The sequence below is a fragment of the Actinoplanes flavus genome (genome assembly GCF_017592555.1).
Lineage (GTDB): Bacteria > Actinomycetota > Actinomycetes > Mycobacteriales > Micromonosporaceae > Actinoplanes > Actinoplanes flavus.
Genome location: NZ_JAGFNS010000030.1, coordinates 54604 through 108372, shown reverse-complemented (window position 1 = coordinate 108372; position 53769 = coordinate 54604). Strand labels below are relative to the sequence as shown.

The 53769-nt window shown below is 71.0% G+C and carries 61 protein-coding genes and 1 pseudogene (2 of these 62 cut by a window edge); 32 read left to right on the top strand and 30 right to left on the bottom strand.

The features are described 5' to 3' along the window. The 3 genes in view from J5X75_RS34940 to J5X75_RS34930 are tightly spaced (at most 10 nt apart) and all read right to left on the bottom strand, a layout consistent with a single transcriptional unit that may run on beyond the window. Positions 1 to 987: the 5' portion of a sensor histidine kinase gene (locus J5X75_RS34940; protein WP_208471909.1), read on the bottom strand. 192 nt of this gene lie to the left of the window's left edge; 987 of the gene's 1179 nt are visible here — the first part of the coding sequence; its start codon is at positions 985 to 987; the stop codon falls past the left edge of the window. Between the two features lie 10 nt (positions 988 to 997). Then, on the bottom strand, positions 998 to 1705 hold the full coding sequence (locus J5X75_RS34935) for a hypothetical protein (protein ID WP_208471908.1): 708 nt from the start codon (positions 1703 to 1705) through the stop codon (positions 998 to 1000). Beyond that, positions 1702 to 2607 (bottom strand): ATP-binding cassette domain-containing protein, encoded by a 906-nt coding sequence (locus J5X75_RS34930; RefSeq protein ID WP_208471907.1) that lies wholly within the window; start codon positions 2605 to 2607, stop codon positions 1702 to 1704. The genes J5X75_RS34935 and J5X75_RS34930 overlap by 4 nt, the downstream gene beginning before the upstream one ends. Before the next feature lie 149 nt (positions 2608 to 2756). Here J5X75_RS34930 and J5X75_RS34925 point away from each other — a divergent pair, with 149 nt between their 5' ends. Next, on the top strand, positions 2757 to 3239 hold the full coding sequence (locus J5X75_RS34925; protein ID WP_208471906.1) for a hypothetical protein: 483 nt from the start codon (positions 2757 to 2759) through the stop codon (positions 3237 to 3239). Positions 3240 to 3248: 9 nt separating this feature from the next. On the opposite strand, the gene J5X75_RS34920 is transcribed toward J5X75_RS34925, so the two are convergent. Continuing rightward, a complete protein-coding gene (locus tag J5X75_RS34920) occupies positions 3249 to 4064 on the bottom strand; it encodes a hypothetical protein (RefSeq protein ID WP_208471905.1) in 816 nt (271 codons plus the stop codon). A gap of 93 nt (positions 4065 to 4157) precedes the next feature. On the opposite strand from J5X75_RS34920, the gene J5X75_RS34915 reads away from it, so the two are divergent. Continuing rightward, the gene (locus J5X75_RS34915) at positions 4158 to 4970 is read left to right on the top strand and encodes an alpha/beta hydrolase (RefSeq protein ID WP_208471904.1); all 813 of its coding nucleotides are present in this window, start codon (positions 4158 to 4160) and stop codon (positions 4968 to 4970) included. On the opposite strand, the gene J5X75_RS34910 is transcribed toward J5X75_RS34915, so the two are convergent. Beyond that, entirely contained in the window at positions 4945 to 5904 is a 960-nt protein-coding gene (locus J5X75_RS34910) for a restriction endonuclease (protein ID WP_208471903.1), read from the bottom strand. The two genes, J5X75_RS34915 and J5X75_RS34910, sit on opposite strands and share 26 nt — an antisense overlap. Positions 5905 to 6292: 388 nt before the next feature. On the opposite strand from J5X75_RS34910, the gene J5X75_RS34905 reads away from it, so the two are divergent. From J5X75_RS34905 to J5X75_RS34895, 3 genes are all read left to right on the top strand, one after another. Further along, positions 6293 to 6622, top strand: a complete 330-nt coding sequence (locus J5X75_RS34905; protein WP_208471902.1) for a TraR/DksA family transcriptional regulator — start codon at positions 6293 to 6295, stop codon at positions 6620 to 6622. Between the two features lie 90 nt (positions 6623 to 6712). Beyond that, positions 6713 to 7435: a rod shape-determining protein gene (locus J5X75_RS34900; RefSeq protein WP_208471901.1), complete on the top strand. Its 723-nt coding sequence runs from the start codon at positions 6713 to 6715 to the stop codon at positions 7433 to 7435. Next, positions 7432 to 7761, top strand: a complete 330-nt coding sequence (locus J5X75_RS34895; protein ID WP_208471900.1) for a hypothetical protein — start codon at positions 7432 to 7434, stop codon at positions 7759 to 7761. Before J5X75_RS34900 ends, J5X75_RS34895 begins: the two co-directional genes overlap by 4 nt. Positions 7762 to 7801: 40 nt before the next feature. Here J5X75_RS34895 and J5X75_RS34890 read toward each other — a convergent pair whose 3' ends face one another. Both J5X75_RS34890 and J5X75_RS34885 read right to left on the bottom strand, forming a co-directional pair. Then, on the bottom strand, positions 7802 to 8497 hold the full coding sequence (locus tag J5X75_RS34890; RefSeq protein WP_208471899.1) for a DUF6461 domain-containing protein: 696 nt from the start codon (positions 8495 to 8497) through the stop codon (positions 7802 to 7804). A 762-nt stretch (positions 8498 to 9259) separates the two neighbouring features. Then, positions 9260 to 9769 (bottom strand): hypothetical protein, encoded by a 510-nt coding sequence (locus J5X75_RS34885; RefSeq protein ID WP_208471898.1) that lies wholly within the window; start codon positions 9767 to 9769, stop codon positions 9260 to 9262. 313 nt (positions 9770 to 10082) lie between these two features. Between J5X75_RS34885 and J5X75_RS34880 the strand changes: the two genes are divergently transcribed. Beyond that, positions 10083 to 11090, top strand: a complete 1008-nt coding sequence (locus J5X75_RS34880; RefSeq protein WP_208471897.1) for a glycosyltransferase family 2 protein — start codon at positions 10083 to 10085, stop codon at positions 11088 to 11090. Further along, complete coding sequence (locus J5X75_RS34875) at positions 11087 to 13417, top strand: hypothetical protein (RefSeq protein ID WP_208471896.1); 2331 nt, start codon at positions 11087 to 11089, stop codon at positions 13415 to 13417. The genes J5X75_RS34880 and J5X75_RS34875 overlap by 4 nt, the downstream gene beginning before the upstream one ends. Before the next feature lie 37 nt (positions 13418 to 13454). Here the strand turns inward: J5X75_RS34875 and J5X75_RS34870 are convergent, their stop codons facing one another. After that, on the bottom strand, positions 13455 to 13871 hold the full coding sequence (locus J5X75_RS34870) for a hypothetical protein (protein ID WP_208471895.1): 417 nt from the start codon (positions 13869 to 13871) through the stop codon (positions 13455 to 13457). Between the two features lie 131 nt (positions 13872 to 14002). Here J5X75_RS34870 and J5X75_RS44885 point away from each other — a divergent pair, with 131 nt between their 5' ends. Together J5X75_RS44885 and J5X75_RS34865 are read left to right on the top strand one after the other, a co-directional pair. After that, the gene (locus J5X75_RS44885) at positions 14003 to 14455 is read left to right on the top strand and encodes a hypothetical protein (RefSeq protein WP_238490519.1); all 453 of its coding nucleotides are present in this window, start codon (positions 14003 to 14005) and stop codon (positions 14453 to 14455) included. Beyond that, positions 14452 to 15267 carry an aldo/keto reductase gene (locus J5X75_RS34865; protein WP_307798457.1) on the top strand — a complete coding sequence of 272 codons (816 nt, stop codon included), beginning with the start codon at positions 14452 to 14454 and terminating at the stop codon, positions 15265 to 15267. The genes J5X75_RS44885 and J5X75_RS34865 overlap by 4 nt, the downstream gene beginning before the upstream one ends. A gap of 142 nt (positions 15268 to 15409) precedes the next feature. Here J5X75_RS34865 and J5X75_RS34860 read toward each other — a convergent pair whose 3' ends face one another. Both J5X75_RS34860 and J5X75_RS34855 read right to left on the bottom strand, forming a co-directional pair. Next, on the bottom strand, positions 15410 to 15889 hold the full coding sequence (locus tag J5X75_RS34860) for an NUDIX domain-containing protein (RefSeq protein WP_208471894.1): 480 nt from the start codon (positions 15887 to 15889) through the stop codon (positions 15410 to 15412). A gap of 38 nt (positions 15890 to 15927) precedes the next feature. Then, positions 15928 to 17262 carry an NsdA family TPR-like regulatory protein gene (locus J5X75_RS34855; protein WP_208471893.1) on the bottom strand — a complete coding sequence of 445 codons (1335 nt, stop codon included), beginning with the start codon at positions 17260 to 17262 and terminating at the stop codon, positions 15928 to 15930. A gap of 225 nt (positions 17263 to 17487) precedes the next feature. Between J5X75_RS34855 and J5X75_RS34850 the strand changes: the two genes are divergently transcribed. Continuing rightward, positions 17488 to 18159, top strand: a complete 672-nt coding sequence (locus tag J5X75_RS34850; RefSeq protein ID WP_208471892.1) for a phytanoyl-CoA dioxygenase family protein — start codon at positions 17488 to 17490, stop codon at positions 18157 to 18159. Positions 18160 to 18189: 30 nt separating this feature from the next. Further along, the gene (locus J5X75_RS34845; RefSeq protein WP_208471891.1) at positions 18190 to 18687 is read left to right on the top strand and encodes a hypothetical protein; all 498 of its coding nucleotides are present in this window, start codon (positions 18190 to 18192) and stop codon (positions 18685 to 18687) included. A 68-nt stretch (positions 18688 to 18755) separates the two neighbouring features. Here J5X75_RS34845 and J5X75_RS34840 read toward each other — a convergent pair whose 3' ends face one another. From J5X75_RS34840 to J5X75_RS34825, 4 genes and pseudogenes are all read right to left on the bottom strand, one after another. Next, positions 18756 to 20024: an MFS transporter gene (locus tag J5X75_RS34840; RefSeq protein WP_208471890.1), complete on the bottom strand. Its 1269-nt coding sequence runs from the start codon at positions 20022 to 20024 to the stop codon at positions 18756 to 18758. Positions 20025 to 20376: 352 nt separating this feature from the next. Continuing rightward, positions 20377 to 20916: pseudogene (locus J5X75_RS46210) on the bottom strand (IS630 family transposase); the annotation flags it as partial. After that, the gene (locus tag J5X75_RS46205) at positions 20829 to 21293 is read right to left on the bottom strand and encodes a hypothetical protein (protein WP_208471889.1); all 465 of its coding nucleotides are present in this window, start codon (positions 21291 to 21293) and stop codon (positions 20829 to 20831) included. The gene J5X75_RS46205 and the pseudogene J5X75_RS46210, both read right to left, overlap by 88 nt. 147 nt (positions 21294 to 21440) lie before the next feature. After that, complete coding sequence (locus J5X75_RS34825) at positions 21441 to 22199, bottom strand: ZIP family metal transporter (RefSeq protein ID WP_238490483.1); 759 nt, start codon at positions 22197 to 22199, stop codon at positions 21441 to 21443. A gap of 144 nt (positions 22200 to 22343) precedes the next feature. On the opposite strand from J5X75_RS34825, the gene J5X75_RS34820 reads away from it, so the two are divergent. From J5X75_RS34820 to J5X75_RS34800, 5 genes are all read left to right on the top strand, one after another. Then, positions 22344 to 23672 (top strand): cytochrome P450, encoded by a 1329-nt coding sequence (locus tag J5X75_RS34820; RefSeq protein ID WP_208471888.1) that lies wholly within the window; start codon positions 22344 to 22346, stop codon positions 23670 to 23672. Between the two features lie 9 nt (positions 23673 to 23681). Beyond that, positions 23682 to 24842 (top strand): acyl-CoA dehydrogenase family protein, encoded by a 1161-nt coding sequence (locus tag J5X75_RS34815; protein WP_208471887.1) that lies wholly within the window; start codon positions 23682 to 23684, stop codon positions 24840 to 24842. Beyond that, a complete protein-coding gene (locus tag J5X75_RS34810) occupies positions 24839 to 25819 on the top strand; it encodes an acyl-CoA dehydrogenase family protein (RefSeq protein ID WP_208471886.1) in 981 nt (326 codons plus the stop codon). Before J5X75_RS34815 ends, J5X75_RS34810 begins: the two co-directional genes overlap by 4 nt. Continuing rightward, the gene (locus J5X75_RS34805; RefSeq protein ID WP_208471885.1) at positions 25816 to 27270 is read left to right on the top strand and encodes a class I adenylate-forming enzyme family protein; all 1455 of its coding nucleotides are present in this window, start codon (positions 25816 to 25818) and stop codon (positions 27268 to 27270) included. Before J5X75_RS34810 ends, J5X75_RS34805 begins: the two co-directional genes overlap by 4 nt. A gap of 109 nt (positions 27271 to 27379) precedes the next feature. After that, on the top strand, positions 27380 to 27772 hold the full coding sequence (locus J5X75_RS34800) for a hypothetical protein (RefSeq protein WP_208471884.1): 393 nt from the start codon (positions 27380 to 27382) through the stop codon (positions 27770 to 27772). Here J5X75_RS34800 and J5X75_RS34795 read toward each other — a convergent pair. The 4 genes from J5X75_RS34795 to J5X75_RS34780 all read right to left on the bottom strand — a co-directional run bounded on the left by J5X75_RS34795 (position 27765) and on the right by J5X75_RS34780 (position 29818). Further along, positions 27765 to 28163 (bottom strand): DUF6069 family protein, encoded by a 399-nt coding sequence (locus tag J5X75_RS34795; protein WP_208471883.1) that lies wholly within the window; start codon positions 28161 to 28163, stop codon positions 27765 to 27767. The two genes, J5X75_RS34800 and J5X75_RS34795, sit on opposite strands and share 8 nt — an antisense overlap. Then, complete coding sequence (locus tag J5X75_RS34790; protein WP_208471882.1) at positions 28160 to 29155, bottom strand: RNA polymerase subunit sigma-70; 996 nt, start codon at positions 29153 to 29155, stop codon at positions 28160 to 28162. Before J5X75_RS34790 ends, J5X75_RS34795 begins: the two co-directional genes overlap by 4 nt. Positions 29156 to 29240: 85 nt before the next feature. Beyond that, a complete protein-coding gene (locus J5X75_RS34785; RefSeq protein WP_208471881.1) occupies positions 29241 to 29648 on the bottom strand; it encodes a hypothetical protein in 408 nt (135 codons plus the stop codon). After that, entirely contained in the window at positions 29645 to 29818 is a 174-nt protein-coding gene (locus tag J5X75_RS34780; protein ID WP_208471880.1) for a hypothetical protein, read from the bottom strand. Before J5X75_RS34780 ends, J5X75_RS34785 begins: the two co-directional genes overlap by 4 nt. Positions 29819 to 29963: 145 nt before the next feature. Here J5X75_RS34780 and J5X75_RS34775 point away from each other — a divergent pair, with 145 nt between their 5' ends. Beyond that, complete coding sequence (locus J5X75_RS34775; RefSeq protein WP_208471879.1) at positions 29964 to 30398, top strand: DUF6228 family protein; 435 nt, start codon at positions 29964 to 29966, stop codon at positions 30396 to 30398. Positions 30399 to 30519: 121 nt separating this feature from the next. On the opposite strand, the gene J5X75_RS34770 is transcribed toward J5X75_RS34775, so the two are convergent. The 3 genes from J5X75_RS34770 to J5X75_RS34760 all read right to left on the bottom strand — a co-directional run bounded on the left by J5X75_RS34770 (position 30520) and on the right by J5X75_RS34760 (position 34516). Further along, entirely contained in the window at positions 30520 to 31590 is a 1071-nt protein-coding gene (locus J5X75_RS34770) for an ISAs1 family transposase (RefSeq protein WP_238490482.1), read from the bottom strand. A 311-nt stretch (positions 31591 to 31901) separates the two neighbouring features. After that, positions 31902 to 33125 (bottom strand): FG-GAP repeat domain-containing protein, encoded by a 1224-nt coding sequence (locus tag J5X75_RS34765; protein WP_208471877.1) that lies wholly within the window; start codon positions 33123 to 33125, stop codon positions 31902 to 31904. Positions 33126 to 33139: 14 nt separating this feature from the next. After that, a complete protein-coding gene (locus J5X75_RS34760; protein WP_208471876.1) occupies positions 33140 to 34516 on the bottom strand; it encodes a hypothetical protein in 1377 nt (458 codons plus the stop codon). A gap of 257 nt (positions 34517 to 34773) precedes the next feature. Between J5X75_RS34760 and J5X75_RS34755 the strand changes: the two genes are divergently transcribed. From J5X75_RS34755 to J5X75_RS34745, 3 genes are read left to right on the top strand one after another with little or no spacing between them, the layout of a single operon-like run. Continuing rightward, positions 34774 to 37866 (top strand): AfsR/SARP family transcriptional regulator, encoded by a 3093-nt coding sequence (locus J5X75_RS34755; RefSeq protein WP_208471875.1) that lies wholly within the window; start codon positions 34774 to 34776, stop codon positions 37864 to 37866. Between the two features lie 50 nt (positions 37867 to 37916). After that, positions 37917 to 38471, top strand: coding sequence for a hypothetical protein (locus J5X75_RS34750; RefSeq protein WP_208471874.1), 555 nt, complete (start codon positions 37917 to 37919; stop codon positions 38469 to 38471). Positions 38472 to 38518: 47 nt separating this feature from the next. After that, on the top strand, positions 38519 to 39349 hold the full coding sequence (locus J5X75_RS34745; RefSeq protein ID WP_208471873.1) for a hypothetical protein: 831 nt from the start codon (positions 38519 to 38521) through the stop codon (positions 39347 to 39349). A gap of 25 nt (positions 39350 to 39374) precedes the next feature. Here the strand turns inward: J5X75_RS34745 and J5X75_RS34740 are convergent, their stop codons facing one another. After that, positions 39375 to 39929 (bottom strand): TetR/AcrR family transcriptional regulator, encoded by a 555-nt coding sequence (locus J5X75_RS34740; protein ID WP_208471872.1) that lies wholly within the window; start codon positions 39927 to 39929, stop codon positions 39375 to 39377. 23 nt (positions 39930 to 39952) lie between these two features. Here J5X75_RS34740 and J5X75_RS34735 point away from each other — a divergent pair, with 23 nt between their 5' ends. The 3 genes from J5X75_RS34735 to J5X75_RS34725 all read left to right on the top strand — a co-directional run bounded on the left by J5X75_RS34735 (position 39953) and on the right by J5X75_RS34725 (position 42041). Continuing rightward, a complete protein-coding gene (locus J5X75_RS34735; protein WP_208471871.1) occupies positions 39953 to 40378 on the top strand; it encodes an SRPBCC family protein in 426 nt (141 codons plus the stop codon). A gap of 155 nt (positions 40379 to 40533) precedes the next feature. Next, positions 40534 to 41373, top strand: a complete 840-nt coding sequence (locus tag J5X75_RS34730) for a phosphotransferase enzyme family protein (protein ID WP_208471870.1) — start codon at positions 40534 to 40536, stop codon at positions 41371 to 41373. A gap of 17 nt (positions 41374 to 41390) precedes the next feature. Beyond that, positions 41391 to 42041 carry a hypothetical protein gene (locus tag J5X75_RS34725; protein ID WP_208471869.1) on the top strand — a complete coding sequence of 217 codons (651 nt, stop codon included), beginning with the start codon at positions 41391 to 41393 and terminating at the stop codon, positions 42039 to 42041. Positions 42042 to 42060: 19 nt separating this feature from the next. Here the strand turns inward: J5X75_RS34725 and J5X75_RS34720 are convergent, their stop codons facing one another. Continuing rightward, positions 42061 to 42867: a class I SAM-dependent methyltransferase gene (locus J5X75_RS34720; RefSeq protein WP_208471868.1), complete on the bottom strand. Its 807-nt coding sequence runs from the start codon at positions 42865 to 42867 to the stop codon at positions 42061 to 42063. 40 nt (positions 42868 to 42907) lie between these two features. Here J5X75_RS34720 and J5X75_RS45695 point away from each other — a divergent pair, with 40 nt between their 5' ends. From J5X75_RS45695 to J5X75_RS34685, 8 genes are all read left to right on the top strand, one after another. Continuing rightward, on the top strand, positions 42908 to 43033 hold the full coding sequence (locus tag J5X75_RS45695; protein ID WP_274383745.1) for a hypothetical protein: 126 nt from the start codon (positions 42908 to 42910) through the stop codon (positions 43031 to 43033). Positions 43034 to 43193: 160 nt separating this feature from the next. Beyond that, a complete protein-coding gene (locus J5X75_RS34715; protein WP_307798453.1) occupies positions 43194 to 43964 on the top strand; it encodes an SDR family NAD(P)-dependent oxidoreductase in 771 nt (256 codons plus the stop codon). A 163-nt stretch (positions 43965 to 44127) separates the two neighbouring features. Next, positions 44128 to 44475: a hypothetical protein gene (locus J5X75_RS34710; RefSeq protein WP_208471867.1), complete on the top strand. Its 348-nt coding sequence runs from the start codon at positions 44128 to 44130 to the stop codon at positions 44473 to 44475. Beyond that, positions 44472 to 45344 (top strand): MerR family transcriptional regulator, encoded by an 873-nt coding sequence (locus tag J5X75_RS34705; protein WP_208471866.1) that lies wholly within the window; start codon positions 44472 to 44474, stop codon positions 45342 to 45344. Before J5X75_RS34710 ends, J5X75_RS34705 begins: the two co-directional genes overlap by 4 nt. After that, positions 45325 to 45672, top strand: coding sequence for a rhodanese-like domain-containing protein (locus J5X75_RS34700; protein WP_208471865.1), 348 nt, complete (start codon positions 45325 to 45327; stop codon positions 45670 to 45672). Before J5X75_RS34705 ends, J5X75_RS34700 begins: the two co-directional genes overlap by 20 nt. Further along, positions 45669 to 46115 (top strand): MerR family transcriptional regulator, encoded by a 447-nt coding sequence (locus J5X75_RS34695; protein ID WP_208471864.1) that lies wholly within the window; start codon positions 45669 to 45671, stop codon positions 46113 to 46115. Before J5X75_RS34700 ends, J5X75_RS34695 begins: the two co-directional genes overlap by 4 nt. Then, a complete protein-coding gene (gene merT, locus J5X75_RS34690; protein ID WP_208471863.1) occupies positions 46112 to 46432 on the top strand; it encodes a mercuric ion transporter MerT in 321 nt (106 codons plus the stop codon). The genes J5X75_RS34695 and merT overlap by 4 nt, the downstream gene beginning before the upstream one ends. Positions 46433 to 46493: 61 nt before the next feature. Continuing rightward, complete coding sequence (locus J5X75_RS34685; RefSeq protein ID WP_208471862.1) at positions 46494 to 46826, top strand: YnfA family protein; 333 nt, start codon at positions 46494 to 46496, stop codon at positions 46824 to 46826. Here J5X75_RS34685 and J5X75_RS34680 read toward each other — a convergent pair. The 5 genes from J5X75_RS34680 to J5X75_RS34660 form a co-directional block, all read right to left on the bottom strand. Then, positions 46804 to 47058, bottom strand: coding sequence for a hypothetical protein (locus J5X75_RS34680; RefSeq protein WP_238490481.1), 255 nt, complete (start codon positions 47056 to 47058; stop codon positions 46804 to 46806). The two genes, J5X75_RS34685 and J5X75_RS34680, sit on opposite strands and share 23 nt — an antisense overlap. A gap of 55 nt (positions 47059 to 47113) precedes the next feature. After that, the gene (locus J5X75_RS34675; protein ID WP_208471861.1) at positions 47114 to 47287 is read right to left on the bottom strand and encodes a hypothetical protein; all 174 of its coding nucleotides are present in this window, start codon (positions 47285 to 47287) and stop codon (positions 47114 to 47116) included. 197 nt (positions 47288 to 47484) lie between these two features. Continuing rightward, positions 47485 to 48915 (bottom strand): pectate lyase family protein, encoded by a 1431-nt coding sequence (locus J5X75_RS34670; protein ID WP_208471860.1) that lies wholly within the window; start codon positions 48913 to 48915, stop codon positions 47485 to 47487. Between the two features lie 14 nt (positions 48916 to 48929). Next, a complete protein-coding gene (locus J5X75_RS34665) occupies positions 48930 to 50315 on the bottom strand; it encodes a pectinesterase family protein (RefSeq protein WP_307798451.1) in 1386 nt (461 codons plus the stop codon). 206 nt (positions 50316 to 50521) lie between these two features. Next, the gene (locus tag J5X75_RS34660) at positions 50522 to 52393 is read right to left on the bottom strand and encodes a sigma-70 family RNA polymerase sigma factor (protein WP_238490480.1); all 1872 of its coding nucleotides are present in this window, start codon (positions 52391 to 52393) and stop codon (positions 50522 to 50524) included. 37 nt (positions 52394 to 52430) lie between these two features. Between J5X75_RS34660 and J5X75_RS34655 the strand changes: the two genes are divergently transcribed. Beyond that, the gene (locus J5X75_RS34655; protein WP_208471858.1) at positions 52431 to 52616 is read left to right on the top strand and encodes a hypothetical protein; all 186 of its coding nucleotides are present in this window, start codon (positions 52431 to 52433) and stop codon (positions 52614 to 52616) included. Between the two features lie 77 nt (positions 52617 to 52693). Here the strand turns inward: J5X75_RS34655 and J5X75_RS34650 are convergent, their stop codons facing one another. After that, a complete protein-coding gene (locus J5X75_RS34650; protein WP_208471857.1) occupies positions 52694 to 53389 on the bottom strand; it encodes a nucleotidyltransferase domain-containing protein in 696 nt (231 codons plus the stop codon). A 104-nt stretch (positions 53390 to 53493) separates the two neighbouring features. Further along, a protein-coding gene (locus tag J5X75_RS34645; RefSeq protein WP_208471856.1) for an extracellular catalytic domain type 1 short-chain-length polyhydroxyalkanoate depolymerase crosses the window boundary here: on the bottom strand, positions 53494 to 53769 show its 3' end. 897 nt of this gene lie beyond the right edge of the window; the window shows 276 of its 1173 coding nt (coding positions 898-1173); the start codon falls outside the window, past its right edge; it ends in the stop codon at positions 53494 to 53496.

The window sequence follows — 53769 nt, the reverse complement described above, 5'->3', positions numbered from 1 at the left end:
GACCCGCAACGCCGCGAACGTCCCCGGTTCCATCGACGCGTCCCGGACCGCCCAGGTGTAGAAGCCGGTCGCGACCACCACCAGCACCGCGCCGGGAATCAGGACGGTGCCGGCCAGCATCCGCCGGATCCGCAGCCGGCCGCTGTCGTAGTCGCGGCTCCCGTGGTCCTCGTCGACACCCGGCGGAATCTCGGCGACCAGCCGGAACCGGCCGTCCACCCGGTCGGCGGCCAGCGAGCCACCCGCACGCCGCACCCGGGCCGCCAGCGCGGACAGCCCGGTTCCCGCTCGTTGCGGCGGCCCCTGCGGTGCCACCGGGTTGACGATCTCCACCCGGCGGCCGCTGAACGCGACGGTCACCGGGGCGCCCGGCGCGTGCCGCGCGGCGTTGGACAGCGCCTCCGACACCAGTCTGGCCAGAAACCGGTCGGCCGGCGGGTCACCGGTCACCGCCACGGTCATCCCGGCGGCGCAGGCCCGGTCGAGCACGGCCACCACATCCGCCTCCGCCTCCACGTCGAGAAGGTCGACGATCCGGCGTACGGTGTCGATCGCCGCCGCCGACCCCGCCCGCAACGCCGCGGCCTGCTCCCGGGTCGGCTCGTCCGGCGCCGTCACCTGCAGGCCCGCCGCCCGCAACGACAGCAGGGTGAGGTCGTGTCCCAGCGTGTCGTGCAGGTCGGCGGCGATCCGGGCGCGCTCCCGCAACCGCGCGGCACGGGCCTGCGCCCAGCCCTGCTCGACGAACTCCCGCCGCAGCCTGCGGTAGGCGCCGGTCAGCGCCGCGAACACGGCGAGCACCACGACCGCCTGGTCGACCAGCCACGACACGGTGTCCTGACCGTGCGCGACGGCGATCGCGGCGGCCACCTCGACGCCGCACAGCAGCACGACCACCGGCCCGGCCCACCCGCGCCGCCCGCCCAGGTGGCAGACGACGACCACGACCGTCGCGGCGAGCGCGTACCACTGCCCCCACCCGTGCATGCCCGCTACCTTAGGCGTCGCGGCGGATCAGCAGCAGCCGCGCGGCGAACCAGGCGGCCACCGCCCAGACCGCCAGGACCAGCAGATGACGTACGCCGTCGCCGGCGGCGAACCGCACCGCGGCCTGGGCGGGCAGGAAGACCCCGACCCGCTGGCTGATCATCTGGAGCCCGAGCAGCAGGACCACCATCGTGGTCAGCGTGCCCACCCCGCTGCGCAGCAGGAACCCGACCGCCGTGGTGAATCCGCAGGCGACCGCCACGACCACGGCGAGCCGCAGCGCGTCGGCGACCGGCTCGCCGGGCACCGCGTGCGAGCCCAGCGCCAGCGCGGCGGCCTGCCAACCGGCGGCCGCGCAGGCCAGCCCGGCCCCGAACCCGACCACCACGGCGACCGCGGTCTTGGCCAGCAGCACGTCACCCCGGCGTGGCCGGGCCAGAAGGGTGGACCGGATCGTGCCGGTGGCGTACTCGGCGGTGACCATCAGCATCGCCGCGGCCACCACGGCGAGCTGCCCGACCTGTACGGCCTGGACCAGCGGCTCCAGCACGGGCAGGGTGGCGGACTCCGGCAGCCGGCCCATCCTGATGTCGTGCGCGAAGTCGTTGGCCAGGGTCGACGCCAGGATCGCGGTGAGCAGCACCGAGGCGGCGACACAGAACCACGGCGACCGCAGCGACCAGAGCTTGCCCCACTCGGCGGTGAACGCGTTCCTCATCGGGTCACCGCCACGTACTCGGTCTCGTCCTCGACCAGGCGCACGTACGCCTCCTCCAGGCCGGGGGCGTCGGTACGCAGCTCACGCAACACCGCACCGGCGTGCTGCGCGCGGCGGCCCACCGTCGCCGCGTCCAGGCCGCGTACCCGCAGCCGGTCCGCGCCGGTGCGCTCCGCGTGCGCGCCCAGCGCCTCCGTGAGCAGCGTGAACGAGTGCTCGTCGGCGGCCGCCACGTCGACGACCGCCTCCTGGCCCGCGGTGAACGCGGCCGGCGTCGCGTCGGCGAGCAGCCGGCCCCGGCCGATCACCACGACCCGGTCCGCGATCAGCTCCACCTCGCCGATCAGATGGCTGGACAGCAGCACGGTACGGCCCTCGCCGGCCCACCGGCGCAGCAGCGCCCGCACCCAGCGCACCCCGTCGGCGTCCAGGCCGTTGACCGGCTCGTCGAGCAGCACCGTGCCCGGGTCGCCCAGCATCGCCCCGGCGATGCCGAGCCGCTGCGCCATGCCCAGCGAGTACGTCCCGGCCGGCTTTCCGGCGACCGCGCCGATGCCCACCTCGTCGATCACCTCCCGCACCCGGGCCGGGGAGAAGCCGTTGTACCGGGCGAGCGCCAGCAGCCCGGCCCGGCCACTGCGCCGCGGGTGGAAGGCGCGGGCGTCCAGGTGCGCCCCGACCAGCCGCAGCGGGTTCCGCAGTTCGGTGTAGCGCCGCCCGCCGACCAGCGCCGTGCCGGAGGTGGGCCGGTCCAGCCCCAGGACCAGCCGCATGATCGTGGACTTGCCCGCCCCGTTGGGCCCCAGCAGCGCTGTGACCCGGCCCGACGGGACCGTCACGGTGACATGGTCGACGGCCGTGCGGTCGCCGTACCGTTTGGTCAGATCTTGAAGTTCGATCATGGCATCCAGCCTCGCCGGGCGGGCGCCGCCACACATCTCCCGACGGTCTGCGACCACCTATGTCGTTCGGCCTAGGTGGGGGTGCGCGGATATCGATCAGACAGTACCCTGACGCGGCTTACAGCTTTTTCACAGCTACAGAGGTGCACATGTCTCAGCCGCAGCCGCCGGCTCACCCATATCCGGACCCCGTCCAGACACATCCGTACGCCGCGCCGGGCTTCGGGCAGCAGCCCGTCGTCGCCTGCCGGATGTGCGGATCGGTGCCGGCGAAGAAGACCACCTTCCGCGGGCACCAAGGAATGATCATCGTGATGCGGTTCCTCAGCGTCGAGGGGCCGTTCTGCCGGGACTGCGGCCTGGCCACCTACCGCCAGATGACGTCGAAGACCCTGGTGCAGGGCTGGTACGGCTACGGGTCCCTGGTGATCACGCCGATCACCGTCCTGATCAACCTGATCCGCCGCCGGCACGTCGCCGGGCTGGACGCGCCGCAGCCGAATCCGTACGGCCCCAGCCGGGAGCCGATGGATCCGGGCCCCCGGCTGCTGGAGCGCCCGATGACGTGGTTCGGCCTGACGATCGTCGCCGCCCTCATCGGGCTCGTGGTCTACGGGCTGTCCCAGGGCTGATCCGGCCCTTCATGCCGGAGCCGGGGCGCCGTCCAGCAGGTCGTAGACGGCGTCCGGCGCCGGTTCCGCGTGCGCCGGCGCCTCACGAAAGATTGTTCGGTCGAACTCGCGGTACAGCGCCCGGTAGACCTCGCCGTCCGGCAGCGTGACCGTCAGATGGAACACGTCGTCCAGACGGAGTTCGCGGTCCTCGCCGAAAGTGAGGCGGAGGGGGACCGTCGCCCGCTCACCCAGACCATCCACGACGGATCGCGGCACCAGGGCGCCCGCCGGCTCGACGGTACGCAGGTCGACCGTCCCGCTGAACAGCCTCGTCTCCTCCTCGCGCAGGTCCGAGGCGGCGGTCACGATGTCGCGGAGACCGGCGACGTCGCCCCCGTCCTCGTCGACGAGTTGCGGCAGAAGCTCCTGAGGAGGCAGCCGGTCCTGGTCGATCCGCATGAAGCCGGTGGGGATGCCGAGTTCCCGGTGCAGCGACCGCGGGTCCAGTTCCACTCTGATCCAGAGCGGCTGCCCGATCCGGAGCGCGACCAGTGTCGCGACCCCGGCCCGTCCCGGAATCGTGCGCTCCTCGTGGATCTCGATCGACCTGGTGTTCGTCGACGAGAACGATCCGACCAGCGCCGGCCGCGCCGTGCCGTGGTCGATGTAGAACTGGTAGGGGCCGTTCTCACGTTCGGTGAGCGCCGCGAGTACCCTCTGCCGCGCCACCTCCACCGCGGTCACCGGCTCCGCCGGCGCGCCGTTCGGCGGGCTCGGCTCAGCCGGCACGGAACAGCCCGCCACGAGCAGCACCGACATCCCGGCTCGAGCCAACGATCGCATCACGACCCCCCACCCATCGATATCGGCAGGATCGTAACCGGGCGGCCGCTCACCTCATCGCCGGTGACGGATGGCCGGGCGCACACTGGCAGGATGGGCCGGATGGTGATGCGCGGTGCGCTGGGCGTACTCCTCTGTCTGGTCTTGATCCTGATCATCGCGTGGGCCGCGCAGCGCAAGCTGATCTACTTCCCGGACCCCGCGCGGCCGCCGCTCGCGGCCGGCGCGCGCGAGGTCACCTTGCGCACCGCGGACGGGCTGCGGCTCACCGCATGGCTCTTCCCACCCCTTCCCGGTACGCCGAACCGAGCCGTTTCCGTGCTGGTCACACCGGGCAACGGGGGAAACCGGGCGGGCCGGGCGCCGCTGGCCGCCGCCCTGACCGCCCGGGGCCTGACCGTGCTGCTGCTCGACTACCGCGGCTACGGCGGCAACCCGGGTAGCCCCTCGGAGTCCGGCCTGGCCCTGGACGCCGACGCCGCCCACGCCTACCTGACCGAGATCGGTCACCCGATCCTCTACTACGGAGAGAGCCTCGGCGCCGCCGTGGCCACCGCCCTGGCGATCCGTCGTCCCCCGGCCGGGCTGCTGCTGCGTTCGCCGTTCACCGACCTGGCCGCCGCCGGGCGCGCCCACTACCCGGTCCTGCCGGTCGGCCTGCTGCTGCGCGACCGTTTCCCGGTGGCGTCGCTGATCCCGCGGGTGAGCGCCCCGACCGCGATCGTCTACGGCACCGCCGACCAGGTGGTGCCGCCGGAGCAGAGCCGGGCCGTGGCCGGGGCCGCCGCCAACCTGACCCACCTCGCCGCGGTCGACGGCGCCGGCCACAACGACCGCGTCCTGTTGGACGGCCCCCAGCTGATCGGCGCCGTCGACGCCCTCACAGCAGCCGTTTCACCTGGGTGAGAGCGTCCCGGACCGTCTGGTACGTGTCCTCGCGCCGCCGGTCGGCCGGTGGCAGCACGTCACCGCCGTCCAGGGTGCGGCTCGCCGCGAGCAGCAGTCCCGCGGCCGTGCCGGCGGCCTGCCGGGCCGACGCGCGCCGGGACTGCGTGCGTTTCTCCATCCGGGACGTCAGCCGGTCGATCTCGCCGCGCAAACCGGCCTGCTCCTTGCGGTACCTGTCCGCCCGCATCTGCGCGAACAGACCCGGACTCGTCCCGGGCCTCCGCCGTTCGTGGCCGGCGGCGTTGCACGCCTGAACCTGACCGTCGAGGGTGTAGGTGAACAGCGCGATCCCGGTGGCGTTCGCCCACTCCAGGGCCGCGGGCGTGTAACCGGAGCGGCTGTAGAAGAACGCGGTCGCGGCGGACGCCTGAGCCACCCCGAACAGGTCGCGCAGCGCCGGCTGACCGACCGGCTTGGCCCAGTGCTTGACCTGCGCCACCGCACCGGTCGCCACCACGTCCACGCCGCCGTCGGCGCCGCCCGCGGTGGTCCGCGCGTCGTGGAAGCCGAGATCCCGCAGATGCCGGACGGCCAGTTCCTCGGCGGCTCGCCAGCCGCCGGCGCCCTGCTCCTCGCCCGCCGCGAACGCCCGGGACAGGCGGGTGCGTGCGCGGTCGCGTACGTCCGAAATGTCGAAACGCTCGGTGAGAGTCTCCAGGACCACGGTCGGGACGGCGCTGAACCGGACGGCCTCGACCGGCTGGTCGAGCCGGACCGGACTGGTCTGCCGCGCCGCGTGCCCCATGTCGGAGAAGAACCCGACCGCGACCACGATGACCCGGCCGTCGGCGACGGCGACGACCACCGCGTCCCGGCCGTGCCGGCCCCGGGCCAGCGCGTCGACCCGTTCCGCCCTACCGAGCGCGGCCAGCACCGCCGGACTGTCCGTCACGTCCTTGCAGCCGGACTCGGGGAACACCGCAGCGGTCCGGCGATCCAACGACAGCAATCCACCCCATGTCACCGCGTAGTTCTATCGCGGCGGCCCGGACTCCGGCATCCGCCGACCCGGCGATGATCCCGTTGGCGTCTCCGTCAAGATCCACCTATGGTGGTCGGATGCCGGCAGTGACAGTGCGTCCGATCGCCGCCACCGTGGTGGCGGCCGTTCGTGCTGTCCACCGGCCGATGGCCACGACGGCGACCAACGGGCTGCCGCGCCCGGTGACCGCCGGCCGTGGCCCACCGGCGGATCCGCATCCTCGATCCGCCGCCAGGGCGAAGCTCATCAGCTTCGGCCCTTTTTCTTTTTCCGGCTCGTTCACCGAACAGGAGCGATCATGAGTATCCAGATCGAACGTCCCGGCCAGGACCGGCTCAGCACCGTACGATCGGTGCTGAGCGAGGAGTTCGCCGTCCAGACGGCACGGCTCAAGGACCTCACCGAGATCAACGCCGACACCGGCGACCCGGCTCAGGCCCACGACCGGGCGGCCATGCTAGCGGCCACCCGGCAGAGCCTCGAACAGATCACCACCGCGCTGAACCGCATCGCGGACGGCACCTACGGAAGCTGTGACCGCTGCGCGACCCCGATCCCGGCCGAGCGTCTCGAAGTGCTGCCGCACGCCCGATTCTGCGTGCCCTGCCAGCAGAAACAGCACGGCTGACGCGACCGGCCGCCGTGTCACCCGGCGCGGCGGCCCCCGTCGTCGTCATTCTCTTCAGCGTCGTCGTCACTTCTTGAGAAAGGAACCGCTTTGACCACCTCACCGGTAGCGCTCGCCGTCGACCTGGGCAGCAGCACCGCCTCGGTGTGGGCCACCGGCCGGGGCGTCGTCAGCGCCCCCACCAGCGCCGGCGCGCTGGTCCGGCGTGGCCGCGTCGCCGACGTCGACGGCTGCGTCGCCCTGCTGACCCAGCTCGTCAACCGCTTCCCGCAGCCGGCGCCGGTCGCCGACATCGTCGTGGCCTGCCGGCCGGTGCTGTCCACCGAAGCCGACCAGGAACTGATGCGCCGCGTGATCGACGGCGCCTTCGCGCCACGCCGGACACTGTTCATCGACACGGTCCGCGCCGCCGCCATCGGATCCGGCGCGACCGCCGGAAACCTGCTGGTCGTCGACATCGGCGCCCAGCTCACCGAGACCGCCCTGCTCGAACACGGCCGGGTCACCGCCGCCCAGCGGGCCGACTACGGCATCCGCGACCTGGGGCGCGACGGCACGACCGGGCTGCTCACCGACGTCATCGCACAGCACGTCGCGAACCTGCGCGCCACCGACCACGCCGGCGCCCTGGACGAGGCGACCGCCCGCGGCATCCTGCTGACCGGCGACGGCGCCCTGCACCCCGGCCTGCCGGAGGCGCTGGCCACCGCCCTGGACGTCCGCGTGCACCGCGCCGCCGACCCCCGCACCGCCGCGCTCGACGGCGCCGGCCGGGCCGCCATGTCCGCCCTGCGCCATCCCGGGTTCGCTTGACCTCCCTCTGGCTGTCGGTCCGCGCCGGCACGGACCTCGCCGGCCTGCGGGCGTCGGCCCGGGCGCATCTCGACGGCCAACTCGACAGCGGGCATCTCGACGAGGCCCTCACGGTGATCGCCGCGCTCGTCCGCCACGCCGACGGCGAAGGCCAGCTGATCGTGAGCCGCCGCGACGACAACCTGCTCATCGAACTGATGACCCGGCGGGTCCCCGACAGCCCGGCGCCGAGCCCGCCCACACCCTGCTGGACCTACGGCGCCCACGCCACCGGCACCGGCGGCGTCATCTGGGCGGAGCTGGCCGTCCGGCCCTCCCCACAATGACGGCGTCTCGCCCCCACCGTCGACTACCGAATCAGCTCCATCAGCGGGCAGGTTGCAGCCCGGGGTCCGGGTTCTCCCGCTCCCACGCGGCGACGTCGGCGTCGTAGACGGCCGTGACGAGGTATGTCGCCGCATGCAGCAACGCGGTGGTCATCGGCACCCTGGTGAGCCGTTCGGTCAACGCGAACGCGCACTCGGTGGCGTCGGCATCGTCGCTGTCCTGACCGTCCGTAGCCAGACCGGCCGCTCGCATCGCCGGGAGGAGGACGTCCGGGTGGCTGCCGGTCCGGTCGCCGGAGTCGTACGGGTCGAAGGCGACCTGAATGTCGCCGTTCTTGATCAGCGCGAAACGGGAGTCGTATTCGACGTTGCGGTAGTGGGTTATTACGGTCGTCCGTGCGGAAAGTCGCTCAAGAAGATCGTCCCGGAACGCGAGCCACCCGTTGTCTTCGACGATCAACGACCATCCTGGCATCGCCGCCACGGCCATCACCGCCTCCCCGCGACGCCGGCCGGGGAAGGACGCCCAGTCGGCCCGCCAGCCCGCTGCACCGAGCCGGCGGCCGCCGAGCCTGGTGATCACCTGACCCGGGTCGAGACCGGCGATCCAGGTGAAGCAGAAGCCTTCGGTGAGTTCACCGTTGTCCTCGAACCAGCTGTAGTCACCACCGGTGGCCTGGGCGGTGGGCTGCGACCCGGATAGGCCCGACGGTGGTGCCTCCGCCGGCCCGGACACCACCGGATCCCCGGGGCGGGCCGGCGGTGCGCAGCCGGCGAGCGCCGCCGCCAACGACGCACCCAGAGAAACAAACGTCCGCCGCCGCATACCGCCAGTAGATCATGAAAGAGCCCATCGGCCGCGGCGAGCTTCGCGGGCCTCTGCCGGACCCGTCGGCCGGCGTGCTGGTGGCGGGTGTGACGAGTCCACCCTTTCGGTCGACGCCCGGATTCGCCGCGATTCGGCAGGCCGCCGTCCCGAACGGTGCCGCAAAAGGCGTTGCGCGGCTCCTCCGGCGGTGCGACGATCGCCCGCATGACGATGATCAGTAAGGGCCGTGCCGCGTAGGCGCCCAGCGGCCGTTCGTGCCGCCCTACCTCGGCGGATGCAGCCGGGGGAGACGTTGTCCGTGGTCGATGGGCTGACGGCCAGAGCGGTAAGTCAGATCCAAGCGCTCGAGAGTTCCCGGCTGGGTCCCGGATCCGTCGCCCGCGCTCTGGCGCAGTGGAAACAGACGGTTCACCGGCGCGATGTCCCGGCTCTGCTGGACGACATCGGTTCCCACGCCTGCCCCTGCTGTGACCCGACCGAGGCCCGGGAGGTCTTGGATCAGGCTCTGACGCGGCTGGAGCCCCGTGCCCGGCGCGAACTGCGGGCCGTGGTCGAGCGGCTGGACGACCTCTTTCGCGATCGAACCATCCACGACCCCCAGGCTCCCCCGGAATGGCCCTGGTGGCGTCAGCGGGCCTGACACCGAAACGCGCGCTACCGGGGGCGGGCTCAGCCTCCGGAGGAGAAGCTGTCGCCGCCGCCGGTGGTGGAGCCCCCGCTGGAGCGGCCGACGACGTTGGTCTTCACCGTGCCGTTGGACACCGCGCCCGTGGACGGCAGCTTGAACGCTCGCCGGCTCGCCCGGTCACCGGCCGGGAAGTAGTCGCCGTCATCGAGGTAGGTGCCGACCGGGTAGCCGCGTGAGTACGTGGGGGAGTGCCAGATGAAGTAGAGACCGTCGTCCTCCTCGGCGCAGGACTCCTCCTCGACGACCATGCCCTCCTCGTCGGCGCAGTAGAACACCTCCTCGTCCACCGGTTCCTCGGTGGGCTCGGTCGCGGTCACCGGCGGCCCGGAATCCTCCGACTCGACCGGGGTGTCCCAGGTGTAACCGGAGGAATCCGCCGGCTCCCACTCCTCCGGCGGCGAACTGTCGCAGGCCGCGGCGCCGCCGGCCGCCAGCGACAGGAACGTGGCCGTCAGCACGACCTGCCGGGAGCTGATCCGCCGACTTCTCACCGTGCGGACTCGCTGATCACCTTCATGGCCTGGAGACTAGTTGGCCAGCGCCAACCCGGTGATCCACCGATGAGCCATGTCACACACCGTGACGGCGGCGGGTCGGCTGGCAGCCCCCGGAAGGTCGGAAAGCGCGTTGCGGTGCGCCGCCGGGCACCGGCGCGGGGAGTCGAATGCCGGCACGGGCGCCCGGAACGGGGTTGGCCCCCCGGGGGCGCGGCGGAGGCCGTGGTTCGGCTACTCTTCCGGCCCAACGCATGTGAATGACGCTCGACTCTCACATGAATGCCGTGCGACAACCAGTAGGGAAGAGATGACAGTGCCGCAGGTCGTGGTATCGCCGCCGGTCCTTTCGGTAGTGACGCCGATGTACAACGAACGCGAGGCGGTCGACCACTTCGTCGCGCGTCTGCGGCCGGTTCTCGACCGGCTCGAGGTGGCGTACGAGGTCGTCGCCGTCGACGACGGCAGCTCGGACGCGACCGTCGCCCGCCTGCTCCAGCTGCGCACCGAGTGGCCGCAGCTGCGGGTGGTGTCGCTGCGGCGCAACGTCGGCCACCAGACGGCCCTCGCGGCCGGGCTGCGCTCGGCCCGCGGCGACTACGTGGTCAGCATCGACGCCGACCTGCAGGACCCGCCCGAGACGATCGGCGAGATGCTGGCCGCCGCCCGGGAGCAGGGTGTCGACGTCGTCTACGGCGTGCGCAACGACCGCAGCTCGGACACGGTCTTCAAGCGGCGCACGGCCGGCGCCTACTACTGGATGATGCGCCGTCTGGTCGGCCCGTGGGTGAGCAACCAGGCCGGCGACTTCCGGCTGATGAGCCGTGCGGTCGTGGACGTGCTCAACGACCTGCCCGAGCAGCGCCCGGTCTACCGCCTGGTGGTGCCGTCGCTCGGCTTCTCCTCGGCCGAGGTGACCTACGTGCGGGCCGAGCGGGTCGCGGGCGAGACCAAGTACCCGCTCAGCAAGATGATCAAGCTGACCCTGGACAGCGTCACCAGCTTCTCGGCGACGCCGCTGCGGATCGCCACCTGGCTGGGCCTGCTGAGCTTCCTCCTCTGCCTCGGGCTGATGATCAGCGGCCTGGTGGCCTGGGGCTTCGGCGCCACCGTCCCGGGGTGGACGTCCCTCTACGTCGCAGTGCTGCTGCTCGGCGGGATCCAGCTCATCTGCCTGGGCCTGCTCGGCGAGTACATCGGGCGCATCTACGCGGCTGTCCAGAACCGGCCGCAGTTCCTGGTCGCACAGGACACCGCCGATGAGGTCGCGTTCGGCGCGGCCGACGTGAGCACGGAAGAGCTGGCCGGGCACCGATGAGTGTCGGCACGGCTCCCGAACAGACGTCCGCGCCGGCGACCGAACAGACCCAGGACACCCGGGGACCGCTCTCGCCCGGCTGGGCGGCGTTCCTCGTGGCGCTGGCCGGCACCGCGGCCGCCCTTCTCTACTACGACGTCCCGGCCGGCGACCTGATCAAGTTCGCCGGCTACACCCTGCTGGCCGGCACCCTGCCCGGCATGCTGATCTGGCGTGCGCTGCGCGGCGGCGCCGGAGTCCTGGCGCTGGACGCGGCGTTCGGCACGGTCGTCGGCTTCGTCGTCGAGCTGCCGGTCTACCTGCTGGCCCGCGCGTGCGGCGTTCCACTGGCGGTGCTGGCCTGGCCCGTGCTCACGCTGGTCCTCTTCTCGGCCCTGCCCGGGCTGCGCCGTCACTGGCGGGGCAGCGGCCGGAGGCTGCCGGTCGGTGTGTCGTGGACCGTCGCCATCGTGATGCTCTACTGCGTCGGCCGCGCCATGCCGCAGACCTTCCGCAGCACCGGCGTGATCGACCCGCACCGGCTCGGCATGATCCTGGACTTCCCGTTCCAGTTCGCCCTGGTCGGCCTGTTCAAGAACGGGGTGGCGCTGGACGTGCCCTGGGTCGAGGGCGTCGGGCTGAGCTACCACTGGTACGTCTACCCGCACGGCGCCGCGGCCAGCTGGATCACCGGGATCGAGCCGGAGATGCTGATCCTGCGACTGCTCGTGGTGCCGATGATCGCCGCGTTCCTGCTGGTGCTGGTGGCGCTGGCGCACCGGCTCTCCGGGCGCTGGTGGGCGGGCGCCCTGGCCGTGGTGCTGGCGTTCGCGGGCACGGCGATCTCACCGTTCGCCTGGGACGACCGCCCGATGTACAACGGCGTCATCACCGAGCACTTCTGGCAGAGCCCCACCCAGACGTACGCGGTACTGCTCTGCGCCACCGCGCTGTACGTGCTCGCCGGGCTGTTCGAGCCCGGGCCGCGCCGGATCGCGGCCTGGTGCACGTTCGCGGCCCTCACCGGCGTGATGGCCGGCGCCAAGGCGACGTTCATGCCGATCCTGGTGTGCGGCCTGCTGCTGGCCGTGGGCGTGCGGCTGCTGCGCACCCGCAAGCTGGGCGCCGAGGCGATCGCGCTGGCGATCACGCTCGCCTGGTTCGGCTTCGCGCAGCTCGTGCTCTACAGCGGCGGGGCGCAGGGCTCGACCGTGGACCCGCTCCAGACGGTCAAGTGGACGGCCCTGGGCTACGCCGTCCTCGGCATGCCCGATCCGGCCAACCGTTACCTGCCGCTCGTCACGCTCGCCGCCACCGCGGTTCTCGCCATGGCGATCAGCTGGGCCGGGCTGGCCGCCGTCGCCCGGCGCGCCTTCCGCTGGAACCCGATGGTGCACGTGCTGCTCGGCATCGGGCTCTCGGGCACGGTGGCCACCTGGGTGTTCTCGCACCCCGGGCTCAGCCAGGGCTACTTCGCCCGGTCCGCCAGCCCGTTCCTCGCCGTGCTCTCCGCGGTGGGACTGGCCGCCCTGGTCCCCGCCGGCCGGAAGGCGCCACGCCGGCTGATCGCCGGCGCGGCCGCGCTCGGCGTCGTCGCGCTGGTCGCCGTGCAGTTCACCGCCGGCCGGCTCCGGCCGCCCGCCCCGGGTACGTGGTCGACGCTGCACGCGGTGGCTCCCTACCTGCTCCTGACGGTGATCCTGATCGCGGTTGCCGGGGCGCTGGCCGTCGCCGGTCGCCGGATGCGGCTCGACCGCCGGTTGACCGTCGCGGTGATGGCGGTCCCGTTCCTGGCGGCGTCGATCGCGACCGGAGTGATCGGGTCGCGTGGCCTCTGGGAGCCGGCGACCGCCGGCCACGCGAACCGGTATCCCGAGCTCAACGCCGTCATGCCGGCGGGCGCGGCCGAGGCCGGGCGCTGGCTCCGGGCGCACTCCGCCACGGGCGATCTCGTCGCCACCAACAGCCACTGCCGCTTCGGCGCGAACGGCTGCGACAGCCGCGACTTCTGGCTGGCGGCGTACTCGGAACGGCAGGTGCTGGTCGAGGGCTGGAGCTACACCGAGCCGGCCTTCGCGGCCGGCGGGCTGTGGGACCACACCCTCGCCGCCAGCCCGTTCTGGGATCCGGCCCTGCTCGCCGCGAACGACGAGGTCTTCTACCGGCCCACCGCGGCGAACACGGCGGCCTTCACCCGGGCGCACGGCGTGCGCTGGCTGGTCGCGGTCGGCACCACCCCGGACCCGGCCCGCGGCGTGAAGGCCGAACTGCACGCGAGCCCCGACCTCGCGCAGTTCGCGACCCCGCGCTTCCGGGCCGGGGACATCACGGTGTACGAGGTGCGCTAACCCTGACGTGCCGGCCGGTCTCGATCCGGCCGGCACGTCACCTCAGAACGTCCGATGAGCCGACCGCCCGGTCGGCCTCACTCCCGGGGCCGTCTTCCGTACGCGCCGACTGCTCGCGACTCAGGTACCGCACCGGCTTGCCGAGAGACTCCGCGTACGCGATCTCCCGTCGGGTCGACTCGCCTACGTAGCCGCCCGGATCCACGATGTACACCTCGTCGGCCATGCGAATCTTCCGGAAGTGCACGCCGCCGAGCCGCCGCTTGAGGTTCGAACTGTCGACCGTCCAGTCGTAGTCCGGCAGCTCGGGAAGTTCGAACATGCCAAGGCTGATCACGACGTGACCCTCCAACGTGAGCCGCTGGTTGACCTTCGCGAATTCAGCCTCGAACTTGGTCGAGCCGCAGAGTGTGATGACCTTCGCCTCACCCTCGGCCGACTGCGGGTCCTCCATAGGTTCATGATCGCTGAAGGGGCGGGACATGTCTCCGGCCCCCGGAACTCGGCTCAAAGCCCCCGATGAATCTCACCGGTGATCTCGTCGGCGCGGTCGTTCCGACCTTGGCCGACGTGGGTGTCGTACGCGTGTCCGGTCTGTCGGTGATCGTGCCAGGCGATGGCGGCGACTCGATTCTGATGAACTTCGAACGGCTGGCCAGTCCGGTGGCGGATTCGGAGGAGTTCGTCGTGAGCGTCTCTCCTCACCTGGTGCCGTGGACCGCATATCAGCGCGACATGGCGCCGGCGCAGGTTCGGGTGGCCCCGCCCGAGGACGACAGCGAGGGCGTGTACCGGGTTCGGCTGAAGTGGCGGTCCAGCCGGAGCCTGCCGGAAAACTGGGAGGTCATCCCGGAAACGAGGGCGGTGGTCGCCGCCGATCTGAGCCGGGAGATTCGCCGTGCCCTGGAGGAGGACCGGCTGCCCCTGCCCGGTCGACCTCCGGCCGATCGTGGCCAGGAACCGGCGCCGGATACCGCCGCTCGGGCTCGCGCCGCTCCAGCGCGCCGTTCTTCCGGCAGGCCGTCGATCTGGGTGTGACGTTCTGGGATACCGCGAACGTCTATCAGGGCGGTACCTCGGAGGAGATCGTCGGTCGGGCGATCTCCCGGTTCTCCCGGCGGGAGGACATCGTCCTGGCGACCAAGGTCAGCGGGAAGATGCATGACGGCCCTGGCGGCAGCGGTTTGTCCCGCAAAGCCATCCTGGAGCAGGCCGACGCCTCGCTGCGGCGGCTGGGCACTGACTACATCGACGTCTACTACATCCACCGGTTCGACTCGGAGACGCCGGTCGAGGAGACCATGCAAGCCCTCGACGATCTGGTCCGGGCCGGGAAGGTGCGATATCTGGGCGCGTCGTCGATGTGGGCGTGGCAGTTCGCGAAGGCGCAGCACGCCGCCGTGGTCAACGGATGGACGACGTTCTCGGCGATGCAGGACCAGTACAACGTGCTCAAGCGCGAGGAAGAACGCGACATGATCCCGATGTGTCTCGACCAGGGCGTCGGCCTGACTCCGTACTCGCCACTGGCCAAGGGTAGGGCGACACGGCCGTGGGGTCGGCAGACGACCCGGTCGTCGTCGGACACCGTCGCCAAGGCGTTCGACCGCGACGTCGACGAGCCGGTGGTGCACGCCATTCAGAAGGTTGCCGAGGCTCGTGGCGTCTCGATGGCCCGGGTGGCGCTGGCCTGGGTGCTGTCCAAGCCGGTCGTGTCCTGTCCGATCGTGGGCGCCACCAAGCCGCACTACCTGCAAGACGCCGTCGCCGCTCTCGAAGTCCGGCTGAGCGAGGAAGAGATCACCGAGCTAGAGGCTCCCTACCTGCCGCAGGACAACTACTGGTGGTGACCCCGATGCGGGGTGGGGAGGCGATGACCAGGGGTTTGTTCGCCGGTTCGGGCCCACCGCGATCGAGTGGATTCAATGTTTGCCGGTTTCGGGCCCACAGTGACCGGTGAGAGCATCGGCTGGTCTGGACGGGGGCCGGCATCTACCCTCGCGCGGCGAGGTACACCGCCCTGCCCGTACGGCGTGCTGCAAGAGCCGCTTCGACACGGGACGCGACGGTATTCGGCAGGCGGGCGGCGGCCTCGGCCGGTTCGAGGAATGCGTACGCGGACAACTCGTCGGCGGGCAGCCGCAACATTGTGGAAGCGGGGATCTCGCCGGCGTCGAAGGTCATGCTGATGAGTGCTCGTGGCCGGGGCTCGGCGGGCGGCGCCCAATCGACCACGAGTAGGGCACCCACCTTGAGGTGCAGGCCGAGTTCCTCATACAGTTCGCGGGCGCAGCCATCCTGCGGGTACTCGTCGGATTCGAGGTAGCCGCCGGGGAATGCCCAGTGGTCGCGGTAGATCGGTTTCACCAGCAGCACCCGGCCGGTGCCGGCTTCGGTGATCAGCGCCGCGGTGGTCGCGTAGAAGCTGGGGAGTTGCGCATACCACTGGTCCGGTTCGATCCAGGTACTCACCGGACTGACGGTAGTCCACCCGCTGGCGCGACTGCCGTTCACGCCACGGCGAGCAGGTGGTGGTGACGGTCGAAGAACTCGGCGACGACCGGTACCCGCCGGTGCGGGCTCAGCCGATCGGTCAGTTCGGTGAGGCGCTGCCGCACGCGCCGGGACTCTACGGTGCGCAGGTGCGGGACGGCCTGGTCGCCGTAACGGCAGGCCTCGTCGAGATCGCCCGTCGCGGCGTGAATCGTGGCCAGCAGTGCGGTGTGCAGGGCACGGGTACGAGAGCTGTCGTGTGGTAGGTGCAGCGCAGCAGGCCCGTACTTGACGGCCCTGTGGTGCAGTTGCAGGTCGCGGTAGCAGCGGGCGGCGGTGCCGGCGAGGTGTGCCGGGCTGAAGTAGGCCGCCCAGAACGGGCCGGCGCCGGGCCGAGCCCGGTCGATGGCGGTCCGGGCCTTGCGAAGCGCCGTGGTGCAGGACCTCCGGTCGCCGGCGACGGCGTAGGCGCACGCCGCTGCGGCGTGCAGACGGGCCCGGACCTCAGCCGGAGCGCGGCCGGCACCGTCGATGGCGGCCGCGGCCAGGCGGACGGCGTTGCGGGGGTGGCCGAGGTAGACAGCTTGGGTCGCAAGGTTCGCGAGCAGATGAGCCCCGTAGAGGCGATCGCCGCTGGCCCGGCTCAACCGCAGCGCCGTGGTGAAGTGCCGCAGCGAGGCGCCATGCTCCCCGGCGTCGTAGGCCATGTAAGCGAGCTGACCGGCGAGGCCAGCGGCGGCGGCCATCAGGTCCCGACCGACGGCGTCGGTGTAACTGGCGCGAATCATCGGACTGACCTGCCGGTACAGGAAGTCAGCGACTAAAGCACGGGTGGTACCCGCTCCGCCGCCGCGGCGGTCCAATTCGGTGAAGTGGGCGGAGTACACGGCGAGCGCCTCCACATCGATGGCGGTCACGGTGCGGGGGCCTGGGCGGGACCAGTCCGGGTCGTCCGGGTCGTACCGCCAGGCGAGCGCCGTCTGCACGGCCGCGTCGGAGACGTAGGGGGCGGCGGCGAGGGCGGCGGCGTGGTGGACGCTCAGGTCCCACAGCCGCGCGGTGGTATCGATGGTCTCGCCGGGGGTGCCGGGGTAGGCCAGGCCGGCGCTGAGGTCGTGGTCAAAGCCGAGATGATCGGCGGTGACGGCGCGGTGCAGGCGGCGGGTGAGCACGGCGGCGATCGCCGTTCGGGTGGTGGGGTCGGGGCGTCGGCCGCGCAGCCACCAGTACACGCTGGACGCGTCGTAGGCGCCGCCGCAGGCGAGATTGATCTGTCGCACGAACGCGCCGTGGCTGTAATCGGCCTCGTCCAGCAGACCGTGCAGGTCGTGATTGCTGATAGCACGCACCATCCCGCGCCTCCGTGTATCTGCTCAGTAACACGGCGTGCTCAGGATAGCGGGCCGCTGCTCGCCTGCCAGAGGGCACGCAACCCCACGCAAGCCTCGACAACACCCCTCAACCGGCCACCAGGCGCGCAACCTGCCTCCATCGGCACCCTGCATGGTCCCGTTGAATCCATCGACCGATCGGCGCGGGGACCCGTCTCCGCGTCCTTCCCAGGGAGAGGTGATGACGTGCTCACCGACACGGAAACGCTCCGTACGGCCGGCTACCGGACCGGGATCCGCTGGGCGGACACCGGTGAGGCCATCCGGATCGCCCAGCAGGTCACCGGACACGGCGATGTAGTCAGACAGCCCTGGCTGACCCTGCCGTCGGTCGCCGCGCTGGTCCGGCGGCCCGCCCTCGTGAACGCGGTCGCCGACGTCATCGGCGCCGACATCGCCCTCGAAGGTGGCTTCCTGCTGATCAAATGGCCCGGCGCGGACTTCCGGGTGCCCTGGCACCAGGACGGTGCCGGCGACGGCGTGGAACTGGACCCGAACCGGTCGGTCACCGTGTGGGTCGCGCTGACCGCGGCGACCGCCGCGAACGGGGCGCTGCACGTCATCCCCGGCTCTCACCGGCTCGGCTACCTGCCGACCCGCCGCGAGGACCCGCACGGCGGCCGACACGGCCGCGCCCTCACCACCGTCGTACCGCCCGGTGGCCCCGAACCTGTCGTGGTCGAGGTTCCCGCTGGCGAGGCAGCGCTGATGGACGTGCGGCTTCTGCACTCCAGCCCTCCGAACACGACCGATCAGCCCCGCGTCGGGCTGAACCTGCGGTGCGTCGCCCCCGGCGCGGTCACCCGCCGCGACGGCCTGAAGCCCCAGCTGTACCCGATCGCCGGGCCCAGCTGGTAGTCCCGTCCCAACGAGCAAGGAACCATGAACGTGCTCGACCAAGTCCTGTCCGGTCCCCTGCCCCAGGCCCGCATCCGGGTGCTCCAGGGCGAGAACAGCGAGGACGGCCGCCGCGGGGACAAGCAGATCGTGGCGATCAGCATGTGTACCTACACCTGCCCGGACTTCGCCACCCTGGACGCCTGCGTCGACGCCCTCAAGGCGTCCGACGACAAGCTGCGGGCCCGCCCCGACGCGATGATGCTGTGGGACTGGCAGGACTCCGACGTCGTGTTCGACACCCCCGAGAACCCCCGCGCCGCCGGCGGCACCGTGCGTCTCGGTGTCGCCTGGTACGACAAGGAGTTCTTCCTCGAGCGCGGCGACGCCGGCTTCTCCCGCATGCACAAGGTGATCTACGACCAGATCGGCGTGCCGCAGGACCGCATCACCATCGAGCACTTCCTGGCCGCCGACCAGGCCGTGTTCACGGGGCTCGACAACGTGCCGAGCTCGCCCGGCGCGCTGACGGCCGGTGCCGCGCTCTGACCAGCGCCTTGACGAGCTGACAACGCCCGCCTTGCGATAGCGCCCCGCGCGGGGCGGGCACCTCACGGTCAGGACGCGCGCCCCGCCACCGCCTCAACCCTGGCCCGCTCCGCTCCGGCCACCGCCCGCCGGCCCGCAACCGCGGTCACCGCGGCCGCCACCACCAGCAGCACACCAGCCCCCGTGAAAGCGGCGGCCGGTGCCGCGTCGACCATCATCGGCAGCGCCAGCATGCCGACCGTGCCCGTCGTCCGGATCACCGTGGCGTTCACCGTGATCAGCCGCAACCTTTCCCGCCGCTCGAACTCGGCCAGCCGGGTCCGCCACGGCACCGCCCCCGCCGGGGAGGCCAACCCAGAAAGGAACGCGATCCCGAGCAGCACCGGCAGCGACGGAGCCATGGCGTAGCCGAGCAACGTCAACCCGGCGACCATCCAGGCCCCGCAGTCCACCATCAGCCATGGCCCCAACCGCACGTTGCCGATCACGAGATTCCCGGCCAGCGCACCCGCCCCGATCGCCGCTAGCACCAGCCCGTACCCGGCCGCACTCAAACCAAGCTGCACCGAAAGCAGCGCGGGGAGTCCGACAGCGGACACGGCCGCCACGAAGTAGGCCACCCCATGCAACCCCAAACCCATGGCCACATCCGGATGCCGGCGAAGCACCGGCAACGCCGCCACAGCCCCCGACTCCGCACCAGTCGGCACCGGCCCCGTGGGCGCCGCGCCGCTGGCACCAGCCGGCGCCGACCGGCGGACGTGACCGTGCAGCCACCACATCGCCAGCGCTGACACCGCGAACGTCGCCCCGTCCAGCGCGAACAGCTGCACCTCGGAGACAGCCAGCAGGATCACCCCGACCGCGCCGGGTCCGGCGATCGCCGCGATCCGGGTGGTCAGATCCAGCAGCCCAATCACCTGACGCACCTGATCCCGCTCGACCATGTCCGGCACCAGGGCGCCCAGATTCGGCCCGAACAGGGCGCCCAGCCCACCCAGCACGAAGATCAACCCCAGCAGGACGGCTAGGCCCTCATCGCCCGGCGACCACAACAACGGCACCGAGCAGCCCACCACGGCCCGTCCAGCGTCCAGCCAGCCCAGAGCCCGAAACGAGTTGAACCGGGCGACCAGGTCCCGGCCGAACGTACCGATCAGGATGTACGGAATCGACTCGACCACTGCCGCCACACCCATCCACGCCGCGGAACCGGTCGACTCGTACACCACCCACATCAGCGCAAGTCCATACAGGCGGTCGCCGAGCACGCTCATCGCCGCCGACGACCACAACACCAGCACCGGACGCTTCCGCAGCAGCTGCAGGTAACCCACGCGCGCCATACCTCACAAGATCGGTAGCTCCGGGACCGGGCAAAACGGTCCCCGGCCACGGGCAAGTCCGTAGCCGGGGTCCACCGCGGCAACCTAGCGACTCCCGACCGGCCGCAGGGGGCCCGACACACCACCGGTGGAACCTCTCACCCGTCCGCGCACGTGAAAGGTGATCAATGAAGTTTCTCGAACAACAGTTCGACCACTGAAGCCGGTGGGCGGCGTTCTACGACGCCGACGCCGCCGGCCACCTCGACCCCGGCCCCGCCGTTGACGCGCTGTGCGTTGCGACCTCGCCGGCGACGGCCCGGCCCTCGAACTCGGCATCGGCTCCGGCCGAGTCACCTTCCCGCTAGTGCCGTGAGTCGTTGATTCGGCTGCAGTAGCGGGCGATGGAGTCGAGGATCTGGTCGGCGGTCTTGGTCCAGACGTAGGGCTTGGGGTTGTCGTTCCAGGTCTGGATCCCTTGCCGGATGTCGGTGTTGAGTTCGCGGACGCTGCGGTGGATGCCGCGTTGCAGTTTCTTGGTGGTCAGCTCGGCGAACCAGCGCTCGACGAGGTTGAGCCAGGAACTGCTGGTCGGCGTGAAGTGCAGGACGAGGCGAGGGTGGGCGGCCGGCCAGCGCTTGATCGCCGGGGTCTTGTGGGTCGAGGCGTTGTCCAGCACGACGTGGACGTCCAGGGCAGCGGGGACCTGCTGGTCGAGGGTGGTCAGGAGCTTCTTGAACTCGATCGCGCGGGTGCGGGCGTGCAGAGAGCCGATGACGTTGCCGGTGGTCGGGTTGAGGGCGGCGTATGCTGCGGTTAGATATGCGGCCACAGTCGGATGATGTACCGCTCGATGCCGCCGCCTTGCCGTTCGAGCTCTGCTGGGCGCTGCGGGATACTCAGGTGCTGCAGTTGCCTGTCGAGGGTCTCGGCAACGTCCTCTGCCTCGGATCGGCCAGTGTGATAGAGGTGAACGTCGTAGCGGCCGGGTGGCACGGTCAGCCCGATGGCGTCGCCGGTTGGTGAGCCCAGGCGCAACGCGCCGCTGGGGCAGTCGAGCGTCAGCCGCTCCGGCCCGTACCAGCCTCCCGGCGGCGGCTCGGTGGGCGCGCGGTCCCACAGTTCGAGGTCGGCGTCCACCGGAAGTGCGTCCTGTGCCACCAGCACGGCGATCTCCTGGCCGGTGCCGGCGATCTCCTGTTGACGGGCGGCGCGGGCTGCCTCGCCGTCGCTGGCGCCGTGTTCGGCGTCCATCAGGGTGAGCAGGCGGTAGGCCGGCACGGACCGCAGCTGCTCGGATGTCGTCCGGTGAGGTTGCATCGGTGCCTCTTCCCCGGTGTTTGAGTGGCTGGCCCCGCGCGGTATCGACGGTACGTCGTGGCCGAGGATTCGACATGTCGGTGACCTGCCGGCGCGCCGGTGGGTGGGTCAGGGCTCCAGCTGGGAGACGCCGTAGGCGAGAAGGAAGCCGGCCACGGTGATCAGGCCGACCAGCAGGTGGGCGTTCTCGAAGGCCTCCGGGATCATGGTGTCGGCGACCATCGACAGGATCGCGCCGCCGGCCAGGGCGGTGATGGCGGCCATCAGGGTGCCGGAGGCGTCGCCGAGGACGGTGTAGCCGGCGATCGCGGCCAGGCCGCTCACCACGGCGATGCCGGTCCACAGGCCGAAGACGTACCGGCGGCTGCGGCCCGCGGCGCGCATGCCGGCGGCGCTGGACAGGCCTTCGGGGACGTTGCTGATGAACACCGCGGCGACGGTGACCGCCCCGACCGTACCGCCGCCGAGCAGGCTCGTTCCGATGACGATGGACTCCGGGACGCCGTCCAGCAACGCACCGAGCGCGATGGCCGTACCCGAGCCGTCTTGTTCCTGCTCTGAAGGTTGTTGATCGCCGGAGCGTTTGCGGTGGCGGGCGCCGCGCCGGGCGAGCAGGATGTTGCAGCCGGTGTAGATGAGCGCGCCGGCCGCGGCGCCGAACGCGGTGGGTCGCATGCCGCCCTGGTCGTAGGCCTCGTCGATGAGTTCGAAGGCCACCGTCGACAGCAGGACGCCGGCGCCGAACGCCATCACCGACGCCAGCAGCCGGCGCGGCACCTTGACCAGGTAGCCGATCGCCGCGCCGAGCAGCAGGGCCGACCCGGCGAACAGCCCCCAGAATCCGGCCTGCAACCACATGGGCATCATGCAGCGAGCGTACGGACCGAACCGTGACCGACGGCGGTGACTCGGCGGCCACTCACGCGGGAGAGCGCCGCGGACGTTGACAGGGGCTCCCCCGGAGAATCACGCTGGCCGATACGAGGTTGCGACTCTTCGAGGTGAGCGCCGATGACGGCCGAGACCCTTCCGCGGCTGCGCCGTGAGGACCGTGGTCTGCCCTGGGTGGGCAATCTCTTCAAGTACCAGCGGGATCCGGTGGGGCTCTACCAGCGTCACTGGGAGCATTACGGGCCGGTCGCGCCGTCCTACATGTTCGGCAGGACGACGGTGATGGTGCTCGGCCCGGACGCCTGCGGCGAGGTGCTGCAGAACCGGGACAAGGCGTTCGCCAACGGGCCGGCCTGGTCGCTGCTGGTCGGGCCGTTCTTCCGCCGCGGTCTGATGCTCATCGACTTCGACGACCACCACGGCCATCGGCGGATCATGCAGGAGGCGTTCACCCCGCGGCGGCTGGACGGCTACACCCGCCGGCTGCATCCGGCCGTCGAACGGGCCCTGGCGAGATGGGAGATCGGTACCGAGATCCCGGCCTACTGGCGGCTCAAGCAGCTCACCCTCGACATCGCCGCCGACCTGTTCATGGGCGGTGCGGGCGCCACCGGCCAGGACGAGATGGACCGGATCAACCGGGCGTTCGTCGCCTGTGTGCAGTCCGCCGCCGGGATCGTACGGGCGGACGTGCCGTTGACCCGCTGGGGTCGCGCCTACCGTGGCCGCCGCAAGCTGGAGAGGTTCCTGCGCGGCTATCTGCCGGCGAAGCGGGCCGCGGCCGGTGACGACATCTTCTCGGTGCTCTGCCACATCGAGACCGAGGACGGTGACCGGTTCAGCGACGACGACGTCATCAACCACATGATCTTCCTGATGATGGCGGCGCACGACACGTCCACCATCACCACCTCCGCGATCCTGCAATACCTGGGCCAGCACCCGGACTGGCAGGACCGCTGCCGCGCCGAGGCGCTGGCGCTCGGACCCGCCCCGGAGCGGGCCGAACTGGACTCGCTCGTCTCGATCGACCTGGTCATGCGGGAGGCGCTGCGGCTGCGGGCGCCGGTGCCGGTGCTGGTCCGCTACGCCGTCAAGGACACCGTCGTGCAGGGGGTGCGCATCCCGGCGGACACGTTCTGCTCGCTCGGCATCCAGTTCACCCACCTGATGCCGGAGTACTGGACCGGCCCGCGGGCCTTCGACCCGGAGCGGTTCGGCCCGGACCGCCGGGAGGACCGGTCGCACCGGTTCGCCTGGATGCCGTTCGGCGGCGGGGTCCACAAGTGCATCGGCATGCACTTCGGTGGTCTGGAGGTGAAAGCGATCCTGCACCGGCTGCTGCGCGAGTACCACTGGAACGTCGACCCCGGCTACGTGGCGCCGCTGGACCACCATGCGCTGCCGTTCCCCAAGGACGGCCAGCCGATCACCCTGATCAGGAACTGAGGGATGCGGATGGATTTCGACGACACCCCCGACGAGGCGGCCTGGCGGACGGAGGTGCGTTCCTTCCTGGACCGGCACGCGCCCGGCCCGGATCAGCCACGGGCCTGGCAGGCCACCCTGTACGACGCCGGGTTCGTCGGCGTCACCTGGCCGGTCGAGGCCGGCGGCCGGGGCGGCACACCGATGCAGCAGGCGATCGTCGACCAGGAGACGGCCCGGCGCGGCCTGCCCCCGCTGATCAACCTGATCGGCATCGGGATGTGCGGGCCCACCGTGATCGTGCACGGCAGCGAGCGGCAGCGGCAGCGCTACCTGAAACGGCTGCTGCGGGCCGACGACCTGTGGTGCCAGCTGTTCAGTGAACCGGCGGCCGGCAGCGATCTGGCCGCCCTGCGGACGAGGGCGGTCCGCGACGGCGACGGCTGGCGGGTCAGCGGGCAGAAGGTGTGGACGACGCTCGCCCACCTCGCCGATTTCGGGATCCTGCTCACGCGTACCGATCCGGATGTGCCGAAACATCGCGGTCTCACGATGTTCGTGGTCGACATGAAGGCGCCCGGCGTCACCGTCCGGCCGCTGCGGCAGATGAACGGCGACGCCCATTTCAACGAGGTGTTCTTCGACGACGTGCGGATCCCTGACGACGAGCGGCTCGGCGACGTCGGTGACGGCTGGCGGGTGGCGCTGACGACGCTGATGAGCGAGCGGCTCTCCCTCGGCGGCGGTGGCACGTCGATCGGGCCGAAACCGGAGGCGGTGGCCCGGCACGTCGCCCGGCACATCGGCGCGCTTCCCGAGGACCGGCGGGCGCTGGCCCGTCAGGAGCTGGGCCGGGGGTACGTCGCCGCGCTCGGCGCCCGCTACACCGGCTACCGGCAGCTGTCGAGGTTGAACCGCGGTGAACTGCCCGGCCCGGAGGCGTCGGCGGGCAAGCTCAGCGGCACCCGGTCGGCGCGGGACCTGACCGACCTCGCCGTCCGCGTGCTCGGCCCGGACGCGGCGACCGGTGACGACGGCGAGTGGCAGAACATGCAGGCGATGCTGCCCGGCATGGCCATCGCCGGCGGCAGCGACCAGGTGCTGCGCAACATCATCGGCGAGCGGGTCCTGGGCCTGCCGGCCGAACCTCGTGCGGACAAGGGCGTCACGTTCAGGGAGAGCCTCGGATGAACTTCGATCTGGATCAGGAGCACCTCGACCTCGCCGACGGCGCCCGTGACTTCCTGTCCGGTTCGGCCTCCCCGGCGGCGGCCCGGGCCGCGCTCGACGAGGGCGCCGGTCTGCTCCCGGGCCGCGCCGAGCTGATCAAAAGCGGTTACGCGACGATCACCGTCCCGGAGAGCGCGGGCGGCGGAGGCGGCACCGTTCTCCAGCTCGCCGTGGTCGCGGAGCAGGCCGGACGGGTGCTCGCGGGTCCGTCGACGGTGACTTTCGCGCGCGCCGCCGTACTCCTGGAGAGTGATCCGGACCGGCTCGCCGGACTCGCCGACGGCAGCCTGGTCGTCGCGGTCATCGACGGCGACGGCCCGGTGCTGGACGCGGTCGGCGCCGGCACCTTCCTCGCGCTGCGTGACGGCACGCTGGTCTGCGGGCCGGGCCGGGTGACGGCACGCCGGCCGATCGACGCGACGCGCGGCCTCGGCGACGTCACCCTCGGCGACACCATCGATCTGGTACGCGACGCGCGCCCACTGTGGCGCACGGCGGAACGTGTCGGCCGGACGATCCTGGCGGCCGAAGGACTGGGCGCCGCCGCCCGGCTGCTGGAGATGGGCGTCGAGTACGCGAAACAGCGGCACACGTTCGGCCGCCCGATCGGCTCCTACCAGGCCGTCAAGCACATGCTCGTCGACGTCTACGTCGCGGTGGAGCAGCTGCGGTCGCTGGTCTGGTGGGCCGCCTGGGCCGCCGACCGCGCGCCCGGTGAACTGCCGCTGGCCTCGGCCGCCGCGAAGGCCGCCGCGGCCACCACCCTGGAACTCGCCGCCGAGACGGTGATCCAGGTGCACGGCGGCATCGGGTACACCTGGGAACACGACGCCCACCTGTACTGGCGGCGGGCCAAGACCGACCGGTTCCTGCTCGGTGACGACGTGGCCGCCTTCGACGAGGTGGCGCGGCTCGCGATGGGGGAGGCGGCCCGATGAGCCATCACCTCGGGCTTCTCGCGGAGCAGGCCTACCAGCGTCTCGGCCACTACGAGTCGTTGTTCTTCGAGGGCCGGTGGCTGACCTCGACGGAGATCCACGAACGGTCCACCCGGGTGGCCGCCGGGCTGCGCGCGCACGGGGTGCGGCCGGGGGACCGGGTGGTCGTGATGATGATGAACACGCCGGAGGTGTTCATCTCCTACCGGGCGATCTGGCGGGCCGGCGCGGTGGTGACGCCGGTGATCTTCCTGCAGAGCGAGCCGGAGCTGCGGCACATCCTCACCGACTCGGGCGCCACCGCGGCGATCATCAGCCCCGAGCTGGCCGGACTGTTCGGCACGGCCGCCGACGGGCTGGGCATCGCGACGTTCGTCATCGGCGGCACCTACGCCGACCTGGAGACCGCCGAACCCGCCGGGATCGAGCCGCGCGCCGACGACGACCTCGCGGCGCTGCTCTACACCGGCGGCACCACCGGACGGGCCAAAGGCGTCATGCTCAGCCACCGCGGCCTGTGGGAGAACGGCCGCGGCATCGAGCAGGTCGCCCGGACGGCGGACACCACCCGGTCGCTGCTGCCGTTGCCGCTGTCGCACGCGTACGGCCTGATCGTCGTCGTCGGCGGCCTGCACTCCCCGCGGCGGCTCGTGTCGGTGCTGCAACGCTGGTTCGACCCGGTCGGCTGGCTGGAACTGGTCGCCGAGCACCGCCTCGAGTCCAGCCCGGTCGTGCCCACCATGCTCCAGATGCTGCTCGCCCAGCCGTACGGCGACTACGACCTGTCGTCGCTGCGGTCCTTCGGCTCCGGCGGGGCGACCCTGCCGCCGGCCATCCGTGCCGCCGCCGAGAAGGCGTTCGGCGTGACCGTCCTGCAGGGCTACGGCCTGACCGAGACCAGCGCCGTCGTGTCGGCGGAGACGCTCACCGAGCATCGTCCCGGCAGCGTCGGCAAACCGCTGCCGCACGCCGAGGTCGCGATCGTCGACGGTGAGATCTGCGTGCGCGGCCCCGGCGTGATGCTCGGCTACTGGAACGACCCGGACCTGACCGCGCGGACGATCCGGGACGGCTGGCTGCACACCGGCGACGTCGGGCGCCTGGACGACGACGGCTATCTCTACGTCGTCGACCGGATGAAGGACCTCATCATCCGCGGCGGCTTCAACGTCTTCCCCCGCGACGTCGAGGACGTGCTGCTGGAACATCCGGCCGTGCAGGTCGCGGCGTGCGTCGGCCGGCCGGACGCGGAGAACGGCGAGGAGGTGGTCGCCGTCGTCCAGTTGGCGCCCGGCCGGCAGGCGACCGGCGCGGAACTCGTCGCCTTCACCCGCGAGCGGATGGCCAGATACAAATACCCGCGTGAGGTCACCGTGCTCGACGCGGTCCCGCTCACCAGCGTCGGAAAGATCAACCGCAAGGCCGTACGGGAGATGTTCCGGCAGCCCTGATCCACGTGCCGCCGGTCCGTGGAAACCGGCTTCGTGCGGCGGGTGGAGCGGATACGTTGACCTTGCTCGCGCGCGACGTCGACATCCACCATCAGTCGGAGGTTTTCCGATGAGGACTTCACGTTTGGCCGGCGCGGTCGCGGCCGGAACGGCGCTCGCCGTCGTCGGGGCCGGGCAGGCCGTCGCGGTTCCCAGCGGGTTCACCTACTACGGGGTCTACCCGTTCCCGTGCAGCCAGAGAATGAAATCCGGTGACACGAGCGCGGACCTGACGCGGATCCCGCTCTACATCAGCAACGAGACCAGCGCGGACATCCACGTGTACTGGCGGGACTACGTGGGCAGCCGCAAGCTCGGCAAGGTGATCGCGCCGGGGGAGAGCCAGCGCGCCTACAACTCGTTCCGGCGGGCGGTCTACGAGATCGCCGACGAGACCGGGCAGTGCCTGCGGCAGTTCTCCACCCGGACCGATGCCACCCAGGCCAACATCGCGGTCACCTGAGCGGCCGGGAGCGCAGGCTCAGCGCCAGGCTCGGAATCATCACCGCCGCCGCCACCAGATGCAGCCCGATGAGGGTGACGGCGGTGGCGGTGCCCGCGCCGGCGATCACCGGCGGCACCAGGGAGATCGCGGTCAGCGCCACGGCCGACCACACGAACCGTTCGGCGGGGCGGGCGCTCCAGCGCCGCAGAGCGACCGCGATGACCACACCCACCATCGAGAAGAAGCCGGTCACCGTGGCGAATCCGGCCAACGGGATCGCCTCGCCGCCGTCGGGGATCTCGAATGAGACACCCGCGGCCAGGGCGAGCGCGGCCGCGGCGGTGGTGGCGACGACCGCCGCGACCGTGGCGAGCACACCGATGCCGGCGATCCTGATCGTGCCGCTCATCGCCGGGCCTCCTCGGTGCCGTCCGCCGCCAGCCGCTCCGGCAGCCCGAGCGCCGGGAACCGGTCGTTGTGGAAGGTGAACACCTCGGTGACCACCCCGCCGGTGATGCGCAGGACGTCGATCGTCAGCGGCAGGTAGGCGCGTTCTCCCGCGTTCCAGAGGTAGCAGGCGACGGCGGGCTGCCGGTTCACGGCGGTCGGGACGGCGCGCAGGCCCGTCATGCCCTCGAAACCGCCCTCGACCCAGTTGTTCACGACCGCGTCGCGGCCCACGTACAGGCCCGGGGTGGGTGGCATCGAGAAGCGCACGTCCTCGCGCAGCATCGTGGTCAGCGCCGGGATGTCGGTGGCCACGCTCGCGTCGGTGAACCGGCGCACCAGGTCGCGGGTGGCGGCGTCGTCCTCGCCGCCGGTCCAGTCCTGCCGCTCGGCCGGCAGGTTCTCGCGCATGCCGGCGCGGGCGCGCTGGAGGGCGCTGTTCACCGAGTTGACCGAGTCGCCGAGCAGTTCCGCGACGTCCCTGGCCGGCCAGCCGAGCACGTCGCGCAGAATCAGGACGGCCCGGGGCCGCGGCGCCAGGTGCTGGACGGCGACCAGGTAGGCCAGTTCGATGGTCTCCCGCGCCACGGCGAGGGCTTCCGGCTCGTCGGTGCCGTCGGCGGACAGCTCGTCGAGCAGCCGGTCCGGGTAGGGCTGCAACCACCGCACCTCGCCGCCGGCCGCCGGCTCCGGCCGGCACTTGGCCAGCAGGTCCAGGCAGGCGTTGGTGGCGATCCGGTACAGCCAGGCGCGGAACGTCGACCGCCCCTGAAAGGTCTCCCGCCGCCGCCAGGCCCGCAGGAACGTCTCCTGCACGGTGTCCTCGGCGTCCTCGAACGATCCGAGCATCCGGTAGCAGTGCACGTGCAGCTCCCGCCGGTGCCGCTCGGCCAGTGCCGAGAACGCCGGCTCGTCGATCTCGCCCAGGTCCACCGGCCGCGTGTCCGTATCCATGACGTCATCCTTCCGCTCATCGTGTGCCCGTCACCGATATGACGGGCACCGGCGGCGAAACTCATCACCGCAGGGCGGCGCGGCTCTAATCGTCGAAGGGGAGGACCATGCCGCCGCCGCCGAGTTCGGCGTACAGCCCGGGATTGCGGGTCATCACGTCGACGCCGTGTTCCAGGGCCAGCCAGGCGGCGACCGCGTGCGGGTAGCTGCCGACGAGCCGGCGCAGACCGGCCACCATGCGCCAGTCCGCCGGGTCGTCGACGGCCATCTGGGTGGCGGCGTGGCCGAGCAGAATGTCGAGCCACGGCAGCTCGTCCTCGGCGATCAGGGCGGCCGCCTCGGTCAGGCACGGCAGGGGGACGAGGGCGCTGTCACCCTCGGCGTCGATCTCGGCGAGCAGCTCCCCGACCGCGACACTGCCGCGGGCGAATCCCGCGATGGCGGAGGGATCGAGAACCAGAGCGACGGTACGCGGGGCGTGCTCTTCGCTCACGCGGCGCGGCGCAGGCTGGCGACCAGGGCGGCCCGGGCGTCCGGATCGCGGCGGGCACGGGCCTCGGCGAGCGACCGGCGGGCACGCTCCCAGCCCTCGTCCGAGACCGGCCGGCCGTTCTCGGCGAGCAGGTCAGCGAACGACTTGTCGTCGGTTTCCGGGTTGCTCATGACGCCAGAGTACGGCCGCACCGCAGGTCGGAGCCAGCGCGGCATGGCGAAAGGTGCACCGGCGGGGACGAGGTGGTGAGCCTCCTCGGCGCTCCGAAGCCGGGCCGAGGCGCACCTGACAGTCCGCCGGGCATACTTTCACCCCATGAGTGAGCCGTTCGTGCTGGGCAGGGCCGGCGCCGCACGCTGGGTGGTGCACACGCCGGAAGACCTCCATGGGGACGGCTACATCTTTACGGTCAGGACCGAGCTGCACGAAGACGGCATGACCGCGGTGACGACGGCGACGGTCGGGAGCGGGTTCGACGGCCGCGAAACGACGCTTGCCGGGTTTCTGGATGACCTCGTGGCCGACTGGCATGGGTGGGACGGCTCTCGCGTATGGCAGTCGATGGAACGCGAGTTGACTGTCGATGCCCGGCACGATCGACGTCGCCATGTGTCCCTACGTGTGACGTTGAGGCCATCCGGCCCCAGTGGGGATGACAGCGCCTGGTCTGCCACCGCCGTGTTCGTGCTGGAAGCAGGGGAGGAGATGAGCCGGCTCGCCGGGAATCTCGCCGCCTGGTCGCGTCTGTAGCCCCCGGTCCGCCCCCAACCGCGGTGGAGAGCCGGACTCCGCCAGATCGCGACGAGAGCGGCCCCGGCACAGCGTTTCCGCTGGTACCGGGGCCGTTTCCCTCAGGGCCCCGGCAAAGTCGTCAGGTGATTCCGAGTAGGTCGAGTGGGCGGGTGCTGTCGCGGGCGTGATGGCGGTTGGCGGCGGCGATGTTGCTGAAGCCGTTGAGGCGTAGTGCACCGATGGCGGCGTTGCGTAGGGCGGCCATGACCTGTTGGCCGGTGCCGGTGCGGATTTGGGAACGGTCTTCGTCGTAGGTGACGTCTCGCACCCAGTGGATCTTGTTCTCGATGGACCAGTGTCCGCGGATCCAAGCGGCCAGTTGGTGGGGTTTGGCCTGGTGGACGTGCAGGTCGGTGATGGCGTAGACGGTCTCGGTGGTGAAGCGTTTCGCCTCGTCGAGCCGTCGTCGGCGGCGCCGGATCTGCAGGGCCTGGGCGGCGTGCGGGAAGTCGATGCCGGTGGAGACGGTCAGGATTTTCAGTGTGCGGATCTCGCGGCGGCCGTGCCCGCGGTCGTCGTCACGGGCGGCGTCCGGGACGGCTTTCCAGGGCAGGCCGGTGAGCTGTTTATGCAGGTGGGGCTGGTTGCCTTTCACTGTCAGGATCCAGTGTGCACCGCGTTCGGCGAGGTAGGTGACATGGTCGCGCTGGCAGTGCATCGCGTCAGCGGTGATCACGGTGTCGCGCAGGTCGCTGATCTGGTCGAGCAGGGGCGCGAACCGGGTGATTTCATTGGTCTTGCCGTCGACGTCGGTGCTGGCCAGGACCACGCCAGTGGCCTGGTCGCAGGCGGCCATCACGTGATCGGCAGCCGTATCGGTGGTGCGGGAGCCGCGCAGGGTCTTACCGTCGACTGCGATCGCCCGTCGGCCTGCCGGGATGTCCGCAAGGGTTCGGCTGGCGAGCCAGGCACCGATCACGGTGGTCAGCAGGTCCGCATCCAGGCCCTGCAACAGCCGGCGGATCATTGCTTCGGACGGGCGTCGATCAGCGGCGATACCCAGTGCCTGGACCGTCTCGGCTGGCACGTCGGCCACCCATTCCGCGATCGCGGCGTACGAGCGGTAACCGGCCACCACGGCGCACACCGCTGCGGTCACCACCACGCTGAGTTGGTGCCGGACACCCCGGCGGGCCCGCGGATCACGCATCGCGGCCAGTGCGGCGGGTAGCCCACCAGCGGTTTCCGGCACGGTCAGAGCCGGTGCATCAGACAAAGAGGAGATCAGCGATGATGGCAGTGCGGGCATGACTCACTTCGGATAGATCATCGTGGCGTAGGAACCTTGATGATCATCTGAACCGGTCATGCCCGTCTTGCTATCACCAACAGCGGCGCTTCTGCATCTAACCGGTTGAACCGGACATCACCGCGACTTTGCCGAGGCCCTGCCGTTTCCCTAGCCTGTGGCGGGTGGGGGATTCGAACCTCTGTAGCTTTCGCGACGGATTTTTCCGCCGCTCAGACGAAGTACAGGGCGCTGTCGGGATCATTCCAGCCGGTGCCGATCTGCACCGGCTCGCCCCACCGGACGGTCAGGTCGCCGTTGATGCCGTTGTTGTAATAGGCGAACACGTTCCCGTTCTCCTTGCGGATCACTTCGGCGTATCCGTCTCCGGAGAGGTCGGCGAAATAGACGGCGCTATCGGCGTCGGTCCAGCCGTTGCCGATGCGGACGGGGCCGCTCCACCGTACGGTGAGGTCGCTGTTGATGCCGTTGTTGTAGTAGGCGTAGAGGTCGCCGTCGGTTTTGCGGATGGCTTCGGCGTATCCGTCTCCGGTGAGGTCGGCGAAATAGACGGCGCTGTCGGGATAGTTCCAGCCGTTGCCGATGCGCACCGGGTCGCCCCACCGTACGGTGAGGTCGCTGTTGATGCCGTTGTTGTAGTAGGCGTAGAGGTCGCCGTCGGTTTTGCGGATCACTTCGGCGTATCCGTCCCCGGAGAGGTCGGCGAAATACACCGCGCCGTCCGCGAAGTTCCAGCCGGTGCCGATCTGCACCGGGTCGCCCCACCGTACGGTCAGGTCGCCGTTGACGCCGTTGTTGTAGGAGGCCCGCAGGATGCCGTCGCGCTTGCGGACCACCTCGGCGTGGCGATCGCCGGACAGCGAGTCACCGCGACGGCTCCACAGCGCCGCCGCGATGCGCGCCCCGTCGGCCGCCTCCGGCTGGTAGCGCTCCGGGTAGGCGGACACCTGGACGCGCTGGCAGACGACGCCGACCGCCGTGTTCTGCCACGTGCCGCCGGGGTAGAGCTGGAGCATCTTGTTGAGGAAGGCGTTGGTCGCCCAGGCCGGGTTCAGCCGCTGCTCGCGGGTGCCCCAGGAGGCGCGCTGCTGGAACAGGCCGAGACTGTCGTGGTCGTACTCGTAGGAGACGTTCTCGATGGTGGTTTCCGGGATCGTCGTGGTGACCGCGATGGTCGCCGCGTGCAGGGGCAGGTTCCGGGCCCGGACCGCGTCGACGACCATGCGGGCGCAGGAGATCTTGTAGCCGGTGAGCCGGTTCTTCATCTGGCCGGTGAGCTGCGGGTTGAGCTGCTGGGCGAGTTGGGTGTCGCGGCTGGTGACGCCGGCGGGGTCACACGCCACGGTGTCCCAGGCGTAGGCGGGCGCCGCGGTGACGCCGGTGAGGACGGCCACGGTGGCGGTGAGGGCGAGCAGGCGGCGGGCGAGGTTCGTCATGGCGGGCTCCCGGCTCACGCGACGTAGATGGAGGTGTCGGCCATGTCCCAGCCGTTGCCGATGGCCTTCGGGCTGCTCCAGGTGACCCGCAGGTCGCCGGTGATGCCGTCGTTGTAGCGGACCACCAGGTCGGTGCCCTCCTTGGTGACGCGGTCGGCGCGGGTGTCGCCGTTGAGGTCGCCGAAGTAGACGGAGGTGTCCGGAACGGTCAGGCCGGCGTCGATCTCGACGGGCCCGTTCCACCGGACGGTCATGTCGCCGTTGATGCCGTTGTTGTAGTAGGCGAACAGCTTGTCGCCGTCCTTGCGGATGGCTTCGGCGTACCCGTCTCCGGAGAGGTCGGCGAACTGGATGGCGTTGCCGTCGGCCGGCCACCCGATGCCGATCCGTACCGGACCGCTCCAGGCCACCGCGCCGGTGCCGTGGACGCCGTTGTTGTAGTAGGCGAAGAGATCGCCGTTGGGGTCCTTGCGGATGGCTTCGGCGTACCCGTCGCCGGTGAGGTCGGCGAAGTACACCGCGTCGTCGGCCATGGTCCAGCCGACGCCGATCTGCTTCGGCCCGGTCCAGCGGACCGTCATGGATCCGGTGATCCCGTGGTTGTAGTAGGCGAGCAGGGCGCCGGCCGCATCCTTGCGGATCGCGTCGGTCTGGCCGTTGCCGTCCAGGTCGGCGAAGTAGACGGCGCCGTCCGGGTCGGTCCACCCGTTGCCGACCTGCACGTCGCCGCTCCAGTTGACGCCGCCCGCGCTGTTGAGACCGTTGTTGTAGTAGGCGAACAGGCCACCGGCGGCGTCCTTGCGGACCAGTTCGGCGTGGCCGTCGGCGGACAGCGAGTCGCGGTTGGCGGCGGCCAGGCCGGTACGCCGGATCGGGGTGTACGACGCCAGGTCGGCCGCGCTGTTGAAGCCCTCGTTGCCCTTGTTGCTGTCGGCCCACGGGTTCTGCACCGTCTCGCCGGTGTTGTTGAACGAGTACACGTACGCGCCGTCGTTGTGGTTGCCGGGGTTCTTCCAGTGCGAGAACAGCTCCATGTGCCCGTTGCGGACGATCGCGTCACCGGGGGCGAGCTGGTCGCGGCTGGCGAGCCGGGTCCAGTACTGGGAGGAGCCCTGGAAGTCGCCGGTGACGTAGCTGGTGCCGAGGTGCCAGGCCATCGACACCAGGCCCGAGCAGTCCCGCCGGTACGTCTTGTCGCCCTCCGGGTCCTGGAACCAGGTGCCGGTCTGGGTGTAGGTGATGCCGGAGTCCACCCAGTACTGGGCGCGGGCGAGGATCTCGGAACGGCCGATCGGGCCGTTGGTGACGGACGCGTGGGCGACGGCCGGGACCGCGAGGACGCCGGCCGACGCGACGGTGAGCGCGATGAGTCGTGCGGTGTGACGAGACATGGTCGTACCCCTGATGTCGGAAGGAATTGACAGCAATCGCTACTGGCGACGGCGAAAAGCCGCGCATAGGGTGTTCTGAGGCAGCAAAGGATCATGTGAGGAGCCGGTCGGCGGCCTCACTGACGTACGGGGTGTGAGTTGCTCGTTTTCTCGGGCGTTCCCTTTCCCGGCTTCCGGCCGGACGTTTCGGCTGGCAAGACCTTCGCGCGGCGGACGGGAACGAACCTTGACCGATCCTTGACGGCCGGGACGCCGACATGATCGAGTTCCGGTTGCTGGGTGAGGTGCAGCTGCGGGCGTCCGGCCGCGCGATCGCGCCGGGCCCGCTCAAACAGCGGACCGTGCTGGCCGCGCTGCTGGTCGACGCGGGCAGCGTGGTGCCGACCGAGACCCTCATCGACCGGGTGTGGGACGACTCCCCGCCGGCGGAGGCACGCAACGTCCTGTACACGTACCTGGCACGGCTGCGCCGGATCCTGCTCGCGGCGTCCCCGGACGCGCCGGCGTTGCGGCGCAAGCCCGGCGGATACCTGTTCGACGCCGATCCGGAACTGGTCGACCTGCACGTGTTCCGCCGCCTCGCCGCGCAGGCCCGGGAGCATCCGGATGGCGATCCGGCCCGGTTGGAGCTGCTGCGGCAAGCCGTCGAGCAGTGGCACGGCGAGCCGCTGGCCGGGCTGAGCGGGGAGTGGGTGGACCGGCTGCGCGAGGGGATCCGCCAGCAGATCCACGGTGTGCTCGCCGACTGGGCGGACGCGGAGATCGGCGCCGGCCGGTACGCGACCGTCGTCGACCGGCTGTCCCCGGTCGTCGACAGCCATCCGCTCGCCGAGCCGCTGATCCTGCGCCTGATCCGCGGCCTGCACCTCGACGGCCGCCGGACCGAAGCCCTGGAACGGTACGACCGCAGCCGCCGTCACCTGGCCGACGAGCTCGGCATCGACCCGTCCCCGGAGACCCAGGAGCTGCACCAGCGGATCCTGCGCGGCGACCCGCAGCGGCCGGCGCCGCCCGAACCGCCGGAACCGGCCGAGGACCCGGTGGCCGTCCCCGGCCGGCAGCTCCCGGTCGGCCTCGACGACTTCACCGGCTGCGAACCGGAGATCGCGCAGGTCCTCACCACGCTCGGCAGCCGGCGGGGCGAGGACGACCGCCAGGTGGTCGTGGTCACCGGCCCGGGCGGCATCGGCAAGACCTCGTTCAGCGTCCACCTGGCGAACCTGCTGCGCCCGGTCTACCCGGACGGCCAGATCCTGGTCGGCTCCGACGGCCGTGACGGTCACACCGGCGAACTCGTCGACCGGGTGCTGCGTGCCCTCGGCGTCGCGGACACCCACCGGCTGACCACGATCGAGGACAAGGCCGCCCGCTACCGGGCCACCATCCGCGACCGGCGGCTGCTGATCATCATCGACAACGCGGCCGGCGCCGCCGAGATCCGGCCGCTGGTGCCGGGGGTGCCCGGGACGGCGCTCATCGTGTCCAGCCGGGCCCGGCTCACCACCGTCCCCCGCGCCGAACACGTCGAGTTGCGGCTGTTCAGCCGGGACGAGTCGCTCACCCTGCTGCGCCGCATCATCAGCCCGGAACGGGTGGCCCGCGAACCGGAGGCCGCCGCCGAACTGGCCGCCATGTGCGCCGGCCTGCCGCTCGCGCTGCGGATCGTCGCGGCGCGCCTGGCCGCCCGCCCGCACTGGCGGATCACCCGCCTGCTCGACCGGATGCGCGACGAGCGGCGACGGCTCGACGAGATGGCGGTCGACGGACTCGCCGTACGGATCTGTGTCGGGGTCGGCTATGAGGGGCTGCCGCCGGCCGTACGCCAAGGGTTTCGTCTTCTCGGTTTTCTCGGCTGCGCCACCTTCACCGAATGGACCGCCGCCGCCCTGTTCGGCCGGTCCGTCGACGACGCCGCGGACCTGCTGGAGCACCTGTTCGACGCCCGGCTGGTCGAGATCGACGACTGCCCGGTCGACTCGGTCGTCCGCTACCGCATGCACGAGCTGGTCCGGCTGTACGCCCGGGAACGCGCCCTCGCCGAGGACGATCAGGCCGATCTCACCGCGGCGGTCCGGCGCACGGTCGTCGCCGCGACCGAACTCGTCGACCGGATGGGGGAGTCACTGCCGTTCGCGATCGCCCGCTTCCACCAGGGCATCGGCCCGGCCACCGGCGTGGACCCGAGCGTTCTGCACCCGGACTCGGGCGGCGCCGACTGGCTGGCCACGGAGGCCGACGCGCTGGTCACCACCGTGGTCCGGGCCGCCGAGACCGGCCTGGTCGAGGAGGCCTGCGTGCTCGCCGACGCGATGGTCTACGCCTCGTTCGGCGTGAACAACGACTTCGGCCGGTGGAACCGGGCACACCACGCCGCGCACACGGCCGCCCGGGCGAGCGGCAACCGGGTCGCCGAAGCGGTGATGTCCTGCGGGGTGGGCCTGCTGCGGTACAAGGAGGACCGTTTCGACGACGCGGAACGCCACTTCACCGCGGCCATCGACCTCTTCGGCCAGGTCGGCCACGAGCACGGCCACGCCGCCGCCATCAGCGGGCTCGGCACCGTGCTGCGCGAGGTGGGCCGCAACCGCGAAGCCGTACCGATGCTGGAACGGGCCCTTCCGATTCTGGAACGCGTCGGTGACCGCGCCGGCGCCGCCCACGCCACCTACTGCCTCGGCCACTCCCACCGCGAACTCGGCAACGACGACCAGGCCATGCGCTACCTGGAACGGGCCACCACCATGTACCGCTCGGCCGGGCACTGGCGCGGCGAGGCGATCGCCGTGCGCGGCATCGGCCTGATCCACCGGGCCCGCGGTGACCTGGACGCCGCCGAACTGTGGTGCGCCCGCGCCCACGACATGGTGCTGCACCGCAGCGATCCGCTGCTGGCCTGCTACACCGCGCAGAGCCTGGCCAAGGTGTGGATCCGGCAGGGCCGTCCCGAACGGGCCGCCGAACCGCTCCACCGTGGTCTCCGGCTCTGCGTCGACGCCCAGGACCGGTTCGGTGCCGCCCTGCTGCGCCGCACGCTCGGCGAGATGCACCTGGCGGCGGGCCGTGCGGCCGAGGCACTTCAAGACCTCTTTCTGGCGTACGCGGTGTGGACCGAACTCCACCACGAACTCGGCCGCGCCCGCACCCTGCGCGACATCGGAGCGGCGCACGCGCTGGCCGGTGACTGCGGGGCGGCCCATCAGGCGTGGCAGTCCGCGTACGCCACGTTCAGCCGTCTCGGCATCCGTGAGGCCGGCGAGATGCATCAATGGACGCGCAGGTCAGGGTGCTTCTGCGAGCTTTCCTGGCTGAGCGGGAACGGGGCGTTCAAGGAAGATTCCAGGTTTCGGTAGGCGCGGCTTCCTAGCGTGGCCGCACATCCCGCGACCCACGGAGGCCACCGATGAAGACCGCGATCCTGACCATGACCCTCTGCCTCACCGCCGTCGTGGCGGGCTGTTCGAGCACCCCGGCCGGCCCCCCGACCGCCGCCAGCCCGACCTTTCCCACGACCGCTCCCACGACCGCTCCCACGACGTCCCCTACGACCTCTCCTCCGACGACCAGCCCGGCTCCCACCAGCCCGGTCAAGGCCAAGATCAAGACCAGCAAGCCCGAACCCGTCTCCGGTACGGCCAGCGCCCGCCCGCTGGACCCCGTGCCCGCGCCCACCGACCCCGAATGCGCCCCCGCCGTCATCCTGCCGGTGGCCGCGAAACTGGTGGACGACCCGGCCATCGGACTCAAGGTGGAGGCCGTCGAGATCCCGGTCTGCCGCAACGGCTACGCCCGCGTGTTCACCGTCCCGGCCCGTACCGCCCAGCGTTTCGAGGGCGACCAGCTCTTCCTCCGCGCGGTCGACGGCGCCTGGAAGCTGGTGGAGCGGGGCGCGAGCATCGACTGCGGCGACGAGGGCCTGTCACCGGCGGTCGCCGAGGCGTGCGCCGCGCTGTCCTGACGCCGGGAGCCGACCCGGCGGTGTGGCGGCGCACCTACTCTGCATTCATGCGAACGCTTCGATGGGTGCTGTCGCCTGTGTTGTGGCCGCTCTTCCTCGCCTGGCGATGGTTCACCCCGCGGCTGCGAGTCGATCCCGCGGTGGCACGGCTCAGCCTGCTGCGGATGGCGGCCCAGGCACTGACCTTCCTCGTCCTGCTGGCCGCCTTCGGCACCGATCGCGAGGATCTCACCGATTCCCTGGTGAAGGCCATGGCAAGCGGGATCCTCATGTTCGGCGTGGCGTTCTTCGGCGGCCTGGCCTACCTCAATCAGTTCGACACCTACACCGAGGGCTGGCGCCGGATCCGACCTGCGGCGTGGCGCTTCCTCTCGTGCTACCTCGTCGGTCTGGTGGTGTTGCCGGTCAGCTGGCTGGCCGACTACACCGCGGCCCATCCCATGCCGCGGTGGCTGTTCTACCTGGCCCAGGTGCCCCAGGTCTGGACCATCATGCTGGTCGTCACGACCCTGTTGTTGATCGCACGCAACTTCTTCAACGCCGGGGACGTGAATCCCCTGTTGCCGGCCCTGATCACGCCGTGGGTGAGCGTCGGCGGGCTGCTGCTCGGCCTCGGCGCGCACTCCCGGGTGCCCGGTTACGTGTCGATACCGATCAGCGTGATCGGCACCCTGGCGACCCTCGTGCTGGCCCGGCTCGAGTACGACCTCGTCCGGAGGCGTTACCGCTGCACCCTCATGCGGCCGCCCGAGATCGCAACGGATCCGGTGACCGCCGAGCGCCACTGGGTCCCGGCCGGACAAGCGGATGCGAGCGCTGGGGACGACCAGCCCTCGATCGACCGCCACTCGCCGGATCCGAACAGCGCTCCACAGTGACCACGACGCCCTCATGCGGCCGGTCTCACGTGGTGGGGGGCGGAGAGGCCTGACCGGCGAGCCGGACGAACAGTTCGTGGGCCGCGTCCACCTCGGCCGGGTCCTCGCCGGCGAGCAGGTCCATCAGAAGGCCGCGGGCCACGGCCACACCCAGGCGTGCCATCGCCCGGTCGGTGGTGATGCCGAGCCGCTGGCCCGCCTTCTCGGCATCGTCCAGCCAGCTCGCGGTGAGGGCGGCCGGTCCGGGCGCCGCCCCGCGGGTGGTGAGCGAGAACACCTCGAAGAAGAGTCGCACGAACGGTCGCGCCTCCGGACTCGAGACGGCCCGCCAGACATCGGTCATCAGCTCCTCCGGGGTCGCCGCGGTCTCGGCCGACGCCGTCATCGCGGCCCGCTGCCGTGCCTCCATCGCGCCGACCACGGCGGCGAGAAGGCCCTCCCGGGAGCCGAAGTGGAACAGCAGCATGCGGTGGCTGGTGCCGGCGCCTGCCGCGATCTCGCGCAGGCTGCGGTCGGCCAGGCCGTCCCGGGCGGCGACGTCGAGGATCCGGCCGAGCAGTTCGGTGCGAGCTTCAGACATGTACCAAATGGTACAGTGGCCGCATGCGCTACGAGGAGATCACCCATATCGACGCGCCGGTCGAGCTGATCTGGAGCCTGACCACTCGCATCGACGACTGGCCGGCCTTCCTGCCGACAGTGCAACGACTGGAGCGGCTCGACGCGGGCGAGCTCCGCGTCGGCAGCTCCGCACGGCTCAAACAACCCGGCCAGACCAGCGCCGTCTGGACGGTGACCCGCCTCGAGCCGATGCGTGAGTTCACCTGGGAGACCCACCGGACATTCCTGCGGCTGACCGGCCGTCACCTGCTCGAGCCGGTCGGCGCGGGCACTCGGATGACACTCGTCCTGGAAACCGCCGGCCGGGCGGCCGGCGTCGCGTCGACGGTGTTCGGCGGCATGATGCGGTCCTCGCTGCGCCGGGAGAGCACCGGCTTCGCCCGCCGGGCGGCCACGGTCCACCCGTGACCCGCCTCTGTGGCACCCGGTGCCAGCGCCGAAGAGCTCCGGCCGACAGGACGCCGGTGACCACGGTGGCGCATCAGTGCGGGTGGTCATCGACGTGTTCCGCCGCACCTTCGGTCATGCCCGGGGCAACCATCCCGCCTGGTTAGGGTCGGCGCATGCGACCGGTATCGAACGACCTCGCCGACACACCGGCGAACCGCGCCGTGGCCGCGGCCCGATCGGTGGCGTCGACCCTCGGCCTGCCGGTCGAGGACACCGTCGTTCTCCAGGAGTCGAACCGGATCACGCTGCGCCTGCTGCCGTGCGACGTGCTGGCCCGGGTGTCCCGGGCGGGACTCCAGGCCGCCCGGTTCGAGATCGAGATCGCGCAGCGGCTGGCGACCGCGGGCAGCCCGGTGGCGGCACCCGACCCTCGCGTTCAGCCGCGCGCCTACCGGTGGGACGGCCACGAGGTCACGCTGTGGACCTACCACGAGCCGTCGACCGGCGAGATCACACCGGCCGCCTACGCCGGGGCGCTGCGGCGGCTGCACGCCGGCATGCGGAACCTCGACGTCCCGGCGCCCCACTTCACCGACCGGGTCGAACAGGCACAACGCCTCCTGGCCGACCACGACCGTACGCCCGGCCTCACCGCTGACGACCGCGAACTCCTCGACTCCACGCTGCGACGGCTGCGCCTCACCATCGGCGAACGCGCTCACGCCGAGCAGCTCCTGCACGGCGAGCCGCACCCCGGCAACCTCCTGCCGACGCCGGCCGGCCCGCTCTTCATCGACCTGGAGACGTGCTGCCGGGGCCCGGTCGAATTCGATCTCGCCCACGCGCCCGACGACGCCGGCGACCACTATCCGGGCGCCGACCCCGCACTGCTGCACGACTGCCGGCTGCTCACCCTGGCGATGGCCACCACCTGGCGCTGGGACCGCGACGACCGGCTCCCGAACGGCCGCCACCTGGCCGGCGAATGGCTCAGCCGCCTTCGCTCTTCGTGATCGGCTATCGTGCCAGGATGAACGTGAAGGTGCTGGAAGGCGCATTCGTCGAGGTGCCGACAGGCGACGCCACGGGCATGGACCGGCGGGCGTTCGGCGAATTCGTGGGCCCGGGCGGCGAACTGGCGTCCTACGCGTTCGGCTGGACCACCGGCACCGACCAGCACATCGCCCGCCTGACCGTCGGCATCGGCGCCGGCAACCCCGGCGGCGGCACGTTCCACGCCATCATCTTCGTCAACGAGGACGGCCGGGCGTTCTCGCTCGTCGACGAGCCGTTCGAGCGGGTCCCCGAGGGAGGCCCCGACCTGACCGCCGCCGAGGCGCGCGCCCATGACACCCTGCCGTTCATCTGGTGGGTGACCGACCACGTCATGGAACGCGACCGGCGGGCCTGGTGGATGCGGCACTGGCTGATGGGCACCCCCTGCATCCAGACCGCCGAGGTCTTCGAACACCGCGAGCCGGTCCTGCTGGTCGCCCACGACGAGGACGACGACATGTGGCAGCTGATCGGTGCCTCCGCCGCCGACCCCGCGACCGGCCGGATCGGGCACCTGCATCACGCCATCGACGAGGACCCCACCCTGATCGACGTGCTCAACCTGCCGCCCGGTCACCGCGCGGAACGCGCGGGCGCCGGAGAACCCTGGATCGCCTCGCTCTGACCGGTGCCGTCCGGTGGCCTCAGAACCGGAATCGCAGGACGCGGCTGGACCGCCGGAAACCCGGGAACAGGTTGAGCAGGCGATACACCCGACGGGTGGCCGTGGGCGCCCGCTCCATCAGCAGCGGCGAGTCGTTCATCGGGGCCTCGCCGACGTACCGGAGCCGGGGGTGCCGATCGGCCAGCGCGGCCGGGTCGTCGAAGCCGCACCGGAACCGGGCGTTGTACCGGCGCCCGATCGGATCCCACCGCGAACCGCGCCATGCCGCGACCGACACCGTGTCGAACAGCATCTGACCGGTGGGAAAGGCGTCGACGAGGGTGACCAGCAGCCGCCGGAGGTCGTCCTCCGTCAGGTAGGGCACCAGCCCCTCGGCGATCATGAGCATCGGCCGGCCGCGCGGAATCCGCTCCAGCCAGGTGAGATCGGTGACGTCCGAGCCGATCAGCGTGCAGTGCTCGCGCGGCGGCAGGTGTCGCCGCCGCAGGTCGACGACGGCCGGAAAGTCCAGATCGAACCAGTTCACGGTGGCGGGCGGATCGATCCGGAACACCCGGGCGTCGAGGCCACAACCCAGGTTCAGCACCACCGCCTCGCGATGATCGGCGAGGAACTCCCGCGCCCAGTCGTCCAGGGCCTTCGCGCGCACCACGGCGGAGAGCCCCAGCTGGCCGGCCCCGAATCTGCCCCGGTCATAGCCGGGGTCGAGGCGGCGCATCACCCGCTCGGCGTACGTGTCGCCGAGAATGGGGGCCGGCAGCCGGTTGTCCAGCGCCTTGGCCTTGAGGACGGGGCTGAGGGTCTTCTGCACCCCGGCGAGTTCCACCTCGACGACGATACAACGCCTGGACGGCGCCATCGGCCTGGTGGATCTGCGGTCGATGATCGCCGCGGAGGCGTTCGACGTGGCCTACCGGCAGGCACTCCAGCACGTCCTGGCAACGAGCACCTCGCCCACCGTCCTGGCCGAGGCACGTTCCGCGCTCGGCTGATCATCTGAGCCGCGGCGCCTCCCCGGCAGGAGGGCCGCGCGCTCCGCAAGCCCGACCGCGCGACCTCGTGCGCGGTGCCACCGGAAGCGGCGATCGCCCGTCCAGGATCGACAGGAGCCCGCAGCCCCGACCTCTACCGGGAGCGGGCTAGGGTGCCATCGTGATCAATGCTTCTCGGTTGGTGGTCGTGTCCGGTGGCGGGACGGGGATCGGACGGGCGATCGCCGGCGCCTTCGCGAGTGATGGGGACCGGGTGGTCATCATCGGGCGGCGCGAGGAACTGCTGCGGCGGGCGGCCGAGGAGATGAACCGGGCGACCGGCTCGGAATCCGTGATCCCGATCGCGGCGGACCTGACGGAGCCCGACCAGGTCGGGCGCGCGGCGGATCAGATCGCCGAGCGGGGTACGGTCGACGTGCTCGTGAACAACGCGGGCGCGATCATCACACCGCCGGCCGACCGGGGCCTCGGCGCGCTGGCCGCCTCCTGGCGGCACGACCTGGACATCAACCTGATCACGGCGGTGCTGCTCACGAACGCGCTGCTGGACCGGTTGAGCCGGCCGGGCGGGCGGCTCGTCATGATCAGTTCGGCGGCGGCGCAGCGGGGTGGTGCGGGTCCACATTCGGCCGGCTCGTACGCGGCGGCGAAGGCGGCCCTGCACGGCTGGGCTCTCGGATTGGCCCGGCAGCTGGGCCCGGACGGCATCACGGTGAACGTCCTGGCCCCCGGCTACATCCAGGACACCGACATCTTCCGCGGCCAGGACACCCCGGAGTTCGCGGCCACGAAGATCGCCGACACGCTGGTCGGGCGCCCGGGCACACCGGCCGACGTGGCGGCCGCGGTCCGCTACCTGGCCTCCGCCGATGCCGGCTACTTGACCGGCCAGATCATCGGCCTGAACGGCGGAGCAGTCCTCGGCCGGTGAGCCGCCGCCAGGCATGTCGTTCCGGCCCCCGGCTGGTGGTGAGCGCTGTTTCAGAGGCTTGAGGCAGCACTGGCGGGGTTGCATCCCGTACCTAGGTACAGGTTTACCGTCGAGTGGACGGCGCCGCACCGGTGCCCGAACCAGTTGCTCGAGGGAGCCTGTGATGTCGTTTGACGTTCCGGATGCGTGCACGCTGCCCACGGCCGAGCGGCCGTTGCGGCTGGCCGAGTTCGACGACCTGTTCGCGACGGCCGTGCGCCGGGTCGACCCGATCGGCGCCACCCACGCCCGGCTGCACCTGACCGGCCCGGACGGGTTGGCGGACCGGGTGCGGGATCTGGCCGCGCGGGAGACTGGGTGTTGCTCGTTCTTCACCTTCACCACCACCGGGGCACCGGCGGCCGACGGCGAGGCGGTGGTGCTCGACATCGAGGTCCCGGCCGCGCACGCTGACGTACTGGCCTCTCTTACCCAGCGGGCTCGCGCCGTCTCGGCGGGGGCGACGTCATGACCGCCGGCCTGCTGAATCTCACTGAGCTGTCTGCCGAGTCCGGGGTGCCCGCGCCTCGGCTGCGGCAATACGCCGAGGCTGGGCTGCTGCCGCCGGCCCGCCGTGACGGCGGCCGGCTCGGGTACCCGCCCGCCGAGGTCACTACTGTGCGGGCGCTGGCCGGCGCCGAGGACCTTGGCCTCGACGCCGACACACTTGCCACGCTGGCCGCCGGTTGGCGCGACGGCGAGTGCACCAGCACACAGCATCGCCTGGCCGCTGCGGTCACCGCCCGGCTCGACCAGGTGCAGGCCGATATCGCCGAGCGGAACCGGCAGGCCGTCGCAGCCGGTCCGGGTACCGCCGCCTGGGCGACGGAGATCGGCGGTAGTGCGTCGCTGTCGGAGGACGCGGCCCGGCTGCAGGCCGTATCGGCCGCCCTGACCACCGCGGCGCACGACGGGCCCTGCGGGGACGGCTGCGGCTGCGCCACCGCGCTGGCCGCCGCTGGCACGACCTACCATTTCCCGCACGATGCCACCTCCAGCGAGGCGGCACTTGCCTGTGACCTCGTCGCCGACGGCGGCGACGCCCACGATCGGATCGGCGTGTGGCAGCAGGCCCTCGCGCGCGTGGAACGCCGCGACCCGCTCCCGGATACGCCTGACGGTGTGGCGTTGCGGTTCCCGTTCGACGTCGAACTCGCCGCCAGCCTGGGCCGGTTGGCCGCCGCAGAGTACCGGTGCTGCTCGTTCGGCAGCTACACGCTCATCGTCGACGGCGCCGGGCTGCGGCTGGAGGTCCGCATGCCCGGCGAAGCCGCAGGCATGCTCGCCGCGGTCGTCGGCCTGCCAGACACGGGGGTCAACGATGCAGCGCATCAGCCGTGACGACCTGCGCGCCCTGCTCGACGCGGGCAGCGTCACCCTTGTCGAGGCGCTACCTGAGCCGCACTACGACGCGGAACACCTGCCGGGCGCGGTGAACCTGCCCAGTGACCTCACCGCCGAACTGGCCGCCCAGCTCGCTTCGGACTCGGCCGGGACGGTGGTCACCTACTGTTCCGGCCCGTCGTGCGGCCGGTCCAAGGTCGCCGCCGCCGCATTCGGTCGGCTCGGCTACCGCGACGTGCGGGTCTACGAAGGCGGCAAGATGGACTGGGCCGCTGCGGGGCTGCCCTTCGAGGGCAGCCGGACCGCTCCAAGGATGACCCGGTGAGCGCAGCGAAGCGGACCGAGCTGCGCACCAGCGAGGTCGCCGAACTGGCCGGCGTCAACATCCAGACCCTGCGCTACTACGAACGCCGCGGCCTGCTGGCCGAACCGCATCGCTCGAACGGCGGACACCGGCTCTACCCACCCGACACCGTCGCCCTTCTTCAGGTGATCAAGGCGGCGCAGCGGCTGGGTTTCACCCTCGACGAGGTCGCCGATCTGCTCGACGCGGGCCGGCGCCGGCACCCGAGCCCGGACCTGCGCGAGCGAGCTATCGGCAAGATCGCCGAGATCGACCAGAAGATCGCCGACCTCACCACCATCCGTGCCTCGCTCACCGAGGTCGTCGACGCCCGCTGCGACAGCCTCACCAACTGCACGTGCACCGACTGCCCGATCCCGTATCTGACCATCGGAACCACACGACCCTCCGGAGACTTTGCATGAGCCAGCCCTTGCCGTCACCCAGCCCCACCGGGCACCCGATGCCGGGAATCGACAACGCGCCACCACGGCGCAGCAAAGTCACCGGCGGGCTCGCCGCATTGGCCTGCGCCGCCTGCTGCGCCCTGCCGGTCCTCATCGCCGCCGGCGTTCTCACCGGCGCCGGCGCGGCGATCCTGGAGAAGACCTTGCTCGTCGTCGCCACCGGCCTGGCCGTCCTGGCATTGGGGATGTGGTGGCTGCACCGGCGCCGAACCGTCCAACGAGCCGCAGCGTCCGGGGCTGGCTGCGCGTGCGGCAGCAGCGGATGCGGCTGCTGAACGGCGCCCGGGTGCGGCACCCGAACGGTGCCGCACCCGGACAGTGTGGTGGCATACGCCGGTGACGATCATCCGGTCCATCCTGCTGTTCGCCCTGGCCGCGCTCGCCGAGATCGGCGGGGCCTGGCTGATCTGGCAAGGTGTCCGCGAACACAAGGGCGTGTGGTGGATCGGCGCCGGCATCGCCGCGCTCGGTGCCTACGGCTTCGTCGCCACCCTGCAGGCTGATGCAAACTTCGGCCGGATCCTCGCCGCCTACGGCGGCGTGTTCGTCGCTGGATCGCTGGGCTGGGCGATGTTGGTCGACAAGTTCCGGCCCGACCGCTACGACGTCATCGGCGCGGCCGTCTGCCTGGTCGGGGTGGCCGTCATCATGTATGCCCCTCGAAGCTGACCGGCGGCGGCAGGGTGGGCATACCGAACTCCACCGTGCTGGTGATCTTCCGCAGCCGCACGGATTGCTGCTGCTTGTCGGCCAGGAACCGCAGGGTGAGGTCGATGTCCTCGATCTCACCGATCCAGCCTTCGGCTTCATGGCCGTCGTAGCGCGGCAGCGCCAGGACCGGCCTGTGCTCGGTCAGGCGCCGGATGATTACGGCGATGACGTGGAACAGCTCGGCCGACATGGGGATGGCGCCCGTTCCCGGTTGGTCTTCGACGGTGCGATCACCAGCAGCGCGATCACTTCACCGTTGGCGCGTTGGTACTGGCGCACGCTCCAATGGTCAGCTCCACCAGTTCCTCGACGCGGATCCCGGTATGCCGCAGGACCTCCACGTACGCCCATTCCCAGAATTCGGCGTCCTCCTCCTTGGTCAGGGTGGCGGACTGCGCCGGTGGCGTGGTCGAGCACACGCACGGGTGGCCAGTGAGGGGCGCCGCCGGATTGCTCGGCTGGGGCTGGGGTGGTTTCGACAGCGCTGAGGCACCCCCCGGCGGGCTGGACACGGTCGGGCGTGGCGGGTGGGTTTCGTGGCGGTATGGGGGGGGGCCGCGCGGGGGGGGGGGGCGGGGCCGGGGCGGGGCGCCCCGGGGCGGGGCGCGGCCGGGGGTCACATGACGATGCCTGCCTGAGGGCCGGAGGAGGCCTTGACCACGCTGGGTACGTCGGCGGTCGGGGTGAGGGTGTAGGAGTAGAAGCTGCCCGGGGTGAAGGCTGAACCCGAGGTCTCCTTACGGCCGGTGGAGTTGACCACCGTGCTCCCGCTCTGGCGCAGTTGGGCGCCGGTCGCGGTGTCCGGGTAGTACGGGTTGTTGACCTTGTCGAAGTAGCTGTTCTCGATCACCATCTTGGTGGCGCCGCGCGCGTAGTTGCCGTACGAGGTGACGTTGTTCAGGTAGTTGTTGTAGAGGTGCGCGTACTGGAGGTTGTCCGCGCTGGGGTTGCGCTGGTTGGAGTTGTAGATCCAGTTGTGGTGGATCGTCATCCGCGCGGTCACGTTGGTCGTCCAGCCGATGCCGAACGTCTTGTTGTGGTCGCCCATCCGGTTCCACGACACGGTGATGTTGGTGCTGTCCTTGCGGCTGTCAATGTATCCATCGTTGATGTTGGTGAACGTGTTGTGGTCGATCCATACGTTCGACGCGGTGTCCATCTGGATGCCGTCGTAGTCGAAGTCCTTGTCGTCCGGGTCGTCGGACGCCATCGCGGTGTCGCCGATGGTGAGGTTCCGGATGATGACGTTGCGGACGCCGGCGCCGAGGAAGAAGCCGCCGTTCTTGATCCGGCCGGTGGTGCCGAGCCCGACGATCGTCTTGTTGGACGTGATCGGGATCTCGTGACCGTACGGGGTCACCGTGATCGTCCCGGAGACGCGGATGACGTGTGCCGTCGACGCGGTCGCGTACTTCACCAGGTCGGCGAAGGTGGACACGGTGACGGCGGTGCCGCCCGCCCCACCGGTGGTGCCTTGCGCGAATCCGTCCGCGGTGTTCGACCACGATCCGGGTGTGGAGCCGACGGCGGTGAACGACCACTGCATGCGGGCGATGTCGGAGCAGGCTTCCTGCACGATCGGGTTGTTGCCGGCGGTGGAGCCGTCCTTGTTGCTGACGCACAGGCCGTTCGACGCGCTCTTGATGAGGTATTTGCCGGGTGCGGCCGTGGATGCGGTCAGGGACCAGGTCTGGTTGGCGCTGGCGCCGCAGGTCCACTGCCACAGCTGAACCCCGGCGGTGGTGTCCGAGTAGGGCACGTCCACGCACTTGCCGCTGGCGCTGTTGGTGAACCCGAACGCACCGTTCTGCGCCGCCGCGCCGAACAGCTGGCTGGTGTTGGACGTGCTGCACGCCGCCTGGGTCAGCAGTCCACCGTTGGCGGTGCCGGCGACCTGGACGCATTTGCCGCTGGATCCGGAGGCGAGCGTGTAGACGCCGCCGGCGACCGGGACGACGGCCGCCTCGGACGGCAGTGTCGCGACGACGATCGCGGTGGGTACGGCGACGGCCAGCACGGCCGCGGCGATGAGTTTCCTCTTGAACATGATCGTCATCCCTCTCAGCCGACCGGGTTCCAGCCGTCGGCGCCGGCCAGATATTTCTGCGGGGTGTAGTTGGCCGCCTGCGAGTCGCTCAGCTGCGGCCGGTTGCTGTTGGTCGTCGCGCCGGCTCCGGTGTTCCGGTATTCGGTGAACCGGGCGTTCTGCCAGGTGTTGGTGGACATGTCGGTCCACGGCTGGGCGGTGCGGATGGTGTTCGACAGGTTCGATTCGCGGAACAGCACCTGGGCGCCCTGCCGCCAGGGCCGGCCGAGCGTGGTGTTGTTGGTGCCGGTTCCGGTGATGGTGCACTTGTAGAACAGGAAGCCGTACGTCTTCTCGGCCGGTGTGCTGGCCGCGGTCAGCGGCCCGCCGGTGGAGCGCTTCTCGTGGATGCGGCTGTTGCTGAACACCGCGATCCCGGCGCCGAAGATGAAGTCGACGGTGCCCTCGACGTACGAGTTGGTGAAGTAGGTCCGGGCGTTGTTGTCGACCAGGAAGGTGTCCTGGTCGCCGAGCAGCCGTACGTTGTCGAACCGGGCCCGGTCGGCGTCCAGGTAGAGGGCGAGCGCCTGGTCACCGGTCTCGTAGGTGTTCTCGTCGTAGTCGTTGGTGATGGTCAGGTTCGTGACGGTCAGTTCCTTGCCGTACGCCTGGACCGTCCCGCTGCCGCCGAGCCCGTAGTGTCCGGCGTCGCGGTTGTTGACGATCGTCGTCTGCGCGTTGGAGGTGCCGAGGCCCTGCAACGTGATGTACGGCTTGTTCGCCGGGATGGTGACGATCTCCCGGTAGGTGCCCGGCTTGATGGTGATCACCCGGCGGGTGGTGTTGTTCGCCGGCACCGCGTCGATGGCGGCCTGCACGGTCCGGTAGGTGCCGGTGCCGTCGGCCGCCACGGTCGCGGTGGTGGTTCCGCCGCCGGAGACCTGGTTGAACGACCACTGCATGCGGGCGATGTCGGAGCACGCTTCCTGCACGATCGGGTTGTTGCCGGCGGTGGAGCCGTCCTTGTTGCTGACGCACAGGCCGTTCGACGCGCTCTTGATGAGGTATTTGCCGGGTGCGGCCGTGGACGCGGTCAGTGACCAGGTCTGGTTGGCGCTGGCGCCGCAGGTCCACTGCCACAGCTGAACCCCGGCGGTGGTGTCCGAGTAGGGCACGTCCACGCACTTGCCGCTGGCGCTGTTGGTGAACCCGAACGCGCCGTTCTGCGCCACGGCGGTGAAGAGCTGGCTGGTGTTGGACGTGCTGCACGCCGCCTGGGTCAGCAGTCCACCGTTGGCGGTGCCGGCGACCTGGACACATTTGCCGCTGGATCCGGAGGCGAGCGTGTAGACGCCGCCGGCGACCGGCGTGACGGCCGCCTCGGACGGTAGCGCGAACAGGCCGACCACGACGGCCGGCACGGCTAAGAAGAGGGGGATTGCTCGTCGCATGAACGACTCTCCTCAGAGGGACGGGGATTGCTGAACCGGTTCATTGATACCGCTGCGATTAACTCTTGTAAATATCTGATTTCGCTTATAAACCTGCCCTGACCTGCGCACATGCTCGGCCCATGACCTATAGGTGCACGCTGATGCCTCAGGATTACAGAATTTTGAAAAGCAACTCACGAGGTACGCATCGTGGATCCGTCCCCGGTGCGGCTGACGAGGAACGACGTCGCCGGGAGGCTGCCGTCGGCACGGCGCGGCCCTTCGGCCGAAGCCGGGTCGGTGGACCGGAAGACCGGGCGCCAGCTGTTGCCCGCGGCGGCGGTCTGTGGCGCGAGATCGGCGGGGGTACGGTTGCCGGCCGCCACGTTCGAGCGCAGTCGCACCACACCGGACGGCATCGAGAAACCGGTCGCGCCGTTGCGCCAGGCCGTGTTGGCGGTCAGGCGCATGAACGCGGTGTTCTCGTCATCGGAGAATCCGTGCTGTTGATTCCCCCACGCCGCGTTGTTGCGGACCACGTGCGCCGCTCGGGGCGCCGGATCACCGCCGCCGAGCGCGAAACCGTTGACCCCGTTGGCGTACGACCAGTTCGTGTCCATCGTCACCGGGCTCGCGAAGTCACCGAGGTCGAAGCCGTTGTCACCGTTGCGGTAGGCGCGGTTGCCGCGGACCTGGTTGCCGCCGCCGGATCCGAACTTCACGCCCAGCCCGATGCCCTGGTTGTCGAAGAAGTCGCTGTCCAGAATCTGGTTGGCCACCGTGCCCGGGTCGCGCAGCGTCAGCCCGCCGCGCACGTTGCCGTGCAGGGTGAGCCGTTGGAACACGTTGTTCGCACAGGCGACGCAGACGTACGCGTGGCTGCGCGACCCGGTGACCTCCAGCTCGCGTACCGTCCAGAAGTCGGCTTCGTGGGTGACCGCCCACTTGTCGTCCGGCAGCGCGGACGCGTCCAGCACCGGCCGTTCGCCCGGACGGCCGGCGAGCGTGATCCGGTGACCGGCGTCGCCGCTGGTGGTGATGACGATCGGCGCGGTGAGCCGGTAGATCCCGCCACGCAGCGCGATCGTCTGCCCCGGCCGCACCGTCTCGACCGCGCGGGCCAGCGTGTAGGGCCGGGCCAGGGTGCCGTCCCCGTCGGCGGCGCCGTCCGGAGCGGCCACGATGGTGGCGGCGGGCGGCCGCGGCGGCTCCTGCTTCTCGGTGCGCACGGCGTACGAGAAGGCTCCGGCGGCGACCACCGACGCGGCCGTGGCCGCCGCGACCAGCTTGACCGGCTTCAGCGTCGCGGTGATCCGGGCCGATGCCGCCCCGACCGCGGCGACCAGCCCGAACAGCAGATTCTCCGGAGCGATCAGACCTTTCCGGTACGGGGCACAGCGTGCGCAGGCGCGAGTGTGCCGCACCAGCCGTTTGCGCCACAGCGGTCCGGGCGTGCCGTCCCAGCCCGCGATCGTGGCGGTCAGCTCCGCGCACGTCCCCGCGTGCAGCGCCCGGACCACCACGCGGGCCGCGTCGAGCTGGTGGCGCATCCGCTTGATCCGGACCGCGGTGTGGCCGCCGGTGGTGTTCAGCGCGGCGGCCAGCTGGGCCCGGGTGATCTCCCCGGCCGCCTCCCGCCACCACAGGGCCAGCAACCGCCGGTCGTCGTCGCCGAGCCAGCGGGACGCCTCGGCCACCTCCCGGCGCTGACCGGCGAGCACGAGTTCGGCGACCGTGCGGGCAGCGAAATCGCTGCCCGGATCGGGTAGATCGCCAGGGGCGCCGCGATGCCGCCCGAGCCACCGGCGCCGCGCCCGCAGGTGTACGCGGACCTGCCGGTGCGCGATCGCCAGCAACCAGGGACGGAACCGTTCCGGGTCGCGCAGCGCGGGCAGATCCCGCATCACCAGCAGGAGCGTCTCCTGGACGACGTCGTCGACGTCGGGATGGCCGTTGAGCGCCCGGCCGACGACATCGCGGACGAGGGTGAGGTGGTCGGCGACCAGCCGCTCGAAGGCGGCACGGTCGCCCCGCTGCGCGGCGCGGACGAATTCGGGGACGGACATGCTCAGTGGTGTCGGCGGCGCTCACCAGATAACCGAAATGAGCGAGGGCGGCGGGAACCCGGCGCTCGACGGGATCGGCGACCGGGTCGCGCTCGGCGGGCCGGGCGGCCGGTTCGCGGCCGACCTCGACGCCCCACGCTGGTGGATCGCCGGTGACGAGAGCGCCCTGCCGGCCATCGGCAGCCTGCTCGACGCCCGGCCGGCCTCCGCGAGCGCCCACTGACAGCCGGCTGATGGGTTTCGGCTGGTCGTGGAGTTGTGTCGGGGCGCTGGGGACAGCACTCACGACCAGCCGGGGGATCACGTGGCTTCGAAGAAGCGGGCTCGCACGCGGTGTAGCCACGACTCCACGGCCGGCCGGTCCGGCTCGCTGGGCAGGGCCGCCGGTGCGGTGTCGAAACGGGACTCGTAGTCGGCCATCATCCGGCGAGCCAGGTCCACGTCACCGGCGGCGACCCGTTCACCGAACTCCAGGAAGCGCTGCGGATCGTCGAGGCGGAGCCGGAGATGGCCGGTGACGTACAGGTCGAGCCCCTGCGCGCACAGGCGCAGCAGATGCCGGGCGTGTTTCGCGGTGCGTTTGCGGGTGTCGGCGGAGAACGAGCCGTCGCCGCGGGCTTCGAGCCGTTTGAACTGCTGGGTGGCGTACCCGAGATAGGAGTCCCGGACGCGTTTCGCCGACAGGAAGGCGGTGCGGATGCCGATCAGGTCGTCACCGAGCGGATGCCGTGTCTCGTACAGGTCTTCGGGCAGCCACATCAGTTCGGACACCGTGGGGTTGCCGCCGAGCGCGAGGTTGGCATACCTGCGGGCCTCATGGAAGGTGGCGTCCGGCTTGCTCGACACCACGGAGTCCGCGGGGAAGGCGAGTCCGTGGAAGGCGGTGGTCGGGGCGGCGAACACACCGAGCCGGTCGATGTCGGACCCGGGGCCGGCCAGGCCGTAGGCGGTGGAGCCGACGATGCCGGACAGCAGGACGTTGGCGGGCTCGATCATGACCGCATCCTCCCGTCGGGGCAGGCCGCCGGGCAACGCGAATTCGGTGAGCCCGGCCAGGGCGGGGGCGCGGGCACGCCCTGGCCGGTGAACGTGTCGTCACATCAACATTGACCGTCGGCGATCACGTAATGGTTCGGGCCGGTCTGGCGCAAGGTGTGAACGATGAAGGTGTTCCACAGGCCCATCGCCTGGCCCGACCCGTTGGCGAACGTGCTGCCACCGGACCGCGTAGCCCGCCCGGCGACTGTGTGCGCATAGTTGCTGGCGGTGAAACACGGCTGCGACGACGGTGTGGGCGACGGCGGCGTGGGCGACGGCGGCGTGGCGCCACCGGACAGGCCCCACGACTGGGCGATGTAGTACGACGAGCAGACCGA

Bases quoted from the DNA above. Each gene is read 5' to 3' on its own strand.
- J5X75_RS34825 (WP_238490483.1), bottom strand. From the start codon at position 22,199: ATGATGCCCATGTGGTTGCAGGCCGGATTCTGGGGGCTGTTCGCCGGG.
- J5X75_RS34760 (WP_208471876.1), bottom strand. From the start codon at position 34,516: ATGTCTCGTCACACCGCACGACTCATCGCGCTCACCGTCGCGTCGGCC.
- J5X75_RS34705 (WP_208471866.1), top strand. From the start codon at position 44,472: ATGACCGCCGGCCTGCTGAATCTCACTGAGCTGTCTGCCGAGTCCGGG.
- J5X75_RS34880 (WP_208471897.1), top strand. From the start codon at position 10,083: ATGACAGTGCCGCAGGTCGTGGTATCGCCGCCGGTCCTTTCGGTAGTG.
- J5X75_RS34780 (WP_208471880.1), bottom strand. From the start codon at position 29,818: ATGAGCAACCCGGAAACCGACGACAAGTCGTTCGCTGACCTGCTCGCC.
- J5X75_RS34700 (WP_208471865.1), top strand. From the start codon at position 45,325: ATGCAGCGCATCAGCCGTGACGACCTGCGCGCCCTGCTCGACGCGGGC.
- J5X75_RS34725 (WP_208471869.1), top strand. From the start codon at position 41,391: ATGAACGTGAAGGTGCTGGAAGGCGCATTCGTCGAGGTGCCGACAGGC.
- J5X75_RS34795 (WP_208471883.1), bottom strand. From the start codon at position 28,163: ATGAGCGGCACGATCAGGATCGCCGGCATCGGTGTGCTCGCCACGGTC.
- J5X75_RS34670 (WP_208471860.1), bottom strand. From the start codon at position 48,915: ATGTTCAAGAGGAAACTCATCGCCGCGGCCGTGCTGGCCGTCGCCGTA.
- J5X75_RS34870 (WP_208471895.1), bottom strand. From the start codon at position 13,871: ATGGAGGACCCGCAGTCGGCCGAGGGTGAGGCGAAGGTCATCACACTC.
- J5X75_RS34790 (WP_208471882.1), bottom strand. From the start codon at position 29,155: ATGGATACGGACACGCGGCCGGTGGACCTGGGCGAGATCGACGAGCCG.
- J5X75_RS34655 (WP_208471858.1), top strand. From the start codon at position 52,431: ATGAGCGAGGGCGGCGGGAACCCGGCGCTCGACGGGATCGGCGACCGG.
- J5X75_RS34765 (WP_208471877.1), bottom strand. From the start codon at position 33,125: ATGACGAACCTCGCCCGCCGCCTGCTCGCCCTCACCGCCACCGTGGCC.
- J5X75_RS34710 (WP_208471867.1), top strand. From the start codon at position 44,128: ATGTCGTTTGACGTTCCGGATGCGTGCACGCTGCCCACGGCCGAGCGG.
- J5X75_RS34810 (WP_208471886.1), top strand. From the start codon at position 24,839: ATGAACTTCGATCTGGATCAGGAGCACCTCGACCTCGCCGACGGCGCC.
- J5X75_RS34820 (WP_208471888.1), top strand. From the start codon at position 22,344: ATGACGGCCGAGACCCTTCCGCGGCTGCGCCGTGAGGACCGTGGTCTG.
- J5X75_RS34680 (WP_238490481.1), bottom strand. From the start codon at position 47,058: ATGTCGGCCGAGCTGTTCCACGTCATCGCCGTAATCATCCGGCGCCTG.
- J5X75_RS34905 (WP_208471902.1), top strand. From the start codon at position 6,293: ATGAGTATCCAGATCGAACGTCCCGGCCAGGACCGGCTCAGCACCGTA.
- J5X75_RS34815 (WP_208471887.1), top strand. From the start codon at position 23,682: ATGGATTTCGACGACACCCCCGACGAGGCGGCCTGGCGGACGGAGGTG.
- J5X75_RS34750 (WP_208471874.1), top strand. From the start codon at position 37,917: ATGAAGACCGCGATCCTGACCATGACCCTCTGCCTCACCGCCGTCGTG.
- J5X75_RS34755 (WP_208471875.1), top strand. From the start codon at position 34,774: ATGATCGAGTTCCGGTTGCTGGGTGAGGTGCAGCTGCGGGCGTCCGGC.
- merT (WP_208471863.1), top strand. From the start codon at position 46,112: ATGAGCCAGCCCTTGCCGTCACCCAGCCCCACCGGGCACCCGATGCCG.
- J5X75_RS34745 (WP_208471873.1), top strand. From the start codon at position 38,519: ATGCGAACGCTTCGATGGGTGCTGTCGCCTGTGTTGTGGCCGCTCTTC.
- J5X75_RS34650 (WP_208471857.1), bottom strand. From the start codon at position 53,389: ATGATCGAGCCCGCCAACGTCCTGCTGTCCGGCATCGTCGGCTCCACC.
- J5X75_RS34930 (WP_208471907.1), bottom strand. From the start codon at position 2,607: ATGATCGAACTTCAAGATCTGACCAAACGGTACGGCGACCGCACGGCC.
- J5X75_RS34855 (WP_208471893.1), bottom strand. From the start codon at position 17,262: ATGGTGCGTGCTATCAGCAATCACGACCTGCACGGTCTGCTGGACGAG.
- J5X75_RS34925 (WP_208471906.1), top strand. From the start codon at position 2,757: ATGTCTCAGCCGCAGCCGCCGGCTCACCCATATCCGGACCCCGTCCAG.
- J5X75_RS34935 (WP_208471908.1), bottom strand. From the start codon at position 1,705: ATGAGGAACGCGTTCACCGCCGAGTGGGGCAAGCTCTGGTCGCTGCGG.
- J5X75_RS34875 (WP_208471896.1), top strand. From the start codon at position 11,087: ATGAGTGTCGGCACGGCTCCCGAACAGACGTCCGCGCCGGCGACCGAA.
- J5X75_RS34775 (WP_208471879.1), top strand. From the start codon at position 29,964: ATGAGTGAGCCGTTCGTGCTGGGCAGGGCCGGCGCCGCACGCTGGGTG.
- J5X75_RS34805 (WP_208471885.1), top strand. From the start codon at position 25,816: ATGAGCCATCACCTCGGGCTTCTCGCGGAGCAGGCCTACCAGCGTCTC.
- J5X75_RS34915 (WP_208471904.1), top strand. From the start codon at position 4,158: ATGGGCCGGATGGTGATGCGCGGTGCGCTGGGCGTACTCCTCTGTCTG.
- J5X75_RS34735 (WP_208471871.1), top strand. From the start codon at position 39,953: ATGCGCTACGAGGAGATCACCCATATCGACGCGCCGGTCGAGCTGATC.
- J5X75_RS34770 (WP_238490482.1), bottom strand. From the start codon at position 31,590: ATGCGTGATCCGCGGGCCCGCCGGGGTGTCCGGCACCAACTCAGCGTG.
- J5X75_RS34730 (WP_208471870.1), top strand. From the start codon at position 40,534: ATGCGACCGGTATCGAACGACCTCGCCGACACACCGGCGAACCGCGCC.
- J5X75_RS34920 (WP_208471905.1), bottom strand. From the start codon at position 4,064: ATGCGATCGTTGGCTCGAGCCGGGATGTCGGTGCTGCTCGTGGCGGGC.
- J5X75_RS34660 (WP_238490480.1), bottom strand. From the start codon at position 52,393: ATGTCCGTCCCCGAATTCGTCCGCGCCGCGCAGCGGGGCGACCGTGCC.
- J5X75_RS34800 (WP_208471884.1), top strand. From the start codon at position 27,380: ATGAGGACTTCACGTTTGGCCGGCGCGGTCGCGGCCGGAACGGCGCTC.
- J5X75_RS34740 (WP_208471872.1), bottom strand. From the start codon at position 39,929: ATGTCTGAAGCTCGCACCGAACTGCTCGGCCGGATCCTCGACGTCGCC.